This is a genomic window from Gilliamella sp. wkB18, assembly GCF_001690875.1.
Taxonomy (GTDB): domain Bacteria; phylum Pseudomonadota; class Gammaproteobacteria; order Enterobacterales; family Orbaceae; genus Gilliamella; species Gilliamella apicola_A.
The window spans coordinates 1-57,671 of sequence record NZ_LZHM01000110.1; the positions used below are offsets into that span (position 1 = coordinate 1).

42 protein-coding genes and 1 pseudogene are annotated in these 57,671 nt (G+C 34.0%); 14 read left to right on the forward strand and 29 right to left on the reverse strand.

The annotated features are described in order from the left end of the window. From A9G48_RS10635 to A9G48_RS10650, 4 genes are all read right to left on the reverse strand, one after another. A partial coding sequence (locus tag A9G48_RS10635) for a DUF6708 domain-containing protein (RefSeq protein ID WP_218057887.1) occupies positions 1-430 on the reverse strand: 430 nt, incomplete at its 3' end. After that, complete coding sequence (locus tag A9G48_RS10640; RefSeq protein WP_065576154.1) at positions 430-1,263, reverse strand: DUF6708 domain-containing protein; 834 nt, start codon at positions 1,261-1,263, stop codon at positions 430-432. The genes A9G48_RS10640 and A9G48_RS10635, both read right to left, overlap by 1 nt. A gap of 17 nt (positions 1,264-1,280) precedes the next feature. Further along, a complete protein-coding gene (locus tag A9G48_RS10645) occupies positions 1,281-4,952 on the reverse strand; it encodes a toxin VasX (protein ID WP_065576155.1) in 3,672 nt (1,223 codons plus the stop codon). Positions 4,953-4,967: 15 nt separating this feature from the next. Then, complete coding sequence (locus tag A9G48_RS10650; protein ID WP_065576156.1) at positions 4,968-5,849, reverse strand: hypothetical protein; 882 nt, start codon at positions 5,847-5,849, stop codon at positions 4,968-4,970. Positions 5,850-6,247: 398 nt separating this feature from the next. On the opposite strand from A9G48_RS10650, the gene A9G48_RS10655 reads away from it, so the two are divergent. After that, positions 6,248-6,736 (forward strand): hypothetical protein, encoded by a 489-nt coding sequence (locus A9G48_RS10655; RefSeq protein WP_034944375.1) that lies wholly within the window; start codon positions 6,248-6,250, stop codon positions 6,734-6,736. A gap of 225 nt (positions 6,737-6,961) precedes the next feature. Here the strand turns inward: A9G48_RS10655 and mukB are convergent, their stop codons facing one another. The 4 genes from mukB to uriT all read right to left on the reverse strand — a co-directional run bounded on the left by mukB (position 6,962) and on the right by uriT (position 15,536). Continuing rightward, positions 6,962-11,380 (reverse strand): chromosome partition protein MukB, encoded by a 4,419-nt coding sequence (mukB, locus tag A9G48_RS10660; protein ID WP_065576157.1) that lies wholly within the window; start codon positions 11,378-11,380, stop codon positions 6,962-6,964. Between the two features lie 2 nt (positions 11,381-11,382). Continuing rightward, on the reverse strand, positions 11,383-12,117 hold the full coding sequence (gene mukE, locus A9G48_RS10665; RefSeq protein ID WP_034944844.1) for a chromosome partition protein MukE: 735 nt from the start codon (positions 12,115-12,117) through the stop codon (positions 11,383-11,385). Positions 12,118-12,160: 43 nt separating this feature from the next. After that, complete coding sequence (gene mukF, locus A9G48_RS10670; RefSeq protein WP_034944376.1) at positions 12,161-13,483, reverse strand: chromosome partition protein MukF; 1,323 nt, start codon at positions 13,481-13,483, stop codon at positions 12,161-12,163. A gap of 664 nt (positions 13,484-14,147) precedes the next feature. Then, positions 14,148-15,536 (reverse strand): uridine transporter UriT, encoded by a 1,389-nt coding sequence (gene uriT, locus A9G48_RS10675; RefSeq protein WP_065576158.1) that lies wholly within the window; start codon positions 15,534-15,536, stop codon positions 14,148-14,150. 574 nt (positions 15,537-16,110) lie between these two features. On the opposite strand from uriT, the gene pntA reads away from it, so the two are divergent. Beyond that, positions 16,111-17,646: a Re/Si-specific NAD(P)(+) transhydrogenase subunit alpha gene (gene pntA / locus A9G48_RS10680; RefSeq protein WP_034944378.1), complete on the forward strand. Its 1,536-nt coding sequence runs from the start codon at positions 16,111-16,113 to the stop codon at positions 17,644-17,646. A 15-nt stretch (positions 17,647-17,661) separates the two neighbouring features. Next, entirely contained in the window at positions 17,662-19,053 is a 1,392-nt protein-coding gene (pntB, locus tag A9G48_RS10685) for a Re/Si-specific NAD(P)(+) transhydrogenase subunit beta (protein ID WP_034944379.1), read from the forward strand. A 102-nt stretch (positions 19,054-19,155) separates the two neighbouring features. On the opposite strand, the gene fabR is transcribed toward pntB, so the two are convergent. Together fabR and oxyR are read right to left on the reverse strand one after the other, a co-directional pair. Then, on the reverse strand, positions 19,156-19,800 hold the full coding sequence (fabR, locus tag A9G48_RS10690; protein WP_034944381.1) for an HTH-type transcriptional repressor FabR: 645 nt from the start codon (positions 19,798-19,800) through the stop codon (positions 19,156-19,158). A gap of 44 nt (positions 19,801-19,844) precedes the next feature. After that, complete coding sequence (gene oxyR / locus A9G48_RS10695; protein ID WP_034944385.1) at positions 19,845-20,771, reverse strand: DNA-binding transcriptional regulator OxyR; 927 nt, start codon at positions 20,769-20,771, stop codon at positions 19,845-19,847. 416 nt (positions 20,772-21,187) lie between these two features. Between oxyR and pcnB the strand changes: the two genes are divergently transcribed. The 6 genes from pcnB to sppA all read left to right on the forward strand — a co-directional run bounded on the left by pcnB (position 21,188) and on the right by sppA (position 29,904). Then, the gene (gene pcnB / locus A9G48_RS10700; RefSeq protein ID WP_051825080.1) at positions 21,188-22,567 is read left to right on the forward strand and encodes a polynucleotide adenylyltransferase PcnB; all 1,380 of its coding nucleotides are present in this window, start codon (positions 21,188-21,190) and stop codon (positions 22,565-22,567) included. A gap of 74 nt (positions 22,568-22,641) precedes the next feature. After that, entirely contained in the window at positions 22,642-25,017 is a 2,376-nt protein-coding gene (gene lptD / locus A9G48_RS10705) for an LPS assembly protein LptD (protein WP_034944387.1), read from the forward strand. A 78-nt stretch (positions 25,018-25,095) separates the two neighbouring features. Beyond that, a complete protein-coding gene (gene surA, locus A9G48_RS10710) occupies positions 25,096-26,412 on the forward strand; it encodes a peptidylprolyl isomerase SurA (protein ID WP_065576159.1) in 1,317 nt (438 codons plus the stop codon). Continuing rightward, positions 26,405-27,202: a 16S rRNA (adenine(1518)-N(6)/adenine(1519)-N(6))-dimethyltransferase RsmA gene (gene rsmA / locus A9G48_RS10715; RefSeq protein ID WP_065576160.1), complete on the forward strand. Its 798-nt coding sequence runs from the start codon at positions 26,405-26,407 to the stop codon at positions 27,200-27,202. The genes surA and rsmA overlap by 8 nt, the downstream gene beginning before the upstream one ends. Positions 27,203-27,206: 4 nt before the next feature. Then, entirely contained in the window at positions 27,207-28,040 is an 834-nt protein-coding gene (gene apaH, locus A9G48_RS10720; RefSeq protein ID WP_034944850.1) for a bis(5'-nucleosyl)-tetraphosphatase (symmetrical) ApaH, read from the forward strand. A 16-nt stretch (positions 28,041-28,056) separates the two neighbouring features. Next, positions 28,057-29,904: a signal peptide peptidase SppA gene (gene sppA, locus A9G48_RS10725; RefSeq protein WP_034944393.1), complete on the forward strand. Its 1,848-nt coding sequence runs from the start codon at positions 28,057-28,059 to the stop codon at positions 29,902-29,904. A gap of 498 nt (positions 29,905-30,402) precedes the next feature. Here the strand turns inward: sppA and A9G48_RS10730 are convergent, their stop codons facing one another. The 4 genes from A9G48_RS10730 to moaC are packed head-to-tail and all read right to left on the reverse strand — an operon-like array spanning position 30,403 to position 32,341. After that, the gene (locus A9G48_RS10730; protein ID WP_034944395.1) at positions 30,403-31,101 is read right to left on the reverse strand and encodes a Bax inhibitor-1/YccA family protein; all 699 of its coding nucleotides are present in this window, start codon (positions 31,099-31,101) and stop codon (positions 30,403-30,405) included. Between the two features lie 60 nt (positions 31,102-31,161). Next, on the reverse strand, positions 31,162-31,605 hold the full coding sequence (gene moaE, locus A9G48_RS10735) for a molybdopterin synthase catalytic subunit MoaE (RefSeq protein WP_034944397.1): 444 nt from the start codon (positions 31,603-31,605) through the stop codon (positions 31,162-31,164). A 1-nt stretch (position 31,606) separates the two neighbouring features. Beyond that, complete coding sequence (gene moaD / locus A9G48_RS10740) at positions 31,607-31,852, reverse strand: molybdopterin synthase sulfur carrier subunit (RefSeq protein ID WP_034944853.1); 246 nt, start codon at positions 31,850-31,852, stop codon at positions 31,607-31,609. A 15-nt stretch (positions 31,853-31,867) separates the two neighbouring features. Beyond that, positions 31,868-32,341, reverse strand: a complete 474-nt coding sequence (moaC, locus tag A9G48_RS10745) for a cyclic pyranopterin monophosphate synthase MoaC (RefSeq protein WP_034944399.1) — start codon at positions 32,339-32,341, stop codon at positions 31,868-31,870. Positions 32,342-32,558: 217 nt separating this feature from the next. Here moaC and priA point away from each other — a divergent pair, with 217 nt between their 5' ends. Next, positions 32,559-34,727 carry a primosomal protein N' gene (priA, locus tag A9G48_RS10750; RefSeq protein ID WP_034944402.1) on the forward strand — a complete coding sequence of 723 codons (2,169 nt, stop codon included), beginning with the start codon at positions 32,559-32,561 and terminating at the stop codon, positions 34,725-34,727. A 39-nt stretch (positions 34,728-34,766) separates the two neighbouring features. On the opposite strand, the gene A9G48_RS10755 is transcribed toward priA, so the two are convergent. The 15 genes and pseudogenes from A9G48_RS10755 to A9G48_RS10825 all read right to left on the reverse strand — a co-directional run bounded on the left by A9G48_RS10755 (position 34,767) and on the right by A9G48_RS10825 (position 52,877). Continuing rightward, positions 34,767-35,087 carry a ComEA family DNA-binding protein gene (locus A9G48_RS10755; protein WP_034944406.1) on the reverse strand — a complete coding sequence of 107 codons (321 nt, stop codon included), beginning with the start codon at positions 35,085-35,087 and terminating at the stop codon, positions 34,767-34,769. A 152-nt stretch (positions 35,088-35,239) separates the two neighbouring features. Then, positions 35,240-37,093 (reverse strand): SurA N-terminal domain-containing protein, encoded by a 1,854-nt coding sequence (locus A9G48_RS10760; RefSeq protein WP_065576161.1) that lies wholly within the window; start codon positions 37,091-37,093, stop codon positions 35,240-35,242. Positions 37,094-37,301: 208 nt separating this feature from the next. Then, positions 37,302-39,659 (reverse strand): annotated as a pseudogene (gene lon, locus A9G48_RS10765) (endopeptidase La); the annotation flags it as partial. A 193-nt stretch (positions 39,660-39,852) separates the two neighbouring features. After that, positions 39,853-41,127, reverse strand: coding sequence for an ATP-dependent protease ATP-binding subunit ClpX (gene clpX, locus A9G48_RS10770; RefSeq protein ID WP_034944412.1), 1,275 nt, complete (start codon positions 41,125-41,127; stop codon positions 39,853-39,855). Positions 41,128-41,139: 12 nt separating this feature from the next. Continuing rightward, entirely contained in the window at positions 41,140-41,742 is a 603-nt protein-coding gene (gene clpP, locus A9G48_RS10775; RefSeq protein WP_034944420.1) for an ATP-dependent Clp endopeptidase proteolytic subunit ClpP, read from the reverse strand. A 93-nt stretch (positions 41,743-41,835) separates the two neighbouring features. Further along, the gene (gene tig, locus A9G48_RS10780; protein WP_034944423.1) at positions 41,836-43,137 is read right to left on the reverse strand and encodes a trigger factor; all 1,302 of its coding nucleotides are present in this window, start codon (positions 43,135-43,137) and stop codon (positions 41,836-41,838) included. A gap of 106 nt (positions 43,138-43,243) precedes the next feature. Beyond that, complete coding sequence (gene lpxD / locus A9G48_RS10785) at positions 43,244-44,272, reverse strand: UDP-3-O-(3-hydroxymyristoyl)glucosamine N-acyltransferase (protein ID WP_034944425.1); 1,029 nt, start codon at positions 44,270-44,272, stop codon at positions 43,244-43,246. Then, on the reverse strand, positions 44,272-44,760 hold the full coding sequence (locus A9G48_RS10790; protein ID WP_051825082.1) for an OmpH family outer membrane protein: 489 nt from the start codon (positions 44,758-44,760) through the stop codon (positions 44,272-44,274). Before A9G48_RS10790 ends, lpxD begins: the two co-directional genes overlap by 1 nt. Positions 44,761-44,800: 40 nt before the next feature. Next, the gene (gene bamA, locus A9G48_RS10795; RefSeq protein ID WP_034944427.1) at positions 44,801-47,221 is read right to left on the reverse strand and encodes an outer membrane protein assembly factor BamA; all 2,421 of its coding nucleotides are present in this window, start codon (positions 47,219-47,221) and stop codon (positions 44,801-44,803) included. Positions 47,222-47,246: 25 nt separating this feature from the next. Then, positions 47,247-48,566 (reverse strand): RIP metalloprotease RseP, encoded by a 1,320-nt coding sequence (gene rseP, locus A9G48_RS10800; RefSeq protein WP_051825085.1) that lies wholly within the window; start codon positions 48,564-48,566, stop codon positions 47,247-47,249. A 14-nt stretch (positions 48,567-48,580) separates the two neighbouring features. Beyond that, positions 48,581-49,423, reverse strand: a complete 843-nt coding sequence (locus tag A9G48_RS10805; protein ID WP_034944438.1) for a phosphatidate cytidylyltransferase — start codon at positions 49,421-49,423, stop codon at positions 48,581-48,583. 5 nt (positions 49,424-49,428) lie between these two features. Then, entirely contained in the window at positions 49,429-50,151 is a 723-nt protein-coding gene (locus A9G48_RS10810) for an isoprenyl transferase (RefSeq protein WP_081299271.1), read from the reverse strand. Between the two features lie 55 nt (positions 50,152-50,206). Continuing rightward, a complete protein-coding gene (gene crp, locus A9G48_RS10815) occupies positions 50,207-50,839 on the reverse strand; it encodes a cAMP-activated global transcriptional regulator CRP (RefSeq protein WP_034944444.1) in 633 nt (210 codons plus the stop codon). A 311-nt stretch (positions 50,840-51,150) separates the two neighbouring features. After that, a complete protein-coding gene (dusC, locus tag A9G48_RS10820) occupies positions 51,151-52,110 on the reverse strand; it encodes a tRNA dihydrouridine(16) synthase DusC (RefSeq protein WP_034944447.1) in 960 nt (319 codons plus the stop codon). Further along, positions 52,110-52,877: a molybdopterin-synthase adenylyltransferase MoeB gene (locus tag A9G48_RS10825; RefSeq protein ID WP_034944449.1), complete on the reverse strand. Its 768-nt coding sequence runs from the start codon at positions 52,875-52,877 to the stop codon at positions 52,110-52,112. The genes dusC and A9G48_RS10825 overlap by 1 nt, the downstream gene beginning before the upstream one ends. Before the next feature lie 332 nt (positions 52,878-53,209). On the opposite strand from A9G48_RS10825, the gene aspS reads away from it, so the two are divergent. From aspS to ubiD, 4 genes are all read left to right on the forward strand, one after another. Beyond that, positions 53,210-54,967 carry an aspartate--tRNA ligase gene (aspS, locus tag A9G48_RS10830; RefSeq protein ID WP_034944452.1) on the forward strand — a complete coding sequence of 586 codons (1,758 nt, stop codon included), beginning with the start codon at positions 53,210-53,212 and terminating at the stop codon, positions 54,965-54,967. Between the two features lie 10 nt (positions 54,968-54,977). Continuing rightward, positions 54,978-55,430: a dihydroneopterin triphosphate diphosphatase gene (gene nudB, locus A9G48_RS10835; protein WP_034944454.1), complete on the forward strand. Its 453-nt coding sequence runs from the start codon at positions 54,978-54,980 to the stop codon at positions 55,428-55,430. Positions 55,431-55,442: 12 nt separating this feature from the next. Further along, complete coding sequence (locus tag A9G48_RS10840; protein ID WP_034944456.1) at positions 55,443-55,859, forward strand: hypothetical protein; 417 nt, start codon at positions 55,443-55,445, stop codon at positions 55,857-55,859. 94 nt (positions 55,860-55,953) lie between these two features. Then, positions 55,954-57,417: a 4-hydroxy-3-polyprenylbenzoate decarboxylase gene (ubiD, locus tag A9G48_RS10845; RefSeq protein WP_034944466.1), complete on the forward strand. Its 1,464-nt coding sequence runs from the start codon at positions 55,954-55,956 to the stop codon at positions 57,415-57,417. Positions 57,418-57,671 lie beyond the last annotated feature (254 nt).

Genomic DNA, 57,671 nt, shown 5'->3' on the forward strand with positions numbered 1-57,671 from the left:
CCCATGAACCACAATATAACAGAAAATGGTCATAAATATAAACCTTACCTGTTTTACGGTTAAAGCGAACAGGACAATCTTCAGGACAGAATAAAAAAGTAAGAAAAAATTGAATAAATATTTGACTGCACATTAAAAACACAAAAAATAAAAAAATAAATAGTGCTTTATAGGTATCAAAATAAAATATAGCAAAAAGTACAGCAACTAATCCAGAATTTGCTATCAATACACATATAAAGAAAAGAATAATAACAATCAATCTAATTAATAAGCTTCCCATCCCTGTGAAGCGCCGAGAAAACTCACAATAATCATCATTCGCATAACGTAATTTTTTATTATTACTTAAATGTAATTGTGTTGTATATATTCCTTTATGCAAATCCTCGCGCCATGCGGAAACTTGCGGTTGGTATTTGGATGGCATTATTTATTTCCTAGCTTTTTATATTCGGCATCTATTTGTTGATACTCTTCAAGCGAGCTAGCTTTGGATTTTTTGTCGATTTCTTCTGGCCAATTGACTTTGATTGGCCATGTGAATTCTTCTTCTGGCATAAATTCGGCATCCAAATTATTATCCGAAAACGCCATATAGCTATTTATCCACATCCATTCGTAATAGTTTAAACTGCTATAGGCTGCTAGTAGAAAGTGGTCAATCACTTTAGTGGTATTAGGCTCGCATACCACACATTCTAGACGATAGCTTCTAACCATTCCGCCACTAGCAAGAGGAACTGATACTGAGGTCATACAACCTTGAATATCTGCCCAATTAAACTCTTTAACACTGATCTCTTTGGCTCTAAAGGGTGAACGAGTAAAGGTAGACCATGCTCCAAAATACAATAAAAAATGGTCATAAATATAAACCTTACCTGTTTTTCTATTTAAACGAATGGGACAATCTTCAGGAGCAAAACAAATATTCAAAAACATCTGAAGAAAAAGTTGAAATGACAATATTATTAAAAAAGTGCAAAGTATAAATATAGACCTACCTTCATTTAGTTTAGTAATAATATAAATAATAAATAATATTCCTAATATTATAGATACAACAAATATTAAAGAGAAGATTACTGTTATGCAACGAAGAAAATATTGCATAACAGGTAATCTTCTTGAAAATTCACAATAATCATCATTAGCATAACGTAGTTTTTTATTATTACTTAAATGTGATTTTGTTGTATATATTCCTTTATGCAAATCCTCGCGCCATGCGGAAACTTGCGGCTGGTATTTGGATGGCATGATTACGTTCTCCTTTTTTAATTGATAATATGTTCTACACGTAGTGGCGATTTGGCGTCTTTACCTTGCCAGTAATGTAATATGCCAATCACTTTTTTCGCTTTTACCCTTAATTCGGCAACTTTTTGGTCTATCGCCACTGTATCATTTATATTTGATTCGATAGGATAATCTTTAGAATCAACCCAGCGCACTAAGTCATGATTACATTGATTGGGTGATACCGTAACATGTAAATGTTTATCGTCTTTACCTTTTACAATTAGGACCTTAGCCGATTGCCCTTCAGAATCAGTTAGATAGACCATACAGACATAGCGGCTTTGCGCATCAAAATTGGGCAGTTTAATATGTACACGCAGTCCACCGGCATAAATTAATGCGGCGTTTTCATCAGAATCATTACGAATATCGTCAAAAAAGAACTCCATATCATAAGATTGATAATTTAAAGCCAAATAAACACCTGAAAGATAGGCAAAATAGTCATTCAACGCGGCACTGGTGCCAACTGCGGTGAGTGGGTAAGGTTGCCCTTTTTCTGGATGTTTATGGTTACCAAAATAGCAACGGTTAAACCAAATTTCCATGGGCGACCAACGATCGGCTTCTAAGCCTATATACACTAAAATTACGCCAATAACGGCAATAGCTATAGCTAAAAGCGCTACTGGTAAAGTTATAGCAGCTATTGCACCATACAAACCTATACCTCCAGATATAGTAGTTAACATACCACCAGTAAAAACTAATCCACCATCAAACACATCACCATTTTTCACATAACCAACCCCTTTATAAATATCCATGACCCCGTCCAATATCGTAATAAGCGCTAGCGTTGATCCAGTGACTTTCAGAAATTTCTCACAACCTGGTATCATAGTGGTAAAAATATTTATTTTAGGCAATGCACCAACTAGATTAATGGTGTGAGCCATTACTTCGACCGACATTAACGACATAATTACACAAGTCTTGGCCATATCATTAAGAATTTCCTCTTTCACATCTTGCCGCATTTCACGCCCTTCAGCCTCGAGTACTTTCCTATTTTGATTGTACAGGTGGCCTTGTAAAAATATCATTAACCCATTCATAAAAACCCCTTTTGAGGCATCAAACGCGATTCGTCGTTTGGCTTGTGCTATTGTTTTTTCAAGGTCAGCTAAGGTTAGCTCGCCACTAAATTGGTGAGCGTGTTTAATTTCAGCGCCTAATACCTTTTGGGTTTTAGCAAGGGCGGTTTCTTTTAAATTACCACCTTTTTTCAACTCATCAATCATGTTATTCATTGAGGCTATATCATCAGCTATTACCATAAACTCCATTTGAACCGTTTTTTCGAGCTGTTTTTTAGTCAGTTGGCTTTCAAATTGCCAGCGCTTATCGGTATCTGATACTTTTGATAACTTATACAGCTTGGAATTTTTATCAATACTCACCGTTGATACATCTGAATGCTCCATCAAAATTTCATAAACTTTGGGTAAGTTTTTAATTTTCACCGGTAAACTTATACGCCTATGCTCAACGCCCGAAAAAACTTTAAGCTGTTCTATGCTATGGTCTTTCATTAAAACGTCGTTAATTAACTTGGCGTTCTTTGGTGGATTTGCAATACCTGCTGCCATCCAATTCATTAATACTTCCATTTTATCAACAAATAAGGTTGTATTTTTTTTATCAATTGGCAAATTCAAAATATCGTTAATTTTGCCCACTAATTCATTGAGAGTTGTTACTTTCGTTTTGTGGTTTGCTGCATCTTGATTTTGCTCCATTTCAACAATCCGTTGTTTTAGTAACCCTTCATACAGGTTATTATCCTGACCTTTTAATAGATAAAAATAGATGGAGTTTTCGTCTCGTAATAGGCTGTCCCATAAGCCAAACTGTTCGGGTAGCTTCGCCATTTGGATATTACCTTGTAATATGGCGGTAACATCTTCAAAATAGCCTAAGTGGTCTTTAGAGTAGTCGTTTTCTTGTTCACGCTTCCAAAATTCCACTTGGTTATAATCGGTCAGTTCAACTGGTGCATAAAGCGATGGTTTGTCTTTGGAGCCAAAAAGCCATGTGACATAAATTAAATAATCGATTGATATTTTGCGGATATCTTTAACAATTTCGTCAAATAGTTGTTTTTCTTCTTGGCGAAATGCATCGAGTTTACCCTTATCTAGCCGTGCAGACAGTTTTGCCCATTCTTTATCAAATTTAGATTGTACAGCACCTTCTTTTGTTAATGAAAAACGATGTACCTCCACATAGTTGTTATAAGGAATTTGAGATCGATTTTTTTGTTTTAATAATACTGTTTTTTCTTCATCAGTTAAGGCAACTTCTTTCCAACCTTCTGATTTTAATTTGTTAATACTATTTATATAATCAGCCATCTCTTGTTGTTCGTACCGTCCTTGCCTCCAATGTGGTTCATAAACATCCTTATATTGTGTTTCATTATATTTACCGTCTTTTTCATTTTCTTGCTCTATTTGATTCGCAAAATAGTTCTTTAATCCTTTTTTATAAGCGTCAATACAAGACACTATTCTACGTTTATAGGCTCGATTAGTGGAAAAATATTCATGATAATATTTGGGGGTATTTGTATTGGGTTTTAAAGGAATTGTCAGCGCTTGTGATGCATCATTTTGGTTGTCATCAATATTTAGATTTAAAATGTTTTTAAAATAATCTTTCGCATAAGGGAATAGATTTTCTGCTTTATCGGGCGAGGTTAACCAGTTGCTTGTCGGGGTAAAATCCGCTATTTTTTCGTTATATGCATCGGTTAATTTTTTCTCTATTTCCCGTTCGTGCTCTAAAAAGGCATTATTGATGGGGTCAAAGTTCCGCAATCGTTGAGCATTAAGCTCTTCGGCTATACCGAAGGTGTCTTCTAACACTATGCAGCCGATTTTACATTGATATGTTTGTTCCAGTTTTTCTGATACGTCTTTTATGGCGGCTAAATCTCTTTTATGCGAGTAGTCATAAAATTCATGGGCACTTGGAAAACGTACATTAAAATCTTTTTTCTCAAATAAAAACTCAGGTAAATAAGGTGCTTTATTTTCGTCGAGTAAATCGTTGAAAGCAAAGCTACGCCCGTCGGTTAATGAGCTCGGATCTTTACGGGTGCTGTCGTTAATGGTTACTTTAGTGAAACGCTTTAAATCTGCTTCAGGCGAGCGGTAATAATCTTCTACTTTTTTTGACCAAGCCCGACGGCTGTAAGCTATCCATACTGTGGCATTTAATACATCGATATTGGCAAAAATGGCTGGTATATTGTGATTCATTTTGGTGCATTGTTTGGCTAAGTCTTCAATTTCGTATTTTTTCATATAGTAAATGGAACGATGCCTTAATGCGCCTTCTGATGTTACTTCATAACCCAGTAATTTCCTTTCACCGTCTTTTTCCATTAATACATAAACATAACCTTTACGTAACATCCTTAATGCGTATTTATGTTGCGTTAACTCGCCTGCTGGTCGCCTATCGGTTAATTTAGGAACACCTTGCGACCAATCTTTGCTGCTGTCAACCCGTGGATTTATTACCGATTGGCGAACTAAAAAAAACGGCATACCATTACGTTGACACGTGCCACACCCACTGTTTGACATGGCTGAGGTGTTTTTTGCTTCTTCATAAATACGGCTATCAAATTTTTTCATTCGGTATTCCTTACATTATTCTGCAATTTCGAGCTTACTTAGATGATTTGCTAATGTGCCTGGCTCTTCTTTTGCTTTTTCAATTGGGGCTTTTAGTTGGTTTTGAATGGATAAATTGGGATAATTCATTAACGTTAGCGCTAAAGAGAATTTATCATAAGTATCTTCTAACCCTGCTGTTTTTGCTTCATAGTAATATTCAGCTAATTGTAATATGTCATTATCTTGAATGTTTTTATTTTGCTTTTGACATATGTTTTTCCAAGCAGTTGTCAACTGATACAGTTTGGCAGATTCTTTCAGGTAAAATTTAACTTCTTCTGTAACCCAAATTTCGTATGGCTCCGGGGTATGATCCAACGACTGAATAACCTGTAAGCGATTGGTAAATGAGGTGAAACAGTAGGTGCTACAACAATTTAATAAACTAGGTAACCAATCTGAACAAATTTTGTTACCTTCTAACATTAAATACATTTTAAATGGTTCGTAAAAAGGAACAAAATGGGTATGAGTGAATTTTGTTAATTTTAATCCTATATCAATCAGTTGTTCACTTAACGTTTTAGGATTGTTTTTGCTAACGATACATGCCGAAATATAGCGCCTTTGTAGTGAGCCATCATCTTGCAGTTCATTACTAATATGATGTAATAATTTTTCGTTTATAGGTTCGTTAGGTTTTGCAATAACAATTAATTTAGGGCAATGTTCTAAATCGTGCGCAAGATTCGTTCTTGGTACCACTTGGATTGCTTCTTTTCCTAAATTTTCTTGCAAGCTTTGAATAGATAATACATGAAAATAACTTAGCGAAACTAGATTATCAATTAATAAATATCGGTACTGTTTACGTGCACTTTCATTATCTAATAAGCTGAACAACTTTTTTTCCATTGTTTTTATCCTTAAAAATTTTTATATTTATCTTATTAGAATTATTGGTTATAGGTTATGTATTTTCCCATTTTTATAAAAATAATCAAGTGGTTCTGTAGTAAACTTGGGAATTTTAGGTGTTAATGCATTGAATTCCATATAACATCTTTCCGTTTTTAAAATTATTATCATACCTTTAATTCATTACTATCTTGTGGCATATACAAGAAAATAGGGGCGCTTCCTTCTATATTTCTTTTTTCTCCTTTATTATTTTTTACTTTCTATTTGTCTATTTTTTAAGTTATTCTATTAAACATGCTATAAATCTTTTTAGATTTATAGCTTTTCTACTAGCCTTTAGTCACTGGCTATATTACTTATCTAAATTACTAAGCTAACTTATGGAATATGTTATGAAAAAATTAATATCAGTATTATTCTTATGTAGTTTGTATTGTAGTAATAGTTACGCCGATGAAAGTCGACATAGTTTCCTAAAACAAGCTGAAGCAAAAAGTGATAGCAAATTTACCGAGTATAAAGCTAAATTAGGTGATGATACTTTTTTATCATTCTTTGTTGATAGTCAAGAGCAAAAAGCCGTTCCCGTTTTATTTATAGGTGGCCAAAAATACCAACCTTTAAGTATCAAATACTGTATGAAAGATTCAGATGAATGTTGGCGTCAAATCATCTATCACAATTCACTTTCTCATATTACTTATAACTTTGATAAACCTGAAAATAGAAAAGATTTGCTAAAATTAAAAATTGAATATATCGATAATAATCAGCTAGCTGAAACGGATTTTTTCCAAGCCCCCCTAACTGGTTCACTACCTGATGGTGATGACGACTATGACCCTTATATTCTTTGGCAATCTGATTTAAGCAGTTATTAATTACGACCAATAATAAGTGGATAGCAAAATGGAGTTAATATAATTTTGAGCTAAAAGGTTTTTACTTAGGCTTTTATCTTGTTAATTATTTTAGCTTACTTTTCTTGTTGGTAATCTGATAGTGTTGTTTCTTAAATCTTAATAAGACTAATTATCAGAGTCAGATAAAACATTTTCGCCGATTAATGCCGGCGAAAATGTTTAGTAAGTTGAAACAATAATAAGTTAAGCAAAGCCTTTTAAGCCAACCACATGTACGTGCTCTTGGTTATTGATGACTTTACGTACTAGTTTATATGTTGTGCCTTTTTCTGGGCTGATGTTTTCTGGAGCTGCAATGATTAGTTGCATTTCTAATCGTTCACAAAGCTCAAACAGTGTTGCAATGGACTTGGCATCCAATCGAGCCGCTTCGTCTAAGAATAGTAGACGACACGGAGAGATATCTTTATTACGCAAACGCTTAGATTCTTCTTCCCAACTTTGAATCACCATAAGTAAGATAGACATCCCCGTACCAATTGCCTCACCCGTCGATAATGCACCGCTTTCAGCACGTAACCAACCATCTGCACCTCGATTCACTTCAACATCCATTTCTAGGTAGTTGCGATAATCGAGTAATTCTTCACCAATATTTTGAGCCGTTCGTTGCCCCATATCAATATGTGGATTTAAACGTTGATAGAGTTTAGCCAAGGCTTCTGAGAAGGTAATACGATTATTACTAAATAGATCTTGATGTTCATTTTGCTCATCGGCAAGTGCTGCCAAAAGTGTTGAATGAGCTTCGCGAACATTAACATTTAAGCGCACGCCATTAACTTGACCAAATGCTACTGCTTGTAATCCTTGGTTAAGCATACGAATACGATTTTGTTCACGCTGTATGGTTTTACGAATAATATTAGATACACTCTTCGAGCTAATTGCCAGTTGCTGTTCACGTGAAGTCAATTCTTCTGTTAATCGTGATAATTCAATTTCCATCTGTTCAATGGCTTCAATTGGATCGTCAGTTTTAACAATATCTTGGCGAATTCGTTCACGCAAATGGGCATAAACAGCAATATAAAATTGGATTTTACGTTCTGGGCGTTTTGGATCTTCTGATAGTCTTAATACATCCCGTAAATGTTCATTGTCATTAACAGCCAAGCGTAACGAACCTAACGCTTTATCTGACATAGAACGTAGTTCATCAGCACTTAAGTAGGCAAGTTCTCGGCGATGTAACCGACGTTCAACACTATTTTCTTTTACTAAACGTAATACTAAACACCAACCTGATTTAGCTTGTACTACCTGTTCGCGTAGTTGTTTATAATCTCGCAGTGTTTGAGTTAGCCGTTTTTGTAGTTGTGTCATTTCGCTTTCGCACATAATGAGTTGCTTTTCAAGCGATGTGCAATGCTGACGATTGTTATTTAATTTTTGATGGATTTCATCACGCCTTAATCGTGCACGTTCTTCAGTGTTCGCATCGGCTTTAACACCAATTTGTTCAATTTCTTTATGGAGTTCATTTAACATGTCACGTTTGGTTTCAAAAGCACTTTTTAATGAAGCCAGCGTTTGATTGTATTGATTATACTTATCTTGATACTGCTGCATTTGTCTACGTGCTTCTGTTCTTTGTGCTTCAACCACTTCCAATCGGTCACGCAATTTTTCGTTCAAATCAGTATTTTCATTTAGCATTCCAGCCGAGTCTTCATAACTAAAGTGGGCTCGACGTTGCATTACTTCCGTTAAGGCAAAAACTTGTTGGCGGATGGTTTGTTGCTGCGCTTTAACCGTATTGTATTGTTCACGTAATGCTTCGTTCTGCTCTGGATCACTTTGTAAAACAGCCAAAATTGGTTCAAGTTCTGAAACGGTATTGCAATTACGGTTAACATATTGCGCAGATTCTTGTGCTTGTGCAACTTGTTCACGTAAATCGTCAACTCTATCAGCCAGATCATCATCAGCTAATAAATGCATTTGTGCAACCAAGCGATTTACGGTTGCTAATTGTTCTTTGCAGTTAGTCACTTGTTGCTGATTTTGTTTATCAATACTTTCTTGAGATGATAATTGGCGTTCAAGTTCGGTGCGTCTTGCCGTTAATTTTTGCGCTTCAGCTTCAGGGTCGATATCAAAAGCCACCGCTAAATGTTGACCGATAAATTGCCCAACATTTTGTTCAATACGTTGTAATTTTTGTAAATCAAATGAGATAGTTGCATAACGCTCATGTAATTCATCACGTTCGTGAGATAATTTTTCAAGGTGAATCTCACGAGCAGCACGACCAAATAGTGGTACTTTAGGAAAACTTGAAAATCGCCATTGACGATCGCCCGTTTTGACAAGTACCGCTTTATTCATCTCTTCACAATCAAAAACGCTATCATCAAATGATGCAGGATCACCTTCAATAAAATAGATATCTTCTGGGTAATCTTCATCACTTGCGGTAAGGTTTTCTAATTGCTGTTTAACTAATGATAAATCTGGCACCACAATGGCTTGTCTTGAAGGACCATATAATGCAGAAAAGTAAGGTGCATCATCAATTGTTACATCTTCATAAATTTCCGAGAGTAATACCCCATTAAATCGCTCTGCTAACAAAGACAAGCGACCATCATCAACACCGCTAGGTTGATTTAGTTGCTCAATTTGAACATCTAATTGATTTCGTCTAAAGCTAATTTGATCCCGTTCAGTAACAAGTTGGCGTTCTTGTTCAAGCAGTTGTTGCATGTGTTGCGTAACTGCTTGACTATGACTAAACACTTGACCAGTTTGTTCTTGCAATGAAATTAATGTATCTTGAGCTTTTAACCATAACGGTGCTTTTTGTCGATATTCAGTAAGCTTCGATTGAATTTGTTCAAGCTCTTGTCTAAATTCAATACGCTTTTCACTTGATTCGTTAGCCCGTTCGGCACTTTCGTCTAATTGCAATTCTAGCTCTTGTTTTAATTCATCTAATTGATCGTAATTAACTTGGCGATCAATATGCTTACAAAATTGTGTTAATAATGATTCAGCTTCTTTTTGTTCAAAGAGTCGTTGTTCTAGTTCATCAAGTTGTAGTTGTAAATGTTCGGCCTGCTGAGCTTGATAACATTGTGAAGGCCACTGTCTTAGTGCTTCTTTGGCTGCAGCAAACGCTTCACTGCGAACCACATCACCCACTAATTTCACCACTAGTTGATAAGCTCTATCAAATTGATTAATCGCTGCATCAGATACACTTAATTTTTGTTCAAGCTCAAGAACTTGTTCGGTGATTTCTTTTTGTTTTTCATCAAAAAACGTAAAGTGTTCTTCGATATTGCTAATATCTAGTTTTGGTAATTGACATAGCAACTGAGCATTTTTTAGTGCCTGTAAAGCCTGTTGGTATTGAATTGCTCGTGTTTGTTGAACATCCAGTGCTTGTTGGTAATCAGCTAATTGAGTCTTGATTTCGTCAACTTCTTGCTCGGTTTGTTCTACTTGATCACGATAGGTTTGATACTGTTCATTCGCTTCAAGCACCACTTCGTTTTGTTCTTCAAGCTTTAAGTTTAAATCATCTAAATCAGATTGGTAGCGGTCGATCTTTTCTTGTTGGCGTAGCGCTGTTTGCGTAAGATTTAGGTGATCATTAGCAGCCTGTAAATCGGTTTCTAAATCGCTTTGCGCATCTTGATGTTCTTTAAGTTCTTTCGCCATTTCAATTTGGCGGTATTGATTGCTAATAAGTAGATCTTGCGTTTTAAACATATCGCGACGTAAGCCAAGCACAGATTCTATATGAATTCGGCGCTCGTTAGCATGGCGCATATAATCAGACGCTACATAATTAGTTGATTCAGTAATTAAGTGTTTAAATAAGTCACGATCCGATTGAGTTACTCGAATCGCTTCTAATGTCATGCGGTTTTCACGAAGTGCAGCTTCCATATCTTGGAAAGCTTTGCGCACTCCACTGTTTTCTGGTAATAAATAATCACGTAGTGATCGGGTAATTGCGCTTGAAATCCCGCCATAAAGTGAAGCTTCAATCAAGCGATAGTATTTACTACGATCAGATGATGAGCGCAGGCGCTTAGGTAATACACCAAAATCAAACATAACCGAATGGTAGTCAGTTATGGAGTTAAATTGTTTGAAGATAACACCTTCTATAGATTCAATTTTTTCTTTTAACTCTGGTAGCGATAAAATCCTAGCCTGTTTATCATTTAATCTTTCTGTTACCAATTCTGTTGGGCTGATACCAACAGCTAAACCTTGCAGTAGAAATGGTTTGATATCGACTTTTTTGTCCCGCCCTGCCACTTGTTGTAAACGTACACCACAAATTATGCGCTGATTACGAGAATTGATTACATCGAGCATAGAGTAACAAACACCCGGTTTTAATTTACCATGTAAACCTTTATCACGTGAACCTGATGTTGCCCCTGCTTCGGTTGTGTTTCTAAAGTGTAATAAAGTTAAATCTGGAATTAATGCTGTAACAAATGCCGCCATAGTGGTTGATTTACCCGCTCCATTACCGCCCGATAGCGTTGTCACTAATTGGTCAAGCTCAAAAGTTCGCGCAAAAAAACCATTCCAGTTTATCAAAGTTAATGAGTGAAATTTACCGTGTCCAATCATGATTATTCAGTCTCCTCATTAACATCTTCATCTTGTTTTTGTTCTTCATTATTATCATCTAAAATAAGTGATGATTCGATTTTGATTGCTTCGCCATCTCGGATTAAGCGTAGTTGCGCTTCTTGTGCATCATCACTACTGCGCACATCGGCACCAAAACGGAAAATAGTCTCGTTGATGCGAAAGCGGCTACTGTCATTGCCTACAATAAAAAATATCATTCCTAATCGACGCAAGCGGTTTAATGCCGTTTTTACTTTATCAAACAGTTTTTGACGATCTAAATCTGAACCAGTTGAACGCTGGTTCACTAATTTAAGTAATTTTCCTTCGTCCGCGAGTGAAACCAACTCATCAAACAGTTCTTGTAAGGTAAAGACACCTTCATGTGCAAGCCGTTCAGGGCTTAAATATAAGTAACAAAGCACTTTGCCAACAAGCATATCAAGTTCCGATAAGACCGAACGTGGAATCAATGTTGTTGAACGAGGACGAAGATAGAAAAATCCTTCTGGCGCACGAATTAGCTCCACATTGTAACGTTGGTAGAATTGTTCAAGCTCAAGCTGAAAATCCATTAAAAAAGCATGATGATCAAGTTCATCAATGCCAATATGACGCCCTGAGCGTAATAAACTATCAAGCTCAGGGAAAATAGGATTAGCAATCGCTTGTGCCAATTTAACTGGCATATATTTATCGATAGAGGTCTGTGAACTTGTCGCAACGCGTTCCATAACGTCACCTAGATGATGAGTGTTTTGTTCAGTTTTTAAATCTTTAGTATCTGTTGATGACATGTGCTTGTACCTTAGCTCCATAATCGTTAATAGGTTTCCATTCGGCAGGGATACCGAGCAAATCATTTTCAGCAATACCTAGACGAATAGCTTGATCGATAAATAGTCTTGCAATATCAAAATGTTGTTGTCTAGGGAACTGCTTTAGATAGCTATGAATAGCAGTACTCATATCAAGCGGTTTATTTTCTTGTTTAAAGACCAATAAGTTTTGTTCTATATGTGTAATAATATGCTCTTGAATCTCGTCAACCATTTCAAATTCAAGTTCAGGTGGTAATTCACCAGTTACTTCTGCTTCGTGTAATGCTAGTTCTTCATCACGCATATCAAGCAGACGGTTCGCATTTGCATAAGTGAGTGACCATGGTAAATCAAAATAACCTTGAATGGATTTGCGCAATCGCTGTGAAAAGACTCGATTTTTATCTAAATCAATAGCAGTACGAATAAATTTGTGAACGTGCCTGTCATATCCTATCCATAAATCTATTGCTTTTTGTCCCCAGCCAATAATGCGATCAAGTTTACCTTGCAGGTCAATAACTACGTTGTTGATTTTATCTAGATTAGGGTTATCTAATGTTGCATCTTGTATTAGAAGTAAGCTTGCTTGTAACTTATCACCAGCGGCAGCTAAAGTATCTTGCAGTTCACGAAGTGTTTGTGATGTTTCTGTCAGTAATCCTTCACAACTGCTAATTGCCGCTTGCCAATCTTGACTTAATAATGCAGAGATGTTTTGTTTAACATCGGCTTGTTGTTCATCCATCACTCGTTGAGTGATATCAATACTGTCAAAAATTTCAGCAACTGAATATTTTAACGGAGCAAAGACATTTCGGTGCCAATGCAAATCATCACCACCTTCAAGGGCTGCATCTGCGGCACGTTTTAACTCTTGTGCAACAATAGAAAGTTGGAGAGATAAACGTAAGGTAGAAAATTCTCGTTGGCGGATATAATAATCACTAATGCCAATTCCTAACGGGGTTAAACGATAAATTGAGAAACCGTCAGTCATTTCACTTGCAAAACGTGTGATTAGGCGTTGGCGTACTAAATCATTAATAGCATTATTGCCGCGAACCGCTATCGTGTCTTCACTCTGTTCAAAAATCTGCGAAACATGCCTAAATGCATCGATTAATTCAGATTCAGTCATTTCGCCATCAAAACGCTCGCTATTTAATACAGCAATAGCCAATAAAAAAGCTAACCTTTCCACAGGTAAAGCAATCGAAAAGTCATTCTTTTTTGCCCAAGAGACCAGTTCTGGCACTGATTGGGAAAAATCAATCATAGCGGTTCCTTAATTAAAGATACTTAATTACAAAAAGCACTTTAAAAATAATATGATAAATACAATATAGAGTTATATGACAAAATTTTACTTATTATATAACAATTTGTAGTACTTAAAAATAGCCAAACTTAAGATTTATTATGAAATGGCTTAATATAAAAAGTAATTTTAATCGCATTTATTTATTATTTTTATTAGTCTAAATAGATGATGGCTAATAAATTCATAACCAATTAATATTTAAAATTATTTTTAATGTATTTTAATTGCTGTATCAGTAATTGTTAACATTATTTATCACTTGAACAATAATGATCATCGTTTTTATTTAAAGAAAAATAGCTATGCGTAAATTATTAATTTTGGTGTTATCATTCTCCATTATTTGCTTAATACCATAATCTGTTTCTGCTCACGGGATTTAAATTGTAAATTGCCTTGTTCAAAAACAAATTATTTTGGAAGAAAGCTTTTAAGTCGTGGTTACGAACCTGTGCTGTAAAAACAACTGAGCATCTTTACCTAGCGCTAAAGTAGCGCATGGAAATTATGTAACAGTTGAACCGCCACCAAAACATCTATAATAACAATTAGTATTAACCGCTAAATTTAAAAAATTTTAGATTAAATGGGTTAGGTTTTGCCCGATACGTAGTATTTTTTATAATTCAGCATGAGTCGGCCGCGGTATAAAGAAACTTGAGATTAATGCCAATACAGTAATAATCAATCCTACAAACATTCCATTAAAGTAACCTAGCATTGAATGAGCGTTGAGCATTTGAATGGCAGGCAATAATGCAAAACTTAATCCGGCACCCAAATTAAATGCTCCAGCATTCATACCTGGTAAAAAACCTAAATTTTCTTTTGGTGACAAAATAACACCAAGACCATTAAGAATAATATTGACCATTCCTGCATAAAATATACCTAAAGCAATTACTCCAGATGCTAAAATAATTAAGGAGTTAATACCATAAAACATAATCACTAAGATACTAATGATACAACCCAATAACCCAAATTGAAGCACATTGTTATAACCTAAAGTTGGGGCTAACCGACCTGCAAAAGGGCCAACTAGCCATCCAATTAAAGCATAAGGTGTTAATAAGATTAGTGATGCTAAATCGGGAGCCAATCCAAACCCTATTTCATTGTTTTGTGCAATTGACATGACTAAACCATTAACTATCGCAAAAATACCTGTCATAATAAGAATTGTTGTGAGCAATAAAGACCAAGTTTCACGCCTTTTTAGATGGATCGTTGTGACTAATGGATGTAAAACGCTTTTTTCAGTATACCAAAACAAGATAAAACAAATAGTAGCAAATACGCTTAATCCTATAATTTTAAAGTAATTAGCACTAGCAACGTTTCCTGCCTCATTAAGTGCAAATAAAAGAGCTGCAATAGCTGAGACTAACAATATCACACCAAGCCAATCCATTTTAGTATCAACCGAAGGTTTTGATTCAGGAGCAAAACGAAAAACTAAATAAGTGGAAATTGCTGCAACAATCGCTATTACCCCAAATACAGCTCTAAAACCCAAATGCGTTGCTATTATACCGCCAGCAATAGCATCGATACCTGCTATACCACCATTTACTGCAGTTATGATTCCCATCAACATGCCATATTGTTTTACATCTTTTACTGCATAATTTAGCATTAACAAACAAAGCGGAACTACTGGCCCTGAGATACCTTGAATAATTCGTGCGACACATAACACTTCAATATTAGGGGCAATTGCAGCCAATACTGTACCTAATGTCATAACTGAAAGCATTACCATTAATACTTTTTTTCGACCTTTTATGTCGCTTAGTCTTGGTAAAAATAATGAGAATAATGCCGCTGCCGTAAAAAATGCCGTTTGCGATAAGCCAACTTCAGCGTCATTGGTACCTAAATCTTTAGCTATAGTGACCAATACTGGGCTTAACATGCTTGCATTAAGTTGAAATGCGATACAAGCCGCAAGCAATGTAAACATCAAAGTTAAGATGCTATTTTTTTTCTGGCTTTGTTTTGCCATATTTTTACCTCGTTAGTGCTTTTGAAATATTAGCGATTAAACTCAAAAACCAGAATTACCAAGTATTGCTGTTAGTCACTTTTAATTTACTTTTAAATAAATAATATAAAAAAATGTTACAAATATACTTATTGTTAAGATTCCGCTGAATTTAATATCGATCAGAATATTTTTCATCAAGTTAACATTATTTATATCTTGTTTTTTAACTTACTCATATCGATGAGTCTACTTTGATACAAAGCTTAGGCTCATGCATAACTTTAGTAGTTAAATGGGAATAAGCAGAGTCAATCCAATTAGTTTGAAGGCAAAAATAGAAGAAAAACTTAATTTTTGACCAATCTAAGTTAGTTTTGTGGTCACTTGAGTTTATTTTCCCAATAATGACGTAATCACAATGATTGCAAGGTAAATATTTTAATTTTTATTTAAAGATTTAAAATCCAATTATTATTAAAAATAATAATAAGATTTCGATAATAAAAATTAAATTCTCTATTAGTACTGAAGCTATTTTATGCTAGAATCGAATGACATTAACAATTTATCTTTAACATAAGGACGTAACGAAATGCATATCGGTATACCTAAAGAACGGTTAACCAATGAAGCTAGAGTTGCAGCAACTCCCCAAACTGTTGGACAACTGTTAAAACTTGGCTTTACAGTCTCTGTAGAACAAGGGGCAGGACATGCTGCTCATTTTGAAGACCAAGCTTTTATTGATGCTGGAGCCATAATTCAAAATACACAAGATATTTGGCAAAATGATTTAATTCTGAAGTTTCATGCACCAACCGATGATGAAATTTCTTTAATGAAAGAGGGAGCAACCCTCATCAGTTATATTTATCCAGCTCAACATAAAGAGCTATTAGAAAAACTCGCCACTAAAAATATCAATGTAATGGCAATGGACTGTGTACCACGTATTTCACGCGCACAATCTTTAGATGCATTGAGTTCAATGTCTAATATTGCTGGTTATCGTTCAGTTATTGAAGCTGCAAATCAATTTGGTCGATTCTTTACAGGTCAAGTTACCGCTGCAGGTAAAGTGCCTCCCGCTAAAATATTAGTTATTGGGGCAGGTGTTGCAGGTCTTGCAGCCATTGGCGCAGCGGTGAGTTTAGGGGCAATTGTTCGTGCTTTTGATACTCGCCCTGAAGTTGCCGAACAAATTAATAGTATGGGTGCCGACTTTTTAGAATTAGATTTCGAAGAGGAAGCAGGTTCTGGTGATGGTTACGCTAAACAAATGTCTGCTGCCTTTATTGAGGCTGAAATGGCCCTTTTTGCTGAGCAAGCCAAAGATGTTGATATCATTATTACAACTGCGCTTATTCCAGGCAAACCTGCACCAAAACTTATTTCGAAAGAAATGGTTGAGTCAATGAAACCCGGCAGTGTTATTGTTGATTTAGCTGCATTAACTGGTGGTAACTGTGAGTTAACTAAACCGGGCGAAGTTTTCGAAACAAATAACAACGTAAAAATTGTTGGTTATACTGATTTAGCTAATCGTATGCCAGCTCAAGCATCACAGCTTTATGGTACAAACATTGTTAACCTGTTAAAACTGCTTGCTAAAGAAAAAGACGGTAATATTGATATCAATTTTGATGATGTTGTAATTCGTGGTGTAACTGTGGTTAAAGATAAGGAAATTACTTGGCCAGCTCCTCCAATCCAAGTATCAGCACAACCGCAGAAAAAAGAAGCAATACCTGCTGTTGCTAAACCAGAACCCAAAGTAATGGAACCCCATAAAAAATATGGCCTTTTAGCATTAGCGATCATTGTTTACTTTTGGCTTGCTAACTCTGTTCCTGAAAGCTTTCTAGGACACTTTACCGTATTTGCACTATCTTGTGTTGTTGGTTACTACGTAGTATGGAATGTAACGCATTCTTTACATACGCCACTAATGTCGGTAACAAATGCAATTTCTGGGATTATATTAGTCGGTGCAATATTACAAGTCGGCGATGATAATGGCTTAACTACGGCAATTGCCTTTGTTGCTATTTTGATTGCTAGTATCAATATTTTTGGTGGGTTCTTTGTTACTCAAAGAATGCTGAAAATGTTCCAACGCGGCAAGTAAAGGAGAGTATAAATTATGAGTAATGGAATCATTCAAGCAGCCTATGTTATTGCTGCATTACTTTTTATCTTTAGCTTACGAGGTCTTTCTAACCAAGAATCTGCAAAATCTGGTAATATTTACGGTATGATTGGTATGGCAATCGCACTTATTGCAGCAATTGCAAGTATTAAAGGTGGATTACACTGGATAGTGATAGCCATGATAATTGGTGCATCTATTGGCTTATATCTTGCGAAAAAAGTTGAGATGACTCAAATGCCAGAACTTGTTGCACTACTTCATAGTTTTGTCGGTATGGCAGCAGTTCTTGTTGGTTTAAACAGCTTTTTAGACCCTCACATTCAAAATTTTCAAGGTGGAGAGTTAACTGTACATTTAGTAGAGATTTTTGTCGGTGTTTTTATCGGTGCAGTAACCTTCTCTGGTTCTGTTGTTGCATTTGGTAAATTAAATGGACGCATTAGCTCTAAACCTCTTTCTATTCCTAATAAACATTATTGGAATTTAGCGGCTATCGTTGTTTCTATAATATTGATGTTTACCTTTATTGAAGTAAAAAGTGGAGCAGGGGCACTAATTAGTCTGTTAATTATGGCAATAGTGGCATTTGTATTTGGTTTCCATCTTGTTGCTTCAATTGGCGGTGCTGATATGCCAGTAGTAATTTCAATGCTAAACTCTTATTCTGGTTGGGCTGCTGCAGCTGCAGGCTTTATGCTTGGTAATGATCTTTTAATTGTCACTGGTGCGTTAGTGGGTTCATCTGGTGCAATTCTTTCCTATATTATGTGTAAAGCAATGAACCGTTCATTTATTAGTGTTATTGCTGGTGGGTTCGGCAGTGATGGGAGTTCAGCTAGTTCAACAGATGAAGAACAAGGTGAATACCGCGAAATGCAACCTGTTGAAGTAGCTCAAACATTAAAAGAAGCCCGTTCAGTGATTATTGTTCCTGGTTACGGTATGGCTGTAGCACAAGCTCAAGCAGCTGTAAGCAATATTACTGAAAAACTACGTGATATGGGTATAGAAGTTCGTTTTGGTATTCACCCAGTAGCAGGACGTTTACCGGGGCATATGAATGTATTATTAGCAGAAGCGAAAGTACCATATGATATCGTGCTTGAAATGGACGAAATTAATGACGACTTTGTAGATACTGATGTTGTTTGGGTTATTGGTGCAAATGATACCGTTAATCCTGCAGCAGAAGAAGATCCAAATAGCCCTATTGCTGGCATGCCCGTTCTTGAGGTTTGGAAAGCAAAAACAGTTATCATTTCTAAGCGCTCGATGAATACTGGTTATGCAGGCGTGCAAAATCCGTTATTCTTTAAAGAAAATAGCTATATGCTATTTGGTGATGCTAAAGATAGCGTTGAGAAAGTATTACAAAATCTTTAAGCAAGTATATATCATTATAAAAACTGCAGCAAATACTGCAGTTTTTTTACTTAATCATATTGAATTGATTAGAAAGTAATGTATTTTTAACATTATAGATAATTATAAGATTTCTTTTTTAAATAACTCTTTATGATAAAGATAGTAAGCCCCACGCGATACCATTCGAAGTTGGAAAATAAGATCTTCAATTAATTTCTGACGCTGTACTGCGTCAAAATCAATGGCATCAGCTCCTGCATTAAACGCAATAGTTACCATTGCTGCTGCTTGTGCTTTGTTATAATGATGTGGCATGTTATTAGCGTTATCAAGATAATCAACTAATTCAACAATAAAATGTTGTATTTCTCGAGCAATAGCTGAACGAAAAGCAGAGGAAGTCCCAGCTTTTTCACGCAATAATAATAAAAAAACTTTAGGATTTTTATCAATAAACTCAATGAAAGTTGTTACTGAGGTACGTAAAACACTTCCCCCTTTTTCAATACGTTTTCGCGCTTGGCGTAATAATTGACGAAGCGTTAAGCCACTTTCGTCAACCATAGCCAAACCTAATTCATCCATATCTCGAAAATGACGATAAAATGAAGTAGCTGCTATACCTGCTTCACGAGCGACCTCACGTAAGCTTAAACTAGCAAAACCTTGTTCGGCATTAAGCTGGTTGAAAGCCGCGTCAATTAAACTACGACGAGTCTTCTCTTTCTGTTGTGCTCGAATACCACCAGCTTTGCTATTTTTCATTTTATATTTTTAAAACTCATTATATTTTAATACAACCTAAAAAATTAATTACTTGCTTTGAGTAACCTTTCCTTTTCTGCAAATACTTTTGGTATGTGATCACGAATCGTTTTGGCTATTGTTTCATAACGAGAACGCAATGGCGAACCAGGGCGATAAATAAGTTCAATATTACGTGATGGTACAGGTTCAGTACAAGAAATATAGCAAATATTATCACGAGTACGCTCATTGGGCACAGCAAGCTCAGGAAATAAAGTAATGCCACGACCAGCTGAAATCATACTACGTAAAGTTTCAAGACTAGTCGCTTTAAACTGTTTATCTTCTTCAATACCAACTTGAAAACAATATCCCATAGCATGATCACGTAAACAATGACCATCTTCCAACATTAAAAATTTTTGTCCTTTTAAATTTGAAAGATTAATTACTCTTTGTTTCGCTAGTTCGTTATTTGCAGGAACAGCTAAGAACATTGGCTCATCGAATAAAGGCAATTCAATAAATTGCGATGTCTCTTTAACCTGAGCTACAATTGCACAATCAAGCTTACCGCTTTCAAGTTGAGCAACAATCCCCGCTGTTTGTGCCTCATGTAAATATAGTTCCAATTGAGGAAAAGATTCATGTAGAACGGTGATAACATGCGGTAATAAGTAAGGCGCAATAGTAGGAATTAGACCTATATGCATTGGCCCTGACATTTCTTCACCTTGTCGGCTAGCCATTTCTTTTAAAATTTGAATATTACGTAAAATTTCTTTAGCTTGTTCAACGAGCATCATACCAGTTTGAGTAAATAATACTTTACGACTAGTACGCTCTAATAACATTACACCAAGCTCATCTTCTAATTTTCTGATCTGTCCACTTAAGGTTGGTTGACTTACATTACAAGCATCAGCTGCTTTGCGAAAATGACGGAATTCAGCTAACGAAACAAAATATTCTAAATCTCGAATATTCATAATGCCCCCAATAAATTATCAGTTAATGGTATATACTCAAGTAATTTTGGGAAATTAATTGCAGCATTAAAATTAACGATAAAAATGTTCTTTGATACATGGTTAACGCTTTATCTCTTGGTGGAAATTATTGTTTCCCTACAATTAACTCAAAAAAAATTAAGTATTAGTTTGTATAATTTATAATCAACTCCATGATATTACATAGATATGAACGAAATTTAACATGTCATTTTGGTTAAGTGATATTACTACATTGCTGTATATAAATAAATGCTAATGTTAATAATTGTGTTTAAAAAATCCATTTGAAAATTTATCTATTACCAGTGCTATTAAACATATTTAACTTTTAATAATCTATAATACTCATTAGAAGATCCATGGAAACTTAATGATAATTAAGTTATACTCCAATGTTATATTTTGTTTCTTATCAAACATTATTTTTGGGGTGTACTATTTTTAAACAAGTTTCTCAATTTTATCGTAAGATGTTTTGTCATAAAAAACGCCAAGAGCCAAATTATGTGTCCATTTCACGTAATGAGCATAACATTTCACGTAATAATATTAATGAAAATGCATTAAAAGTTCTTTACCGATTAAACAAACACGGTTACGAATCTTATTTAGTAGGTGGTTGTATTCGAGATCTTTTATTAGGAAAAACGCCTAAAGATTTCGATATTGCGACGAATGCTACCCCAGAACAAGTTCAAAAAATCTTTCGCAACTGTCGTTTAGTTGGAAGACGATTTAGACTTGCTCATATTATGTTTGGCAAAGAAATCATCGAAGTTGCGACTTTCCGTGGCACTCTTGGCGATCAAGAAGAACAAAATAATACATTAAAACGTTCACAATCAGGTATGCTATTACGTGATAATGTTTATGGAACAATAGAGCAAGATGCGGTACGACGCGATTTTACCATGAATGCTCTTTACTATAGTATTAAAGATTTTACTTTACGTGATTATTGTGGCGGATTAAACGATATACAAAATGGAGTTATTCGATTAATTGGTGATCCTCAAACACGTTACCGAGAAGATCCCGTTAGAATGCTAAGAACAGTAAGATTTGCAGCTAAGTTGAATATGACCATTGAGCCAGCTACTGCAGAACCAATTAAAAGCTTAGCACCGTTGCTAATGAATATACCTTCCGCTCGACTGTTTGATGAGTCACTTAAATTATTACAGGCGGGTCATGGATATGCTACTTATCTCCTATTAAGAGATTATCACCTTTTTGAGCAGCTTTTTCCTATTATTGATCGCCTATTTACTAATAATAAAAATAGCCACTTAGAAAAAATTATCGAGCAAGTTTTAAAAAATACTGATTATCGCATTGCCAATAATAAGCGTGTTAATCCAGCATTTTTATTTGCAGCATTTTTTTGGTATCCAGTCGTAGAACAAACGCAATTAACCTGTATTGAAAGCGGGTTACAATTTTATGATGCTTTTTCTATGGCTATTAACGATATTTTAAGTGAACAATGTCGTGTTATTGCTATCCCCAAACGCTTAACCTCAACAATAGGGGATATATGGAGACTGCAGTTACGAATGAAGAAACGCGATGGCAAACGTGCGTTTACTATATTAGAACATCCCAAATTCCGCGCAGCTTACGATCTTCTCGAAATAAGGGCTTCTATCGAAAAAGGAGAGCTTTTAGCTTTAGCCAAATGGTGGGATGAATTTCAATATAGCTCTGTCGAAAAAAGAATAACTATGGTTAAGCAATTAAGTAAAGCAAAAAGGCGAAGAGTGAAACATTAATTTTTCGTTCGCACTTTTATAAATAACCGTTATAATGTGTTAATTATAAAAATCATAACTACTTTTAATCATTGATGAAAAAATTAACGCCTTCACTTATTGCTATAACCGTTACCTTTTCTTTGTACAACAGTGCTTGTTATGCTATAGCTTTACCTAAAGCTGCTAGCAATAATCCACAGTGCATGATCAATGTTCCTCGATTTGATCGACCTTTAATTAGTGGAGATACTAACAACATTCCTGTAAACGCCGAATCCAATCAATTTGAAGCAATTTATCCAAATGTCGCTATTTATCAAGGCGATGTATCGATAATTCAAGGGAATCGTTCCATTAAAGCAAACAAAGTTACTATTGATTCTGAAGGCACTAATAATCGTGTTGTGACCTTAGAAGGGAACATTATCTATCAAGATAATTTGATTCAGATGAAAGGTAATAATGCATCAATGAATCTCAATAACAATAATACCAAAATGAAACCTAGTGAATATCATCTTGTAAACCGACTTGGACGTGGTGATGCCGATGAAATGAAACTTGAGGAAAATCGTTATGTTATTTTAAAAAACGGTAGTTTTACATCTTGCCCAATCAATGATAGCACTTGGAGTATTAAAGGCTCCACTGTTATTCATGATAATAAAGAACAATTGCTTGAGGTTTGGAATGCGATATTTCGTGTTGGTAAAATTCCTGTATTATATTCACCATATTTACAATTACCAACAGGAGATAAACGCCGTTCCGGTTTATTAATGCCAGATATAAGTTATGACAGTGTTGATGGCGTTGACTTTTCTATTCCTTTTTATTGGAATATTGCGCCAAACTATGATGCCACTTTTAAACCAAGAGTTCTTGAAAAACGAGGTCTTCAAATACAATCTGAATTTCGTTATTTAAATGAATTAGGGTTAGGTACATTAGCATTTGACTGGCTGCAACATGATAGTAAATATAATAAAGATAGAAAAAATGGGTTGAACGGAAATGATTATGATAATAATCAACATCGTTGGTTATTTTATTGGAAAAATGAAGAATTAATTAATTATCATTGGCGGCTTAAAGTAAATGCTTCGCGCGTCAGTGATAATCAATATTTGTCAGATTTAAGCTCTGAATATATACCACAAACAGCTGGATACCTTTCTCAGCTTTACCAAATTGGTTATAACGATGAAAATTGGGATATTAAATTAAGTCATTTAAACTTTCAAACTTTCCATTCAGTTGCGAAAGATAACCTTTATCAAACTCAACCACAGTTAGATATGACTTATTATAATTATGAGTTAGGACCTTTTAAATTTAAGACCTTTTCTCAAATAACACATTTTGTAAGTCCAAGTAAAAACGATCCGAAAACATGGCGGGCCCACATTGAGCCAACACTTAACTACACATTAACCAATGCTTGGTCAACATTATCAACTGAAGTGGGCTTTATGGCAACGCACTACAATCAAGATTTAAATCAAAAATATGATAAAAATCAAGATAATAGTGATAAAATTTTAGATCGAAATGTCAACCGTTTCATACCTAAAATAGCGGTAGATGGTAAAATCATTTTTGAACGTGATACCACTCTTATTGAAGGTTATACACAAACCTTAGAACCGCGAGTAAAGTACATTTATATACCATATCGCAAACAGTCTAATATTTTAAATTATGATTCATCTTTACTACAGTCAGATTATATTGGACTATTTAGAGATAAACCTTATAGTGGATTAGATCGAATTCCTTCAACCAATAAAATATCTATAGGAGTAACTACTCGTTTTTATGACAATAATAAAGTTGAACGATTTAATTTATCTATTGGGCAAACTACTTATTTTACAAAATCAAGAACAAGTGAGAATAACACAGAATTAGATAGAAATTCCGATACTGGAAGCATAACTTGGGCAACGAACAATTTTTGGCGCATAAATGATGACATGATATTTAGAAGTGCACTTCAATATGATACTCGACTTGATACGATATCTTTGGCAAACACCATTTTTGAATATCAACCATCTAATGATAAACTGGTACAGTTATCTTACCGTTATGCAAACCATAACTATATTGATACAGTTGATAAAAGTTCAACCTATAAAGGATATAAACAAGATATATCACAAGCTGGTATTATGGCATCTTGGCCATTAACTAATACAATTACAGCAGTAGGATCTTACTATCATGATATTAAACTAGGTCAAACAGCAGATAGTTTTATTGGACTACACTACCAAGATTGTTGCTGGGGTGTAACTGTACAATATGGTCGAAAATTAACAGACTGGGAACCTGATACACGTAGCAGCAAATATGAAAATAAATTTTCAATACATTTCGAGTTACAAGGATTAGGTCGTAATAGTGATGCCAGAGCCAAAATGCTAGATTTTGGTAAATTACCTTATGTCACCGCATTTGAGTAAATGTTGTAATAAAAAATATGATTAATAAAGTTATTACTATAATAGTTAATCTATAGCAAAAAAATGAGTTAAATAAATATGAAATTATCAAAACTAATTATTGCTTTAAACTTAAGTATCAGTATTGGTATTTTTGCACCAACATCTATTATATATGCAGCACCTCGGGTTGTTGAACAAGTGGCTGCAGTTGTCAATAATAATGTCATTTTAGAAAGTGATGTTAATGAGATGTTAAAAACTATTAAAGCAAGTTCCGATAAACGAAATTTACCAGATGATAAAATACTTAGACAACAAATCATTGATCGTTTAATTACCGAAAATTTGATACTTCAAACAGCAGCTAAAGCAAAAATAACTGTTAGCGATGATGAAGTAACAGAGGCTATATCTAGAATTGCCGCTGATAACGGTTTAAATATCAATCAGTTAAGAAGCAAACTATCAACTATGGGAATTAGCTATGGTGCTTACCGAGATCGGATACATAATGAGATGCTAATCGAGCAAACACAAATGAGTGAAGTAAAGCATCGAATTAATATTTCCGAAAAAGAAGTTGAAAATTTAGTCAAAGATATATCTCAGCAACTGACTAATAATATTGACGTAAAAATTAGTCATATACTAATTGCGATCCCAGAAAATGCATCAAAACAAAAAATAGATGAAGCAAATGATAAAGCTAGAGATATCATTAATCGAGCCCAGAAAGGAGAAAATTTTGCAAAACTAGCAACTTCATATTCTAATGACACTCTAGCTTTAAAAGGTGGAGATATGGGGTGGCGTAAACTCAATGAACTACCGACAATATTTGAGGAGCGCTTAATACGAGCCCCTAAAGGAAGCATTATTGGTCCAATTCGCTCAGGTGTCGGTTTACACATTCTAAAAGTTAATGATACACGAACTGAAAAACCTAAAGCTATCACAGTTAGAGAAATTAATGCTCGTCACATTTTAATTAAAACTAATGTACTAATAACCGATGAAGTAGCTAAACAAAAATTAAATGATATTAAAAAAGCAATAGTAAATGGTACAACAACTTTTGAAGCAGCAGCTAAAACTTATTCTGAAGATCCAGGCTCTGCAGATAATGGTGGCAACCTTGGTTGGAGCGTTCCAGAACGTTATGATACTGGCTTTAAAAACAGTTTACTCAAACTAAAAAAAGGGCAAATAAGTGAACCCGTTAAATCAGCTTATGGTTGGCATTTGATTCAATTAATAGATACAAGAAAAGTAGATAGAACTGAATTAGCAAAACAAGAGCAAGCTTATCGATTAATATTTAATCGAAAATTCGCTGAAGAAGCACAAGTTTGGATTAAAGAATTAAAAGGTGATGCTTATATTAAAATTAAAGGTGATGAAAAGCATGAATAGTCGTGTTCATCAAGGGCATTTTGCCCGGAAACGTTTCGGACAAAACTTTTTACATGATGACTACATTATTAAAAATATTGTTGCGGCTATACAACCTAAAGCTGATCAAGCGTTAGTTGAAATTGGTCCGGGTCTTGCTGCGTTGACCATGCCAGTAAGTGAATATGTGGATCATTTAACTGTAATTGAAATAGACCGAGATTTAGCTAGCAGATTGATTGAAAACCCATATTTAAATAATAAACTAACAGTCATTGAAAAAGATGCATTAACTTTTGATTTTAATGAACTTTCCGAGCAACTAGGTAAACCATTAAGAGTTTTTGGTAACTTACCTTATAATATATCAACTCCTTTGATATTCCATTTATTTGAATATGCAAATATTATTATGGATATGCATTTTATGCTACAAAAAGAGGTAGTTACTCGTTTAGTTGCAGCACCAAATAGTAAAGATTATGGTAGATTGAGCGTTATGGCACAATATTATTGTCATATCATTCCTGTTTTAGAAGTGCCCCCAACATCATTTAAGCCTGCACCAAAAGTTGATTCAGCAGTGGTAAAATTAATCCCTTATAAAGAAAAACCTTATTTTGTTAAAGATATTAAAATACTTTCGCGAGTGACAACTGAAGCTTTTAATCAACGTCGTAAAACTATTCGTAACAGTTTAGGCAATATGTTTACTGTGAAACAAATAACAGAATTGAATATTGATCCAACTTTACGTGCTGAAAATCTTACTGTAGAGCAATACTGTCAGCTCGCTAATGCATGGATATAATCGTATGGCAAACCTACTTATCGGCGATATTCATGGATGTTATGATGAATTTATGCGATTACTTGAGAAAGTCAGTTTTTCATCATCAGATGTATTATGGTTGACCGGAGACTTGGTAGCAAGAGGCCCTAAATCACTTGAAGTTTTACGATTTGTTAAACAAAATAATCAACAGATTCGTTTAGTATTAGGTAATCATGATCTACATTTACTATCCATTTATGCTGAAATTACGTATTCTAAAAAGAAAGATAATCTTAATGATGTAATTGCAGCTCCCGACTATGATGAATTGATGAATTGGCTGCGAAAACAACCTCTTCTTCAAATAGATGAAAACTTAAAGCTCATTATGACCCATGCAGGCGTTTCACCACAATGGGATCTTGAAACACTAAAAAAATGTGCCCATGACCTAAATGTTATGTTATCAAGTGATTCTTATCCTCTTTTTCTTGATAAAATGTATGGTAACTTCCCAAATGAATGGTCATTAAATTTAAAAGGGTTTGATCGATTACGTTACGCTAGCAACGCTTTAACACGTATGCGATTTTGTTATGAAGATGGCCAGCTTGATTTCTATTACAAAAAACATCCTGACCAAGCCCCTGCAAAACTGAAACCATGGTTTTTAATGCCAAGAAAAATTCCTGATGAATATCATATTGCTTTTGGACATTGGGCTGCATTGAATGGTAAAGGAACGCCTGAAAATATTTATGCTCTTGATACAGGATGTTGTTGGGGAGGAAAATTAACATGCTTACGGTTCGAAGATAAAAAATATTTCAAAAAAAGAAACATTGAAACGAAGAATTTAGATAAACTTCTATAAAAGGATCACATTTATTATGTCTTTTTTATCTGTCATTAAATCTATTTGGAAAGTAGTCAACTTTATTAGGGAAGTCTTTCTAAACCTAGTGTTCTTAATTATCCTTATTCTCATTTTTAGTGGTATTGCATTAATTAAAGAAATACAAAAAGAAGATACTACTCCCAAACACGGTACTTTAGTTTTAGATCTTGAAGGTATTATCGTAGATAGTACACTTTACAATGATAATATCTATGCTTTACAAAATAAAATTTATGGAAAAAAGGTAAATCTTGCTCGTGAAAATAGCTTGTTCGAATTAACACAAAAAATAGATCAAGCAGCCGCTGATCCCAATATTAAAAATATGGTATTGAAATTAGATCACTTTGTTGGTGCCGATCTTAGTTCGCTACAGTATGTAGGTAAATACTTAGCTAAATTTAAAGCAAATAAAAAGCCTATTTATGCTATTGGTACAAACTTTAATCAAAGCCAATATTATTTAGCAAGCTATGCCGATAAAATCGCTTTGACACCACAAGGAGCCGTTAATTTATATGGTTTTGCTGCAAATAATCTATATTATAAAACATTACTGGATAATTTAAAAATTAATACTCATGTTTTCCGTGTCGGTACCTACAAATCAGCTATTGAGCCATTTATCCGAGATGATATGTCGGAAGAAGCAAAAAGTAACACTACCCATTGGTTGACACTTATGTGGAATAATTATCTAAATGATATATCTAAAGAACGAAAAAAAGCTACAACACAATTAGTTCCACCTTCTAATATTATGTTATCAGAATTAAAAGCAGTTAATGGCAGTATGAGCCAGTATGCTTTATCAAATGGCTTAGTCGATGTTGTAACATCAAATTATGAATTTGAGAAAAATTTCTTTGAATCCGTTATTCAAAAAGAAGATTTGCCTGAAATTAGTATTTATGATTACAAACTAAAAGCTGAAAACAAGCCAATTAATAAAAACATCACAAAACCACTTATATCTGTAGTCTTTGTCAATGGCACTATTGCTGAAGGTGAAAATAATAGCAATATTGCAGGAAGCCAAGAAATAGTTACACAATTAAAAAATATTCGTGAAAACATTAATACTCAAAATATTCAAGCTGTTGTTCTGCGAGTAAATAGCCCCGGCGGAAGTGTTGATGCCTCTGAAGCTATACGTAGTGAGTTAGAATCATTACGTGATTATCAAGTTCCTGTTGTTGTTTCAATGGGCGGAATGGCGGCTTCCGGAGGATATTGGATTTCAACAGCTGCCGATTATATTGTTGCTAGTCCAAATACTATAACTGGCTCTATTGGTATTTTTGGTATTATTCCAACATTTGAAAATTCACTTTCGTACATTGGTGTTCATAGCGATGGTGTATCAACATCCCCATTAGCAAATAATAATTTTGCTAAAAATTTACCAGATGAAATGAAGCAACTTATTCAAATGAATATTGATAACGGTTATAGCACGTTTATCTCTTTGGTAGCAAAAGCACGAAACATGACAATAGAGCAAGTCGATAAAATAGGACAAGGCCAAGTATGGTTAGGCGCGGAAGCTTACAGAAATGGTTTAGTCGATAAATTAGGAGACTTTGATGATGCTATTGAAATGGCTGCGTCGCTAGCTAATCTTACTGATTACAGAATTGACTGGCAAAAACCTGAAACAAACTGGTTTAATGCTTTTTATTCAGACATGATTGCTATGTTACCTAAATCAACAGCAGAAGTTTTGTTTGAAAAATTACCTAGCGTTAAACAAATCCAACAAAAAGCATCTTTATGGGATAAATTTTCTGATAAGCAAAATCGTTATATTTATTGTTTAAACTGTGCAGATGTGCATTAATACTATTCAATTTTAGCCACCCTTTTGGTGGCTTAATTGATCTCTTTTTGCTATTTTGATAAAAATAACACATATTATTTATCAGATCATGGATGTATGGATAACTCACTGTTTCGTCAATTTCATAATTATATGAGTCCATATAATGGTTAATACCCATACGATTAACAAGATAAATATTACTCAGTTCGAATAGCGTAAGAATTATAATTTGAAATCAATAACCAATTTCTATCTTTTATTGGGTTAAATAAAATAATCCCTTATATCATCTCCATAAACATATAATACTTCATTAATGATGGTATTACATCTTCATGATTTGTTAATTTATGGCGATTAACCTAAAGCTTTTTAGATTGCGCTCCCCACAATAATAAAAAGGCCTTTTTGTTTGTCAGTATAATTATTAAAAATAGCACATCTAGGTAAAATTCTAATAGAAAATTGGCAAAAAAAAAGCTCTATATAGAGCCTTTTAATATTATTAATATATGGTTATCGACGATCTGCAAAAACTCTTAATAACATAATGAATAAATTTATGAAATCAAGATAAAGTGTCAATGCACCCAAAATGACAAAACGTCTAAATACATTCTGATCGTCTTGAGGTAAATCTTGACCAAATTCTTTAAGTTTTTGAGTATCGTAAGCTGTCAAACCAGCAAAAACAAATACGCCAATATAAGTCACAGCCCACATTAATGGAGCGCTTTGCAAAAATATGTTAACTAAAGATGCAATAACAATACCGATTAGTCCCATAAATAAGAAACGCCCAAAACCTGATAAATCTCGTTTTGTGGTATAACCATAAAAAGCCAAAGCACCAAACATCCCTGCAGTAATAAAAAAGACGCTTGCAATTGAAGATGAAGTATAAACTATAAAGTAAATAGAAAAAGTACATCCATTTAAAACTGAATAAATCATAAATAATGTGGTTGCTGCAGCTCCCGACAAACGATTAATAAAACCAGAAATAACAAAAACTAATCCTAGTTCAGCAATCAACAGAACCCACATACCTCGATACAAAATTTCCAAAAGCTGTATACTATTAGATGCATACCATGCTACCAAGGCTGTTAAAAGTAAACCAACTGTCATCCAACCATAAACATGGCTCATATACGTTTGTACACGGCTATTAGATTGTTCAATAATTGAACCGTTAGGGGTGTAACTCGTCATTCCATACCTCTCGAATTAAATGTATAACAAAAACTATCACTATTATATATTAAATAATAATTAATACCATTTTTTCAATGATTCTATATCCGATTTTTTTGCATCAATCCATACGTCACCATTTTCTGTTCGTTCTTTCTTCCAAAATGGAGCTTGATTTTTTAATACGTCCATAATAAATTCAGCTGCTGCAAATGCATCAGATCGATGCGCACTACTCACACCAACAAATACAATTTGTTCATTAACACTGATCTCACCAATTCGATGAATAACGGCAATACGACTCAATTTCCATCTTTCTCTAGCTTGAGAAATAATATTAGTTAAAACTTTCTCTGTCATTCCTGCATAATGTTCTAAAAAAAGGCTCAACATATGTTTTTCAAAACAGCGAACTTTTCCCATAAAGGTTACCACGGCTCCATCTTGTGACAATTCAGAAAGCCAATCAATTAATTTTTCAGTATAAATCGGTTCATTACTAACTTTAATGATATCCATATCATCCGCCTGTTACTGGAGGAAAAAAAGCGATTTCATCACTAGATTGAATAATATAATCAAAATCAACAATACATTGATTTACAGCACATAATACTGTTCTTTCTTTTAATGCTAATGACCATTTATCACCAAGTTTACTTAACCGCTCAATCAGAAGGGAAACCGAGAGTTGATCTGCATCTAACGTAACTTTATCAATACCCACTAATTCTCTAATCTGAGCAAAAAAAATGACATTATTCATTTTATCTCTATACATTTATTCGGCGATAAAATCACCGGATTTACCACCTGTTTTGTTTAATAATCTTACTTGCTTAATTACTATATCTTTTTGAATTGCTTTGCACATATCATAAATAGTCAAAGCAGCAACAGATGCAGCAACTAAAGCCTCCATTTCAACGCCTGTTTGTCCATTTAAACGGCAAATTGACTGAATTATAACACATTGTTTAGTAATATCAGCTTGAATATTAACCTCAATTTTAGTCAATAATAATGGATGGCAAAGCGGAATAAGCTCCCAAGTTTTTTTGGCTGCCTGAATTCCAGCGATTCTTGCAGTTGCAAAAACGTCTCCTTTATGATGTTTTCCTTCAATAATCATATTAATTGTTTCAGCATTCATTATTACTAACGATTCAGCCCTTGCTTCTCTCGTAGTTATTTGTTTATCTGAAATATCAACCATATGAGCATCACCGCGCTGATTAATATGTGAAAATGACACTGGTATTTTGTTCCTTTTAAAATGATCATTCAATCCATACAATCAAGATAACAAATTTTACAAGTAGATACCACCTTTCTATTAATTAGATAAATTTTCAATAATCAATTAGAAATTTTCAACAAAGATTTAAAAAAGTTAATTGGAACAGCCACTTTGCGAGTTAAGCAAAAACTGCGTACAATATAGCTTTCTTTAGTTATATTGTGATAGTTTAATGTTTATCGCTCATATTGCTTTACCTTTACCACTTTACCAGCTTTTTGATTATCAATTAATGACACCTGCAGAAGTCGGAATGCGGGTAAAGGTTCCTTTTGGAAAACGAGATGCAATAGGCATTATTGTTAGTATTGACCAACACACTAATTTTGATATTAAAAATTTGAAAAAAATTACCGCTATTATTGATACTGTTCCTCTTTTTACACCTTCAATATGGCAGCTATTAAATTGGGCAGCAAGCTATTATCATTATCCTATCGGTGAAGTACTATTTCACGCTATGCCAACTTTATTGAGACAGGGGCGCCAAGCGGCTAAAGATGAAATCAAACATTGGCAATTAACCGAATTGGGACAACAATTTGATTTAGCGTTATTAAAACGTGCCCCCAAACAACAATTATTACTTTCATCATTAAAAAATAATACTGTGCAGGAAAATGATTTTGGTGCAACTATTTATTATGAATTACATAAAAAAAAATTAATTCAACAAATCAGTTACCGACCTGATAGCGTTAAATGGCAAATTAATTTCTCAGTAAATTGTAGTCCAATTCAGTTAAACAAAGAGCAATCTTATGCAATTAATACAATCAATGAACAAACTGACCAATTTGGTGTTTTTTTATTAGAAGGAGTAACAGGCTCGGGAAAAACGGAAGTTTATTTAAATATCCTAGCTAATGTATTATCAACAGGAAAACAAGCATTAGTGCTCGTACCAGAAATTAGCCTAACACCACAAACGATTGAGCGTTTTAAACAACGTTTTAACGCACCTATAGACATTTTGCATTCTGGTTTAACTGACAAAGAAAGGCTTAGGGTCTGGCTACAAAGTAAAAATGATGAAAATGCAATTATAGTTGGTACTCGGTCTTCACTTTTTAGCCCATTCAAAAATTTGGGAATGATTATTATCGATGAAGAACATGATAGCTCTTATAAACAACAAGAAGGATGGCGTTATCATGCTCGAGACTTAGCTATCATGCGTGCTAAAATTGAAAATATTCCAATTTTATTAGGCTCAGCAACACCATCACTTGAAACACTAAAAAATGCTCAAAATCATAAATACCAATTATTACAACTTACTGAAAGAGCAGGTAATGCATCTCTTGCCAAGCAGTCAATTTTAGATATTCGCGGACTACCGCTTATAGCTGGGCTATCACAATCTTTAGTTGACCAAGTAAAAAAACATTTATCTAATAATAATCAAGTAATGTTATTTCTAAATCGTCGAGGGTTTTCACCACAATTACTTTGTCATGACTGTGGTTGGATTGCTGAATGCCCCCGTTGCGAACATCCTTATACTTATCATCAAAAGCAACATAAATTAAGTTGTCATCATTGTGATACCCCGAGATCAGTCCCTGAGCAATGCCCTAAATGTGGATCAACTCATTTAATACCAATAGGCGTAGGAACTGAACAACTTGAAAAACAGCTTGAAATTCTATTTCCTAATATCAAAATTAGTCGTATTGATCGTGACACAGTAAGTAAAAAAGGAGCTTTAAACAATTATTTGTATAATATTCAACAAGGTGGAGCTCATATTTTAGTGGGAACACAAATTTTAGCCAAAGGTCACCATTTTCCGGAAGTCACTTTAGTCGGAATTATTGATGTTGATGGAGCTCTATTTTCAAGTGATTTTCGAGCAACTGAACGATTTGCGCAACTCTACACTCAAGTTTCAGGAAGAGCCGGACGTGAAGCAAAAGCAGGAGAAGTGATTTTACAAACATATCATCCGGATCATCCATTACTTAATATATTATTAACAAAAGGCTATCGAGCATTCGCTAATGCAACTTTACAAGAACGACAACAAACACAATTACCCCCTTTTAGTTATCAAGTACTGATTCGCGCAGCAGATCGTAATAATTGCTATGCACCTACATTTTTACAACGAATTCATGAATGGCTAAAAGAAAATGGTACTCCAGAATTATGGCAGCTTGGTCCTATTCCTGCCAATCAACCTAAAAAAGCAGACTACAATCGTTGGCAATTGCTTTTACAACATACTAATCGTCAATTGTTACAAAAAATATTAAATCAACTCGTTATCGAAATTGGAAAATGGAGTGAAATATCAAAAGTAAGATGGAATATTGATATTGATCCTATCGATAATTAATATTGATTATCCACCGAAAATAATCGGTGGATAATCAAATTATAATGTTATTTTTCCAGCATTTTTGTCCAATGTAGCCTGACCAATACCGGAGACCTCCTTAAGTTGCTCAATTGATACAAATGCACCAAATTTTTCACGATATTCAATAATTTTACGAGCCTTGTTAATACCAATTCCTATTAGAGCTTTTGTTAACTCCTCAGCGGTAGCAGTGTTAACATTTACCTGAATAACTTGTTTTTGTTCTTGTTTCACAGACTCTTGTTTAATCGTTTCTGTAACTGATGAATCAGCGAAACTCAAAGATGAAAAAGTAATACTAAATAAAAAAATAAATAATAGTGAAAAAAGTTTCATTTAATTAACCTCTAAAATAATTACGCAAGTAAATTTGCTTTATCACTATCTCACCTAATTAAGCAAAAAAATTTTAAATATGCGAAAAATGAGAAAAGCCACCAAGGTGGCTTTTCTTTTTCATCCAATTTTACTTTATTATTCGAGATATATCACAAATTAGCATCTGGCATAATTTCAATCTTAGCTTTAGAGCGAATATCATTGATTAAAAAGTAATAAGTGATTTCATTAATGAAAGGGAGCAATTCAGACGAAATATCTCTCTTTAATTCTGGATTTTTGAATTTTGTTAATGCCATAATATAAGCATTCTTATAATCTAAATATTCAACACCATAAACACGCTTGTTAGTTGCTGAGGGTACCAAATCAAAAACCATGCGAACTACTTTCGGATCAAATTCTTTAGATTCTCTACTCAAATTATAATTTTGAGTAAATTGTATATGTTCAGATTTCCCTTTTTCATTTAATTCAGTCATAAAACTATCTACAGTAGATTTAAAACGGCTCTTAGCTATATCATCATACAGCTTTTTATTGATGATATCTTGAACTTCAGCAAACTGAGCAATACCATCAGATTTATAGTCAATAACTTGTATTACAAAATCTTTAACATTAATATCGTTTCCAACAGGAATCATATCAGAAACTTTATTTGTTGCCTTCCCATTAGCAACCATTTCATTACTAAACGCAACATCCCTAACTTCAGGATAACGCAAAATAGAATCGTTATTATTGTAATAGGTCCAGTCTGATTCTTTTAGCTCTAATCCTACTTCTTTAGCTACTACCTCTAAATCATTTGGATTGTTACTAAGTGCAGACTTAATCTTATTTTCTGTATTTATGAAAGCTTTCTCTGCTTTTTCATTTTGTAGTTTAGTTTTGATTTTATTTTTTACATCATCAAAATCTGTTACTTTTGATTTTTTTAAATCATCTAATTTAACAATTAGATAACCACTTTCAACTTGTATAGGTTTTGAAATTTCGCCGATTCGGTGTAAATTGGCATCTTTAAATGCTTGTGGTAAAGAGTCATCATCAGCAAACCAACCTAGTGAACCATTTTTACCGTAAGGTGATATTTCACTACTTTGGTTCATATTCTTTATGACATCAGTAAAATCAATGCCAGATGAAAGATCTTTTATAATATTATTGGCTTGTTGATTATCAGCTGTAAAAATGACACTAAAAGCTTTTTTGGCAGGGAATGTGTAATCTTTAATATTATTATTAAACTCTCGTTTTACTTCTTCATCACTAACGGAGATTGAGTCAAAATAATCTTCCTTATTATTAGCAATATACTTAAATTTTACCCTTTCCTTCCTAAAAAATTCATTCTGATGTTCATCATAATATTTTTGTTCATCTTCTGTTGATATTTTCACATCATTCATACTAACTATAGAAGAGTTTATTGTAGCAGCATAAACTGTTCTTGTTTGATCTTTTAATAATGATATTTCAGAATCAACTGGTAATACAAAACTACTGTCAACTAGCGCACCAATCAATTGTTGTTGTTGTAGCAATGCTCTTAAAGATTCAGCATATTTATCTGGAGTATAGTTATTAGCAGAAAGTAAATCTAAATACTTTTTATTATTAAATTTACCATTTTCAAAAAAGACAGGTTGTTTTCTGATATAATTTTTTATTTGATCATTAGAAATAATAGTATTAACTTCCTTTGACAATTTATAAACTAGAGCATTATTTACTTGATAAGACAATATATTACGGCGAAGTTGCTTAATAAAAGCACTATCTCCTCCTGCATTGGCGGTTTGGGCTTTAGCTTGAGCTTCAAACTCTGCTCGACTAATTCCTTCACCATCTACTTTTGCAATATATTTCTGTTCATCATGTGAACTACCACCAAACCCTAAATAACCGACACCGGTAAAGATAAAACTAATAATGATTACTGCAAAAATAATTTTAACAGCAATATTATTTGCCGCATTTCGGATTGTTTCCATCATTTCTTGCGATTCTCCATAAAAAGAAAGTTGAATTTCGCAAGTATAGCATATTTAACTAAATTGGCTATTATAGGAATGTTAAAGGATAAAAAAAGATCAACATTAAGCTGATCTTTTTATAATAAAACAATCAATTTAAACGAGTAGATACGCCAACATTATTTTTTACCTTTTTGATTGTTTTTTTAGCAGTTTGCTTTAATGATACTTTTTCAGCTACTGGCTCTATACCAAATGGATTGTTTTGTAAAGCAATAGTAATTACCTCATCAATCCATTTGACGGGACGAATATCAATTTCTGCTTTAACATTATCTGGTATTTCTTCCAAATCTTTAATATTATCAATTGGAATAAGTGCAATTTTAATTCCACCTCGATGCGCAGCTAGTAACTTCTCTTTTAGCCCACCTATTGGTAAAACTTCTCCACGTAATGTTATCTCACCAGTCATAGCAACATCAGAACGAACAGGATTACCAGTTAACGTTGAAATGAGTGAAGTACACATTGCAATACCTGCACTTGGTCCGTCTTTTGGAGTTGCCCCATCAGGTACATGCACATGGATATCACGTTTTTCGTAAAAATCGCTATTTATACCTAATTTTTCTGCACGAGCCCGTACAACAGTTAATGCCGTTTGAATAGACTCTTGCATCACATCACCGAGTGATCCTGTATAAGTTAATTTACCTTTACCTGGCACACTGGCAGATTCAATAGTTAGTAAGTCTCCACCTACTTCTGTCCAAGCAAGGCCAACCACTTCTCCAATACGATTTTCATTATTTGTTTTACCATAATCAAAGCGCTGCACACCTAAGTAATCTTTAAGATTATCTTGAGTAATTATCACTTTTTTCAACTTATTATCCAAAGCTAATTGTTTAACAACTTTACGACAAATTTTTGCAATTTCTCTCTCTAAGCTTCGAACCCCTGCTTCTCGAGTATAGTAACGAATAATGCCGATAATAGCAGAATCTTCAATACTAATTTCTTTTTGCTTCAAACCGTTATTTTCAAGTTGTTTTGTAATTAAATGCTGTTTGGCAATATTCAACTTTTCATCTTCTGTATAACCAGAAAGGCGAATAACCTCCATACGATCCAATAATGGCGCAGGAATATTCATTGAATTTGCTGTAGCAACAAACATTACATCGGATAAATCGTAATCAACTTCTAAATAGTGATCACTAAAAGCATTATTTTGCTCAGGATCAAGTACTTCTAATAAAGCTGATGCGGGATCCCCTCGCATATCAGATGCCATTTTGTCAATTTCATCTAATAAGAATAATGGATTTTTAACCCCGACTTTAACCATTCGTTGAATTAATTTTCCCGGCATAGAACCAATATATGTACGTCTGTGCCCACGAATTTCAGCTTCATCACGTACTCCCCCTAACGCCATTCGAACATATTGGCGACCTGTTGCTTTAGCAATTGATTGACCAAGTGAAGTTTTACCAACACCTGGAGGTCCAACTAAACATAAAATTGGACCTTTAACTTTATTTACTCGACCTTGTACTGCTAAGTACTCTAAAATCCGGTCTTTTACTCTTTCAAGGCCATAATGATCTTTATCTAATACTTTTTTTGCACCTTCTATACTTTTCTTGACTTTACTACGCTTATACCAAGGCACTTGTATCATCCAATCTATATAACCACGCACAACAGTTGCCTCAGCTGACATTGCTGGCATCATTCTCAATTTATTTAGTTCTGCCAAGGCTTTATCTGTTGCTTCTTGAGGCATTTTTGCTTTAGTAATTTTATTTTTTAATTCTTCATATTCATCAGGTTTATTATCTATATCACCTAACTCTTTATGAATTGCTTTGATTTGTTCGTTAAGATAATATTCTTTCTGTGCTTTTTCCATTTGTTGTTTAACACGTTGCCGAATATTTTTTTCAACTTGTAACAAATCGATCTCAGCTTCCATCATTGCAATAAGCAATTCAAACCGTTTTTCAAGATCAGCTGTTATTAAAATTTGCTGCTTTTGTTCAACCTTCAAAAATAAAGTTGCAGCAATCGAATCAGATAATTGTGAAGGTTCTTTAATTAATCTAATGGAATCAACTACTTCTTGGGTAATTTTTTTATTAAGTTTTGAATATTCTTCGAAATTAGATAACACTACACGAATTAATGCTTCATTTAAATCCTCTGGATTTTTCTTTTCTCTAAGAGGTTTAATATTTGCTATTAAAAAATCATCTTCATCTTGTTCAACAATATCCAAAATTTTAGCACGCTCAACCCCTTCAACTAAAACTTTCACAGTTCCGTCTGGTAATTGAAGTAATTGCAAAATATTAGCCACAGTGCCGATTTCATATAAATCATCAACATCAGGGTCATCTTGAGATGGGTTTTTTTGTGTCACAAGAAAGACTTGTTTATCCATTTCCATTGCACTTTCAAGGCAACGTATTGATTTATTTCGTCCGACAAAGAGAGGAATTACCATATGAGGGAACACGACAACATCGCGTAATGGTAAAATAGGCATAATCATTTGTTTAGTTTGTTTTGTTTTCATTTTTTTCTCTCTAGTAGTACAACCCCATTTGATAGATATTGGGATCGTTTTAAGGTATTCAAGCCTATTTTTTATTGTTTATAATATGTATTATCCTTAAAACATGGTTGATAAAATCATTCAGAATTTTAATGTTAAATTTCATTATTTATTCTTTACTTACTGCTAACAAAATAGCAGCAAGTAGAGGTATCTAACCAGTAAGTTCTGTATCATTACGATAGACTAATTTTGGTGCTTGAGATTTTTCTACTGTATCTTGTTCAACAACGACTTGTTTAATACTGTTCATTGAAGGTAAATCATACATAGTATCAAGTAAAATATTTTCTACTATTGAACGTAAACCTCGTGCACCAGTTTTACGTTTCATCGCTTTTATTGCTATAGCATCTAATGATTCTTTAGAAAACTCAAGATCAACACCATCCAGTTCAAATAATGCTTGATATTGCTTAGTTAAAGCATTTTTAGGCTCAGTTAAAATACTAATTAATGCTTCCTTGTCCAATTCAGAAAGAGTACCAATAACAGGTAGCCGACCAATAAATTCTGGAATTAATCCAAATTTAACTAAGTCTTCAGCTTCTATCTTAGCTAATAATTCAGATTCAGAAGCCCTTTGTTTAGTACTTTTTACTTCAGCACCAAAACCTATTCCAGTATTAGTTGAAACACGATTTTCAATTACCTTGTCTAACCCACTAAAAGCACCACCGCAAATAAAAAGGATTTTTGAGGTATCAACTTGTAAAAATTCTTGTTGAGGGTGTTTACGACCGCCTTTAGGGGGAACTGAAGCAATAGTTCCTTCAATAATCTTTAACAAAGCCTGTTGAACACCTTCTCCTGATACATCTCTTGTAATAGATGGATTATCTGATTTTCGAGTTATTTTATCGATTTCATCGACATAAATAATCCCACGTTGCGCTTTTTCCACATCATAATCACAATTTTGCAGTAATTTCTGAATAATATTTTCAACATCTTCACCAACGTAACCCGCTTCAGTTAATGTTGTGGCATCAGTCATTGCAAAAGGTACATCTAAAAACCGAGCTAATGTCTCTGCCAATAATGTTTTACCGCTACCAGTAGGACCAATTAATAAAATATTACTCTTACCTAACTCGACATCCTTACTGCTAGTATAATTACGTAAACGCTTATAGTGATTATAAACAGCAACAGATAAAACTTTCTTTGCATAATCTTGACCAATAACATATTCATCAAGATGTGCTCGAATTTCATGTGGTGTTGGCAATGGCTTATTGATGAACTCTTCATGTGAAAGAAAGCTTTTTGTTTCTTCTTTTAAAATATCATTACATAATCCGACACATTCGTTACAGATATATATAGATGCTGGTCCAGCAATCAGTTTACGAACTTCATGTTCACTTTTACCACAAAAAGTACAATAGAGTAATTTTTCTGAACTTTCTTTATTCACTTTTACCACCTACCTATATTTTTAAGATCGTTTGTTATATATGGCATCAACCAAGCCATATTCAACTGCTTTTTCAGCAGACATAAAATTATCACGATCAGTATCTTTTTCAATTACACTAATATCTTGTCCTGTATGTAACGATAAAATATTATTTAATCGACTTTTAACCTGTAAAATTTCTTGAGCATGAATTTGAATATCAGAAGCCTGTCCTTGAAAACCACCTAATGGTTGATGAATCATTACACGAGCATTAGGCAAACAATAACGCTTCCCTTTAGTTCCAGCAGTTAAAAGTAAGGAACCCATTGAACAAGCCTGACCAAGACAAATTGTACTTACATCTGGCTTAATAAATTGCATTGTGTCATAAATAGCCATACCTGCTGTCACTACACCACCAGGTGAGTTAATATATAAATAAATATCTTTTTCTGGATTTTCAGCTTCTAAAAATAGCATTTGAGCGATAACAAGGTTAGCCATATTATCTTCGACCTGACCAGTTAAGAAAATAATGCGCTCTTTTAATAACCTTGAATAAATATCATAAGCTCGCTCACCACGAGAACTCTGCTCAACAACCATTGGGATAACACTCATGTATGGTTCTAAAGACATTTTTATCTCCTATTTAAACAAAATAGCCCAAACAGATATTCCTTATTTGGGCTTTATAGTGATCTTATTTAGATTAAATTAAACAGCTAATAATTATGCTACTTGCTGATTCATTAATTCAGAAAAAGAATATTTTTTATCTGTTACTTTTGCACTGGTTAATAATAGATCAACAACTTGATCTTCTAAAGCTACAGAACGAATATTATCCATCGCTTTCTTATCGTTACGATAATATTCTATAACTTCTTTGGGATCTTCATAAGCTGTCGCAATTTCATCAATTAATGACTGAACTCGAGAATCATCCGCTTTAAGCTTATTTTTCTCTATAATTTCACTGAATAATAAACCAATACTAACACGTCTCTTCGCTTCAACTTCAAACAATTCTTTTGGTAATTCGACTGGTTGCTTCATGTTGCCACCAAAACGTGATAAAGCCTGCTTACGCAAGACATCAACTTCACGTTCAATTAATGCTGTTGGAACATCAATCTCATTATGTTTAACTAAACCATCAATAACTTGTGTTTTAATTTTATTACGAATTGTTGCATTAAGCTCACGAGTCATGTTCTTACGGACTTCTGCTCGTAAACTTTCAACAGTACCATCAGCAATACCAAAACGTTTGATAACCTCTTTGGTAAGTTCAGGAAGTTCAAGTTCTTCAATTTTCTTAAGTGTTGCAGCAAAAACGGCTGGTTTACCTTTCAAATTTTCTGAGTGGTAATCTTCAGGGAAAGTAACATTGATATCAAACTTATCACCAACTTTATGTCCAATAATTGCATCCTCAAAACCTGGAATCATTCGACCTTGGCCTAATACTAATACAAAATCATTAGCTTTACCGCCCTCAAATTCTTCACCATCAACTTTACCAACAAAATCTAAAGTAACACGGCATTGTTCTTTAGCATCTTGATCAACTTCTTTCCAAGTTCCTTGTTGTTTACGTAGCGTTTCAATCATTGTTTCAATATCTGCATCAACTACTTCTGCAACTGGCTTTTCAATTTCAATTTTATCTAGATCTTTAACTTCAACTTCCGGATAAACTTCAAATTCAACAGTAAAAGTATAGTCTTCACCATTTTTATATTCGGTTGGAATATAAGTCGGCGCACCTGCAGGATTCAATTTTTCTTGGATAATTGCTTCAATAAAGTTTCGTTGCATTAAATCGCTTAATGCATCTTGCAAAATAGAAGCACCATAACGTTGTTCAACAATTTTCAAAGGTACTTTTCCTTTACGGAAACCGTCTATACGAACTTTCTTTGCAGTATTAATTAATTCTTTATCAATAGCTTTTTTAATCTCATCGGCCTTAATTGCAATTGACAAACGTCGACCTACACCTTGTGTTGTTTCTAACGAAACTTGCATCTTTATACCTCGGAATTTTTGAATATTCTGCTCTTAATTACATTAAAAGTGATAATTGAGCTAAAAAATTTATAAAATAGGCAGGCATTATACCGACCGAAACCGTTTACGTCGAGACATTTAATAGTTTCTTCTCAAGTGATTTCAAGCGTTTATTTATTTCATCAATATGTAAAACTAAAGAAGCAGTTTTTCTCCATACTTTATTTTCTTGTAAAGGAATACCTGATGAGTAAACGCCTGGTTTAGTTATTGGACGCATTACCATACCCATACCAGTTACAGTGACTTGATCACAAATCTCCATATGACCATTAAGAACGCTTGCACCACCAATTAAACAATGGCGACCAATAGTTAAGCTTCCAGCCATAATCACGCCACCAGCAATAGCTGTATGATCACCTATTATATCATTATGTGCAATTTGACACTGATTATCGATAATAACTCCATTACCAATAACCGTATCATCAAGTGCACCGCGATCAATTGTTGTTGATGCTCCAATTTCAACATTATTGCCAATAACAACTCGACCAAGTTGAGGAATTTTTATCCATTTACCTTTATCATTTGCATAACCAAAACCATCAGCACCAATAACTGTTCCTGATTGTATTAAGCAATTTTCACCAATTATACAGTTATGATAAATAGAAACATTTGCCCATAATTTTGTACCTTTACCTATTATGGTATTTTTACCTATAAAACAACCAGCTCCGATGATACATTCATCACCTAATACCACACCGCTTTCAATAACAGCATTAGCTCCTACTGAGACATTTTTACCCAATTGTGCCGTTGGATCAATTACTGATGAAGGAGCGATATCTTTAGCTGGATTTGGCGTAGTATCGAGAAATTGGGCTAATTTAGCGTAAGAGAGATAAGGATTTGTAACTATTAAAGCTGCACCATGCCAATGTCTAAGATTTTCTTCTGTTAAGACTACAGCAGAAGCTTTACAATCCAATAAATTATTCCGTAACTTTTTGTCGGACAAAAAAGTAATTTGCCCAGGTACTGCATTTTTCATTGACGCTATACCGGTGATAGTTAAATTACCATCACCATGTAATTTTGCATCAAGATGCTTAGCTAGTTGCTCTAAACGAAAAGCCAACATTAATTTTTGACCTTTTCCAACACTTTTTCTGTAATATCAACAGAATCTGAAGCAGATAAAGCGGCTTCTGCTTTTAAAATAAGATCATATTTTTCTGTTGCAACGATATCTTTAACTGCTTCTTGAATTTTAGCTAATAACTTTTCTGCCTCTTCAGATTCACGTTTACGATATTCATTTGAAAACGCTTTAGCTTTATTTTCAAAATCAGAAATTGTTTTATTTAATTTACTTTTTTCAGACGCAGATAACGTTTGACCTTCTTTTTTCAAGCGTGCACTTGCATTTTTAGCCTTAGATTCAACATCTTGTAATGATTTAATTTTTGCATCAAATTCTTTATCTAATGCTTTACCTACTGCTTCTCGTTGTGGCATGCGTTGTAATATAGACATTACATCTATAACGCCTATTTTTACTTCTGCATTTGCGATACCTGTAAAGAAGAACGCAGCACTAATACCAAGAATTGATATAATTTTTTTCACTTTTTTCACCTATTTGTATTTTTATTTATACAACGCGATATTACCACGTTGAACCTATATTAAACTGAAATTGTTGAGCTGAATCACCATCAAATTTCTTAAGCGGTTGAGCATAAGAAAAGACCAATGGTCCTAATGGTGACATCCATTGAACAGCAATACCAGCTGATACACGAATATCAGAAGGAGAGCTATAATCTGGCATATTATTACCTTTTAGCTTCCATTCAGAATCCCAAACAGTACCTGCATCCACAAAGAACGATGTGCGAATACTATTAGCATATTTCTCACTCACAAATGGGGTTGGAACAATCAATTCTACACTTGTAAATGCTAATGCATTACCACCTACTGCATCCTTAGACTCTGTACATTTTAGCGTATTATTCAGTCCATCACAGCCTTCATTGTTAAAGTAAATGGCTTTAGGACCTACAGTATTGGATTTAAAGCCACGAAGAACTGTTGAGCCACCAGCATAAAAATTCTCATAAAATGGCAATTGTTTACCTCCAAACCCATTACCATATCCCAAGCGACCACGCGCTAGAAATACCCAGTTATGGTCTGAATCAATTGGATAATAATATGATGCATCAGTAACAATTTTATAGAATCGATTATCAAATAATGGGGCAGTTATTTTAGCATTTGCTGTTATTTTTAGACCTGATGTTGGGAAATAACCTCTATTAAGAGAATTATAAGTCCAATAAGCATTTAACAATAAATCATTCGCATTATAAGTCATTGAGCGTTTGTCTTGCATATTTTCGCCCATTGAATCAAAGTAGCGCCACATACCGTACTGAGCGCGCATATCAGATAATTTATGATTAGTAAATTCAGTACCAAATCGAATAAAGTTATTTTCACTAAGTGGGAAGCCTAAACTTGCTGAAACGCCCCATACTTTACTTGAATAAACAGATTCGTCATCGTCATCATCTGCTTTGTAAGTATTATAATATAAGCTTCCTCCTAAACTTACCCCATCAACGGTGAAATATGGGTTCAAAATTGATATTGAAGCTGTCTTATCAGTATTTGTCGTATTAACATCAAATGACACACTATTACCGGTTCCTAACCAGTTATCTTGTGATATCCCCGCATTAAAGCTTAATCCACTATCAGAACCAATCCCAATACCCAGTTTAATGCTACCAGTATTGCGTTCAACCACTTTATAAGTTACATCAACCTGATCTTCTACACCTGGAACACGTTCTGTACTTACCTCAACAGTATCAAAAAAACCTAATCGGCTTATACGTTCTTTCCCTAACTCAACTAATCCATTGCTTAACCAAGCGCCCTCCATTTGGCGAAGCTCCCGGCGCACAACACCTTCACTTGTCACGGTGTTTCCATCAATATTGATATTACGAACATAATAGCGTTTTCCTACATCAACCATTACGACTAATTTAACAGTATGTGCGGAATCATCCATTTCAGGTTGAACATTAATGCGTGGATAAGCATAACCATAATTTGCAAGTAGCTGTTTAACTTTATCTTCAATTTCAGTTATTTTTTGACCATTATAAAGTTCACCAATTGAAATACGTTCGTTAGCTATTTTGGCAATTGCTTCTTTATGCCCTGCAAAATTACCTCTAAAGTCTAAATTAGATAGCTTATATTGCTCTCCCTCATGAATATTTATAGTAACATATATACCTTTTTTATCAGGGGTTAAGCTAACTTGCGTTGATTCAATATTGAAACGAGCATAGCCGCGATTTAAATAAAAGCTTTGTAATTCATCTAAATCAGCTGCTAATTTTTGTTTTTGATACTTTCGATCACCAAACATATTCCACCATGGAACCTCATCTCGCAATGAAAAACGGGAAACAAGTTCTTCTGGAGAAAAAGCTTTAGCGCCAACTATATTAATCTGATCAATTAAAGCTGATTTACCCTCAGCTACTACTATTTTTAAATCAACTCGGTTACGAGACAATGGTGTTATAACAGCCTTAACCTGAGCATTATATTTACCCACACTATAATAAAAATCTTCCAAGCCTTTTTCTATTACAGAAAGCATAGTGCGATCTAATGCATCACCTTCTCGAATACCTGAACTGTCTAAATTCTTTTTAAGCATGTCATCTTTAATTGCTTTATTGCCTGAAAAATTAATGCTAGCTATTGTTGGGCGTTCTTGAACATGAACGATTAAACGATCGCCATCTCTAGAAACAGTGATATTGTCAAAGTTTCCACTAGAATAAAGTGATTTGATGATGTGTCCCAGATCTGAATCGCTCACATAATCACCAACTTGAATTGGCATATCAAGTAAAGCAGCCCCTTCAGTAACTCGCTGCAAGCCATCAAATTGAATATCTCGCACAACAAATTCTTCAGCACAAAAGGCATTGGAACTATATACTGCTGTAGAACTGAACAGCAAAGATGCTATAAGTAATTTATTTATTTTCATTGTAAATGTTTATAACCCCATCCCATCACAATCGTAAAAAATCATTAAATAGTGCAATTCCCATTATTACCATTAATAAAACAAATCCAATACGAAAAAATTGCTCCTTTGCTTTATTGGATAGCGCTTTACCATTTATTTTTTCAAATAATAGAAAAATAAGGTGCCCGCCATCTAACATGGGTAATGGAACAAGATTGATAACACCTAAACTTATACTAATAAAAGCTAGAAAATATAAGTAAGGTGTAAAACCATAACTTGCTGTTTGCCCTGCGCTTTTTGCTATAGTTATTGGTCCTGATAATTGATCTAGACCAATAACACCTGTTACCAACTGATAAAGAGAACGTGCAGTTAACCGAATTGTCAACACTGCTTGTTCAATTCCTTTACTAAATCCGTCTAAAAAGCCATACTGCTTAAGTACAGCAGTTGAGGTTGGATATAGTCCCACTATACCTTCGCCATTTTTTTGAATTGCCGGTTTAAGATCAAAATCAAGGATCTCATTTTCTCGCTCAACTTTTAATCTTATTTGTTTACCCTTTTTTATTGTAGCTGCAAAATCATCCCAATTTTCATAGGGGCGACCATCATAGCTTATAATTTTGTCACCTATTTGCAATCCAGCCTTCTCAGCCACCGATCCTGATATAATTCTACTCACAATTGGATAAATTTCCAATGTTTTAGGTATAAATCCAAATGTTTTAATCGCAGATTCTTTTTCAACATCAAAATGCCAATGACTTATATCAACATTTTTTTTGATTTCTTTTCGGTTATTATTACCAACATCTTCTAAATATGAAAGAGAGATACTATCTTTCCCAAGAAGAGATATCAGTACTAAATTCACATCATTCCAACTTTCAATATCAATATTATTTATTTTTTTTAATTCTACACCAGCAGGAATATTAATCATTGCCGCTGGTGTATTCGGTATCGTACCTTCGATTTTGACAGGATAAGTTACTATGCCCATCAAAAAAATAATCCAATAAAGAATAAATGCTAATACAAAATTAGCTAAAGGACCAGCAAATATAATTGCTGCTCTTTGCCAGATTTTCTTTTCATCATAAGCAAATTTTTTATATTCTACCGATACTGCTTTTACATTTTTATCGAGCATTTTAACATAACCGCCTAGTGGAATCATAGCAATTACAAATTCTGTTCCACTTGAAAACTTATGTGACCACAACTTTTTACCAAAGCCTATAGAAAAACACTCAACACGTACACCACATAACCGTGCAATAAAAAAATGCCCAAATTCATGCACAGTAACTAATATACTGATTGTAATAAGAAATAACAACAGCGACCAAAGCAAAATTTATAACCTTTTTACAATAAATATAAAGAAAAAGTAGCAAAAATTGGAACTGCAGCAGTCAAGCTATCTATCCGATCTAAAATACCGCCATGACCTGGAATCAAGTTCCCACTATCTTTTATGCCGGCTTCTCGTTTAAACATACTTTCTGTTAAATCACCAAGGACCGAAGCAAAAATTGCAAACATAGAACTAATCACAAAAATAACAAAATTGATCTTAAATATGCCTGAAAGATATGCAATAAAACTGATTACAATGGCAACACTAACTCCCCCTATAAAACCTTCAATAGTTTTACTTGGAGATACTTTAGCAGCTAATTTTCGTTTTCCAAAACTACGCCCAACAAAATATGCCCCCGTATCTGTTGCCCAAACCAAAGCAAAAACATAAAGAAGCCAAAATGCACCTGTATAAGAATTAATAGTGTAATCAATCGCTCTTAGCTCAATCATACCAATAAAGAAGGGAACTATTGTAAAAAAAGCAAATAATAACTTGGCAATTAAAGAGCTTCTCCAATATTTAGCAATACGAGGATAACTAGCCACCAAAGCTAGTGCAACTAACCACCAAACAATGGAGAGTAATAATAATACACTATATAATTTCAATTTTACTTCTGTAGATATCGGAGCCAAATAAAGTAAATTCAATAATAGAACGACAGCTAATGCGAAACATAATTTTGTTTGTTTATTAATAATACCAAAAAACTGTGCCCATTCCCAACCGGCTAATCCACATACAACAATCATTATAAAAACAAATATGGATAATGGAGCTAAAAAAAGCGCTAGAATCACTAAAGGTATAAGTACAATAGCTGCAAATATACGGTGAATTAACATAATTATTATTCCTCTACTAAAATACCACCAAAGCGTCGTTCTCTGGTATTAAATTCATTAATTGCTTCATCAAATAATACCTGATTGAAATCAGGCCACAAAACATCAGTAAAATAAAGTTCTGCATAAGCAATTTGCCATAATAAAAAATTACTAATACGATATTCACCACCCGTACGAATAACAAGATCTACCTCAGGCTGGTCACTCATACACATTTCCAAACCAAATCGATCTTCCGTAATTTCATCTACCATTAATTCACCTTGCATAACCTGCTTTGCAATATTTTTAGCAGAATGCAATATATCCCAGCGTCCGCCATAGTTTGCTGCAATATTCAATACAAGTCCCGAATTATTTTTAGTCAATGCTTCGGAATTAATAATCATCGTTTGAAGCTGATCATTAAAACGTGAAATATCACCTATAATATTTAAACGAATATTATTTTTATTTAACGTTTTCATCTCTCGATTTAACGCATAAATAAAAAGTGAAATCAGTGCTGAAACTTCGCTTGAAGAACGTTTCCAGTTTTCGCTACTAAATGCATATAAAGTCAATACTTTTACGCCTATACTTGCAGCATGCATAACAATTTTACGCACAGTTTTCAAGCCGGCGCGATGACCGACCACACGTAACTGATTTCGTTGCTTTGCCCAGCGACCATTTCCATCCATAATTATAGCCACATGACTAGGAATACATCTTTCTTGTGTCATGTTATATCTCATATCGTAACAATCATTTTATGACTAAGCTCTAGTAATCGTATAATTAACGTGTGCCGTAAACTACAATCGTTTTACCATGTGCAGAAATAAGATGCTGGTCTTCCAACATTTTTAAAATACGTCCAACGGTTTCGCGAGAACAACCAACAATTTGACCTATTTCTTGACGAGTAATTTTGATTTGCATGCCATCAGGGTGTGTCATGGCATCAGGTTGTTTGGCAAGATTTAATAAGGTTTGAGCAATACGTCCTGCCACGTCTAAAAACGCCAAATTACTTACTTTTTCAGATGTAACTTGTAATCTACTTGCCATTTGGCTAGCCAATCGCATTAAAATATCGGGATTAACTTGCACAAGTTGTTTAAATTTTTTGTAAGATATTTCAGCTACTTCACAACTTATTTTGGCTTTAACCCAAGCGCTTCGCTCGGTACCTTCTTCAAAAAGTCCGATTTCACCTAAAAATTGTCCTTGATTTAAATATGACAGGATCATTTCATTGCCTTCATCATCCTTAATTAAAACTGCAACTGAACCTTTAACAATATAATAGAGAGTCTCTGCTTTTTCGCCTTGATGAATAAGGGTGCTTTTTGCTGGATATTTATGAATATGGCAATGAGATAAAAACCATTCTAATGTTGTATCCGATTGTCGCTTACCAAGCATCATTCCTGCCTCTCTATTTTATAAAAAACTTACAACTTGTACACTATAACAAAGTTATGCAATAAATTATATACTCACTAACAAGATAGTCTGCTTTTAATTATGGATAACCCTTTGTTATATTATCTTTTATGCCTATTGAATAATAGCCTTATTGTCTTAATTATTGTCAATGATAAAATTTTTGAAAGAAAAAATCATAAACATAAAAAAGAGTGGACAATTAATTTTTTAAATTAACCCTTAATTTAATTGCATTAGGACAACTTTATACATCTCAATAATAAAATTTATTCTATTTTTTTAGATATCTTTTAATTCATATCATTATTACTGAAGGAAATTAAAAAATCAGAAACTTCTTTTTGTGTTTTAAAAATTCGAATACTTTGTAAAAGCGCCAAAGCTTGAGGATACTGCTGTCGAAGATAAGCAAGCCATTGCTTAATTCGTGCTGAGTGGTACAAAGGTTTGGCGTCATCAATAGGTGTTGTTGCATAACGAATTAGAATTTGCATAACCTGATTCCAAGGTAATGCTAACTGTCTGAAACGAATTACATTGGCTAAATTAGGAGTATTGAGTATTCCACGACCAAGCATAATATCAGTAGTTAAGCTCTGGGTTATGCAACTTTGAGCATTATCAATCGAAAAAATTTCACCATTAGCAATAACAGGAATATTCAGTTTTTTTTTAATTTTACCTATCGTTTGCCAATCAATTTTATCGGATCTGTAACCATCTATTTTAGTTCTACCATGAATAACAATTTCATTTGCGCCAGCTAGTTGAATAGCATTAGCTATTTCATAACAATACGATTTATCATCCCAACCTAACCGAATTTTCACAGATAATGTGTCAGTAGCTGCAATAGCTTGTCGAACTTGACTGACAATATTAAAAATTTGTTCAGGGTATTGCAATAAATACGCACCGCCTTGGCTTCCAACTACAGTTTTAGCAGGACAACCAAAATTGATATCAACACCGTAAGATCCCAACTCAATCGCTTTCGCTGCATTTTCTGCCATCCATTGCGGTGATTGCCCTAAAAGCTGAATACGAACTGGTGTACCTGATATAGTTTTGCCGCCATGATAAAGTTCAGGACAAAAACGATAAAAAGTTTGATTTGATAATTTATGATGGGTAACCCGAATAAATTCAGTAACACAATAATCAAATTCATTAATTTCAGTTAAAATTTGCCTAACATGATAATCAAGCACACCTTCCATAGGTGCTAAAATGATACGATTAATTTTCATTATTTTATCTGATTTATATTACTAGCACATACATAACAATTAGGTTGTTTTGGAAATGTAACTTGGTTAAATTGCATCGTCATTACATCAACAATAAGCAACCTTCTCACTAAAGGAACACCATAATGAGTTAATACCTTTATTGCTTCTAATGCTTGCATGGAACCAAACATACCAACTAGTGGCGCCAATACTCCAGCTTCAATACAAGTTAACTGATCATTACCGAACAAGCGACTTAAGCAGTAATAACATGGCTCGTCTTGTTGATAAGTAAAGACAGTCAATAACCCTTCCATCCGAATAGCCGACCCCGAAACCAATGGCGTTTTGGACTGAAAACAACAACGATTAATTTGCTCACGAGTGATTAAATTATCCGTACAATCAATCACAATATTATGCTGTTTTATAAGCGAAATAAGATCACTATCATCAAGTTGTTGATTAATGGATTCAATGACAATATCATTATTAATTTTACATAGCGCAAGTTTTGCTTCATCCACTTTATAATGATTAATTGACTTTTCAGTATATAAAACTTGCCTATTTAAGTTTGATTTTGACACAATATCAAAATCCAATAAAGTTAATTTTCCCACTCCTGAGGCAGCTAAATATAAGGACGCAGCACAACCAAGACCACCTAATCCAATAATTAATACTGAACTGCTTTTTAGTATCTGCTGTTTTTCAACATCAAAGCCATGTAGTGTAATTTGCCTATCATAACGTAGCAATTCTTTATCTGTAAGCTCTTGCATAAAGTATTATACTTGTTAAAAGATAAAGTGCATTATAGCAAAAACTTGACCTAATAATGTGCCAAGAAATTAAGATTATAAATCAAAGCTAGACAAAGCAATACATTACCCTTTCGCCATTATAAACTAATCACATCTCACAACCAATAAATTAACACGTTGATAATAAAAAATTAAATGTTATGTATATCAACTTTTTTCGTTTTTAATGAATTTTTTTGAACCACATTTTAATAATAAAGAATAAAACTCAACAAATGCCTTTATAAGGTCTTTATTTGTTTTATAATACTCACTAATTTTTATAGATTGATATTTAAACAGGATATTTTATGCGCTCGATTTATTGTGGTCAGTTAACAGCTTCTCATGTTAATCAAGAAGTAACATTATGTGGTTGGGTCAACAAGCGCCGAGACTTAGGTGGAATGATCTTTATTGATATGCGTGATCGTGAAGGTATTGTGCAAGTTTTTTTCGATCCAGATTATCAACAAGCATTCCAACTTGCAGGAGAACTTCGTAATGAATTTTGTATCCAAATTAAAGGTAAAGTAAGATCCCGTCCGGAGGGTCAAATCAATAAAGATATGGCAACCGGAGAGATTGAAATTTTGGCAACTGAATTGACAATATTTAACCGTAGCGATGTTTTGCCTCTTGATTTCAATCAAAACAACAGTGAAGAGCAACGTCTAAAATATCGTTATATTGACTTGCGTCGCCCTGAAATGGCAATGATCTTTAAAACGCGAGCTAAAATTACCGCATTTGTTCGTTCGTTTATGAACGAACATGGTTTTTTAGATATCGAGACGCCTATGTTAACCAAAGCAACCCCTGAGGGCGCACGAGATTACTTGGTTCCAAGTCGAATTCATAAGGGTGAGTTCTATGCACTACCACAATCGCCACAATTATTTAAACAACTTTTAATGATGTCAGGATTTGACCGTTATTATCAAATTGTAAAATGTTTTCGCGATGAAGATTTACGAGCCGATCGTCAGCCTGAATTTACGCAAATCGATGTTGAAACTTCATTTATGACAGCAGAGCAAGTACGGGATGTTATGGAGAAAATGATTCGTGAGCTCTGGTTACATGTGAAAAATGTGGATTTAGGCAAATTTCCAGTTATGACTTTTACCGAAGCGATGCGTCGCTTTGGTAGCGATAAACCAGATTTACGTAATCCACTTGAAATTATTGATGTGGCTGATTTGGTTAAAGATGTCGATTTTAAAGTGTTTTCAACACCAGCCAATGATCCCAAAGGTCGTGTAGCTTTACTTTGTGTACCAAATGGTGCTCAATTAACGCGTAAACAGTTAGATGAATATACCCAGTTCATTTCTGTTTACGGTGCAAAAGGAATGGCTTGGCTCAAAGTCAATGAACGCAGTAAAGGTTTAGAAGGCATACAAAGTCCTATTGCTAAATTCTTTAATACATCACAAATGGAAGCATTACTTAACCGTGCCAATGCAAAAGATGGTGATATTTTACTGTTTGGAGCTGATAGTTATAAAGTTGTTAGCGATGCATTAGGTGCATTACGATTAAAAGTGGGTAAAGATTTAAGACTAACTGATGAAAATAAATGGGCGGTACTTTGGGTAATTGACTTCCCAATGTTTGAAGAAACAGATGAAGGCTTAAGTGCAATGCATCATCCATTTACATCACCCAAAGATTATACCCCTGAAGAATTGCTTAAAAACCCTGAAAATGCCGTCGCTAATGCTTATGACATGGTCATAAATGGTTATGAAGTGGGCGGTGGTTCTGTCCGTATTCACCGTAGTGAAATGCAACAAGCTGTATTCTCAATTTTAGGAATTAATGAGCACGATCAACGTGAAAAATTTGGCTTTTTACTTGATGCATTAAAATATGGTACACCACCGCATGCTGGCTTAGCTTTTGGATTAGATCGATTAAGTATGTTATTAACTGGAACGGATAACATCCGCGATGTGATAGCATTTCCTAAAACTACAGCAGCAACTTGTTTACTTACTGATGCACCAAGCCTTGCAAACCCAACTGCGTTGGTAGAGCTAGGGATAGAAGTAAGCAAAAAGTAACAAAATTTTGATGCAAAAATTCAAAAATCCTGAATCAGTGCTAGTGGTAATTTACTGCAAAACAACCAACCGCTGCCTAATGCTACAACGCCAAGATGATCCTAATTTTTGGCAATCAGTCACAGGCAGTATAGAAATTAACGAATTGCCATTCAATGCGGCAATTCGTGAAGTTTTAGAAGAAACAAATATTGACATTATCGGACAAAATCTTGAGTTAATTGACGCTAAACATACCATTGAGTTTGAGATTTTTCCACAATTTAGACATAAATATGCTCCGAAAGTTAAAATGAATACAGAACATTGGTTTTACTTACTGCTTTCACATGAGATAACACCAATACTAACTGAACATCTAGCTTATCAATGGCTGATAATTGATGATGCTGCCAATCTTACATTATCACCCAATAATCGTGATGCGATTAACCAAATAGCCAGTATGATTAAAATTAATTAAGGAACAAAAAAAATGAATTTAAAAAAAACTATTATTAACTTAATCGGTTTATTATTTTCTATAACAAGTAGCCATGCAGAGATAAGCATTAATAAATGTAAAACGAATCGAAGTGAGTACGTTATTTTTGATGAAAAAGACGCCCAAATTGCCGAAAATATAATTGAGTACCAATTACATAACCAACCTGATTTACGTGAAAATAGCATTATTAAAATCTTTGCTAATGAAAATAACAATGATAGAAATTATTGGATTGCATCTTTCGAGTTTGAAGATCAAGATAATAAATTCCTTTTTTATCAAGTTGATCAAAACAAATTTACTGAAATTGATCAGACACAATTTCAAATTTTACTACCAAAGATTGTTGAATGTAATAATAATAAATTAGTACCCATTTACAGTGAAAACTTTGATGCAGACTAGTCGACATCAATTAATACATTAATTTTATAAAAATTTAAAGTTATCTTTTTAGTTAAATAAAACAAGATAAGTTTTAAATAGAGAGTAACCGATAATGAACTTTTTAAACTTTCGTGATTTTTTAAATTATCTTGAACAGCAAGGTGAATTAAAAAGAATTACTTATCCTATTAATCCCTATCTTGAAATGACCGAAATAGCAGATCGAGTATTACGATCTGAAGGTCCCGCTTTATTATTTGAAAACCCTATTGGTTATAATATGCCGGTTTTATGCAATTTATTTGGTACGGCAAAACGTGTTGCAATGGCAATGGGGCGAAAAGATACCGCAGAATTACGGGAAATAGGCGAACTCTTAGCTTTCTTACGTGAGCCAGAACCACCAAAAGGTATACGGCAATTTTTTAATGTTTTACCCAAATATAAACAAGTATTGAATATGCCTGTTAAACACCGTTCATCAGCACCTTGCCAAGAAGTCATATTCAAAGGTGAGCAAGTTGATTTAACACAATTACCCATTATGCACTGTTGGCCTGAAGATGTGGCACCATTGCTATCTTGGGGACTAACTATCACGAAAGGTCCATATAAAGATCGCCAAAATATAGGAATTTATCGCTTACAGCTATTAGATAAAAATAAGCTAATCATGCGTTGGCTATCACATCGTGGAGGAGCTCTTGATTTCGCAGAGTGGCAACAAGCTCACCCTAATAAAAAATTCCCCGTTAGCGTAGCTATTGGTGCTGATCCTGCAACAATTTTAGCGGCTGTAACGCCTGTGCCAGATACACTACCGGAATATGCCTTTGCTGGATTATTACGAGGCAGTCGCACCGAGGTGGTTAAAGCATTATCAAATGATTTAGAAGTACCTGTAACTGCGGAAATAATTCTTGAAGGTTACATCGATCCAAGCGAGTTAGCACCAGAAGGGCCATACGGTGATCACACTGGTTATTACAATGAAATTGAACAATTTCCGGTCTTTACTGTCACACATCTAACTCATCGTAAAGATGCTATTTATCATTCAACTTACACTGGTAGACCACCAGATGAACCTGCGGTTATGGGGTTAGCATTAAATGAAGTTTTTATCCCTATACTTCAAAAACAGTTTCCAGAAATTGTTGATTTTTATTTACCACCGGAAGGATGTTCATACCGCATAGCGGTTGTCACAATTAAAAAGCAATACCCAGGTCATGCTAAAAGAGTCATGCTAGGTGTATGGTCTTACCTACGCCAATTTATGTATACAAAATTTGTGATTGTCTGTGATGATGATATTAATGCAAGGGATTGGAAAGATGTGATATGGGCTATATCAACACGTATGGATCCACATCGCGATACAACTTTTATCGACAATACACCGATCGACTATTTAGATTTTGCTTCTCCGGTTTCAGGATTGGGATCTAAAATGGGATTAGATGCTACGAATAAATGGCCTGGTGAAACAACTCGTGAATGGGGAAAAATCATCAAAAAAGATCCTAAAGTCATTGCTCATATCGACGAAATTTGGGAAAAACTAGGCTTATAGCCACACACATAAAACTATTAAAACAAGTAAAATTAAATTGTGCATTAATGGCTGATATGTAGGCAAGTAAAAATGAGGCATAACAGACTCTTTTCAATCGCAACAGATTTTGACTTAACATAATATTGAGCTTAATGGAAAGATTAAACATAATAACTATATAAAATAACATTTAATCTAGATGCTAAACAATGTAATATGAAGATATATTTAATATGATCTAAAAATTTATTGGTATATAATTAGTCACAGTT

Excerpts from the sequence above, each read along its gene's own strand:
- A9G48_RS10640 (WP_065576154.1), bottom strand. The coding sequence starts at position 1,263 with ATGCCATCCAAATACCAGCCGCAAGTTTCCGCATGGCGCGAGGATTTG.
- A9G48_RS10645 (WP_065576155.1), bottom strand. The coding sequence starts at position 4,952 with ATGAAAAAATTTGATAGCCGTATTTATGAAGAAGCAAAAAACACCTCA.
- A9G48_RS10650 (WP_065576156.1), bottom strand. The coding sequence starts at position 5,849 with ATGGAAAAAAAGTTGTTCAGCTTATTAGATAATGAAAGTGCACGTAAA.
- A9G48_RS10655 (WP_034944375.1), top strand. The coding sequence starts at position 6,248 with ATGAAAAAATTAATATCAGTATTATTCTTATGTAGTTTGTATTGTAGT.
- mukB (WP_065576157.1), bottom strand. The coding sequence starts at position 11,380 with ATGATTGGACACGGTAAATTTCACTCATTAACTTTGATAAACTGGAAT.
- mukE (WP_034944844.1), bottom strand. The coding sequence starts at position 12,117 with ATGGAACGCGTTGCGACAAGTTCACAGACCTCTATCGATAAATATATG.
- mukF (WP_034944376.1), bottom strand. The coding sequence starts at position 13,483 with ATGATTGATTTTTCCCAATCAGTGCCAGAACTGGTCTCTTGGGCAAAA.
- uriT (WP_065576158.1), bottom strand. The coding sequence starts at position 15,536 with ATGGCAAAACAAAGCCAGAAAAAAAATAGCATCTTAACTTTGATGTTT.
- pntA (WP_034944378.1), top strand. The coding sequence starts at position 16,111 with ATGCATATCGGTATACCTAAAGAACGGTTAACCAATGAAGCTAGAGTT.
- pntB (WP_034944379.1), top strand. The coding sequence starts at position 17,662 with ATGAGTAATGGAATCATTCAAGCAGCCTATGTTATTGCTGCATTACTT.
- fabR (WP_034944381.1), bottom strand. The coding sequence starts at position 19,800 with ATGAAAAATAGCAAAGCTGGTGGTATTCGAGCACAACAGAAAGAGAAG.
- oxyR (WP_034944385.1), bottom strand. The coding sequence starts at position 20,771 with ATGAATATTCGAGATTTAGAATATTTTGTTTCGTTAGCTGAATTCCGT.
- pcnB (WP_051825080.1), top strand. The coding sequence starts at position 21,188 with ATGTTATATTTTGTTTCTTATCAAACATTATTTTTGGGGTGTACTATT.
- lptD (WP_034944387.1), top strand. The coding sequence starts at position 22,642 with ATGAAAAAATTAACGCCTTCACTTATTGCTATAACCGTTACCTTTTCT.
- surA (WP_065576159.1), top strand. The coding sequence starts at position 25,096 with ATGAAATTATCAAAACTAATTATTGCTTTAAACTTAAGTATCAGTATT.
- rsmA (WP_065576160.1), top strand. The coding sequence starts at position 26,405 with ATGAATAGTCGTGTTCATCAAGGGCATTTTGCCCGGAAACGTTTCGGA.
- apaH (WP_034944850.1), top strand. The coding sequence starts at position 27,207 with ATGGCAAACCTACTTATCGGCGATATTCATGGATGTTATGATGAATTT.
- sppA (WP_034944393.1), top strand. The coding sequence starts at position 28,057 with ATGTCTTTTTTATCTGTCATTAAATCTATTTGGAAAGTAGTCAACTTT.
- A9G48_RS10730 (WP_034944395.1), bottom strand. The coding sequence starts at position 31,101 with ATGACGAGTTACACCCCTAACGGTTCAATTATTGAACAATCTAATAGC.
- moaE (WP_034944397.1), bottom strand. The coding sequence starts at position 31,605 with ATGGATATCATTAAAGTTAGTAATGAACCGATTTATACTGAAAAATTA.
- moaD (WP_034944853.1), bottom strand. The coding sequence starts at position 31,852 with ATGAATAATGTCATTTTTTTTGCTCAGATTAGAGAATTAGTGGGTATT.
- priA (WP_034944402.1), top strand. The coding sequence starts at position 32,559 with ATGTTTATCGCTCATATTGCTTTACCTTTACCACTTTACCAGCTTTTT.
- A9G48_RS10755 (WP_034944406.1), bottom strand. The coding sequence starts at position 35,087 with ATGAAACTTTTTTCACTATTATTTATTTTTTTATTTAGTATTACTTTT.
- A9G48_RS10760 (WP_065576161.1), bottom strand. The coding sequence starts at position 37,093 with ATGATGGAAACAATCCGAAATGCGGCAAATAATATTGCTGTTAAAATT.
- clpP (WP_034944420.1), bottom strand. The coding sequence starts at position 41,742 with ATGTCTTTAGAACCATACATGAGTGTTATCCCAATGGTTGTTGAGCAG.
- tig (WP_034944423.1), bottom strand. The coding sequence starts at position 43,137 with ATGCAAGTTTCGTTAGAAACAACACAAGGTGTAGGTCGACGTTTGTCA.
- lpxD (WP_034944425.1), bottom strand. The coding sequence starts at position 44,272 with ATGTTGGCTTTTCGTTTAGAGCAACTAGCTAAGCATCTTGATGCAAAA.
- bamA (WP_034944427.1), bottom strand. The coding sequence starts at position 47,221 with ATGAAAATAAATAAATTACTTATAGCATCTTTGCTGTTCAGTTCTACA.
- A9G48_RS10805 (WP_034944438.1), bottom strand. The coding sequence starts at position 49,423 with ATGTTAATTCACCGTATATTTGCAGCTATTGTACTTATACCTTTAGTG.
- A9G48_RS10810 (WP_081299271.1), bottom strand. The coding sequence starts at position 50,151 with ATGACACAAGAAAGATGTATTCCTAGTCATGTGGCTATAATTATGGAT.
- crp (WP_034944444.1), bottom strand. The coding sequence starts at position 50,839 with ATGATGCTTGGTAAGCGACAATCGGATACAACATTAGAATGGTTTTTA.
- dusC (WP_034944447.1), bottom strand. The coding sequence starts at position 52,110 with ATGAAAATTAATCGTATCATTTTAGCACCTATGGAAGGTGTGCTTGAT.
- A9G48_RS10825 (WP_034944449.1), bottom strand. The coding sequence starts at position 52,877 with ATGCAAGAGCTTACAGATAAAGAATTGCTACGTTATGATAGGCAAATT.
- aspS (WP_034944452.1), top strand. The coding sequence starts at position 53,210 with ATGCGCTCGATTTATTGTGGTCAGTTAACAGCTTCTCATGTTAATCAA.
- nudB (WP_034944454.1), top strand. The coding sequence starts at position 54,978 with ATGCAAAAATTCAAAAATCCTGAATCAGTGCTAGTGGTAATTTACTGC.
- A9G48_RS10840 (WP_034944456.1), top strand. The coding sequence starts at position 55,443 with ATGAATTTAAAAAAAACTATTATTAACTTAATCGGTTTATTATTTTCT.
- ubiD (WP_034944466.1), top strand. The coding sequence starts at position 55,954 with ATGAACTTTTTAAACTTTCGTGATTTTTTAAATTATCTTGAACAGCAA.